This window comes from Micromonospora sp. DSM 43699, assembly GCF_055517075.1.
This window is the reverse complement of record NZ_JBTMMT010000029.1, coordinates 1-57,671: the sequence shown is the minus strand read 5'-3', so window position 1 is coordinate 57,671 and position 57,671 is coordinate 1. Positions and strand designations below refer to the sequence as shown.

The window sequence follows — 57,671 nt, the reverse complement described above, 5'->3', positions numbered from 1 at the left end:
CCGCTCCTCCGGATAGATCTGGAGCTCGGAGTGGAAGAACTGGGTGTCTCCACCGTGACCGAGGATGCGGCGGCCGTTGCGGGTCTCGTCGAAGAACCCGAGGTTCATCCGACGACCGTCGGCCAGCGTGCCGAGTGAGGCCGCGTCGAGTGCCGGCCGCTGCATGAGGGCGAGCGTGGCCCGGTTCAGCAGGGGCTGTCCGCCCATCGGCTCGCCCAACTGGGCGAGCATGAAACGGGCCATGTCCGTGGCCGGGGCGGTGAGCGCACCGGCCGGGGCCGGGTTGACGATCTCGAACGGCTGGGCCGGCGCCGAGGCGGTGTCGTACCCCTTCGCCATCCGGTCCCGCAGCGGCCCCGGCAGCGGCTGGTCGAAGGTCGACGACGTCATGCCGGCGCGGGCCAGCACGTTGCGCGCGACGTAGTCCTCGAAGCGGGTGCCGGTCACCCGCTCGACGACGTATCCGGCCAGGCCGTTGCCGTAGTTGGAGTAGGCGGGGACGGTGCCGGGCCGGTAGATCTGCTCGGGCGGGTCGGTCACCATGGCCCGGCGCAGGTCGGTCCGGCTGCCCTCCGGGCCGATCAGACCGGCGATCCGCTCCTCGAACCCGGCGGTGTGGGTCAGCAGATGGCGCAGGGTGACCGGCCGGTCGTACTTGCGGGGCAGGGTGAAGTCGAGGTAGCTCTGGACGTCGGCGTCCAGGTCGACGGCACCGCTCTCCACGAGTTGCAGGACCGCTGTGGCGGTGAGCAGCTTCGACACCGACCCCACCCGGAACAGATGGCGCTCGGGGTCGACGGGCACCGCGGAACCACCCGCGCCGGTGCCCGTGTCGGCGTGACCGTAGCCCCGGGCGGTGAGGATCCGCCCGTCGCGTACCACGGCGACGGTGGCCCCGGCGATGCCGGTCCGGTCCAGCGCGGCCGGGAGCAGGCCGTCCAGCCAGGCGTCGAGGTCCCGGGCGGTCAGCGCCGCCGGATCGGCCGGCGCGCCGGGGGCGGCCGGGACGGCGACGGGCGGGGGCGGGGTGGTCCGGGCCGCGTCGGCGCCGCAGCCGGCGACCGTCGCCGTGACGGCCAGCGCCGCCAGGGCCGCCGCGAGCCGGCCGGGACGGATGGTACGGGGACCGGTCGGGCGGGATCGGGTGGCGAGCCGCCCGGTGGCGTCGTGGGGATCCACGTTCTGCTGCCTTTCCGCACCCGACGGGTGTCCGGAGAGGATCCGTACGGCGTCACCCGGGGGCACCGGACCAGCCTGCGCGAACCGGACGGCCGGGACATCTGGCGCAGGACGACAGGTGACCTGCTACCTGAGTAGGAAGTTCCGGGGCACCTGCGGCGGTACCGCTGCCCCGGGCCCACCCGGGAAGCGGGCCCACCTCCGTTCGTGGCGGGTGCCGGGATCAGGGCCGGGCGACGGGCAGCAGCGCCTCGGCGAGCGCGGGGAGCAGGAGGGTGAGCTGCCATTCCCGGGCGCCGTAACCGCGCAGGGTCGTCGCGACGGTGTCCACGGTGATCTCGTCGGGAGGCTGCCAGGCCAGCCGGCGGACCGAGTCGGGGGTGATCAGGTTCTCCGGGGGGAGCCGGTGCTCACCGGCGACCCGTACCACCACCTCACGGCAGCGGGCCAACCGGCCGGCGGCCACCGGATCCCGCTCGGCCCACCGGTGCGGCGGGGGCGGTCCCTCCACCGTCGGGGTGACCGGCAGTGCGTCCTCCGCCAACAGGCGGGCCTCGTCGAGCGCGACCAGCCAGGTGCGGGCCAGCCGGCGCACCGACCGGCCCCCGAATCCGGGCAGGGTCAGCAGCGTCTTCTCGTCCTTCGGGTCCAGCTCGGCGGCGGCGATGATCGCCGAGTCGGGCAGCACCCGACCGGGAGCGGCGTCCCGGCGGACGGCGATCTGGTCCCGCGCGTACCACAGCGCCCGGACCCGGGCCTGCGCCCGCGCCCCGCGAACCCGGTGGATGCCGGAGGTCCGCCGCCAGGGCTCCGCCCGGACCCGGGGCGGCCGGGTGGCCCAGGTGATCAGCGCGGCGAACTCCTCCGCCGCCCACGGCGACTTGCCCTGCGAGGTCAGCTCCGCGTCCAGCGCGTCACGCAGGTCGACGAGCATCTCGACGTCCAGCGCGGCGTACGTCAGCCAGGACTCGGGCAGCGGCCGGGTGGACCAGTCCGCCGCCGAGTGGTGCTTCTCCAGGGTGTAACCGAGCAGTTGCTCGGTCAGCGCGGCCAGGCCGACCCGCTCGAAACCGGCAAGCCGGGCGGCCAGCTCGGTGTCGAACAGCCGGCGCGGACGCAACCCCACCTCGGCCAGGCAGGCCAGATCCTGGCTGGCGGCGTGCAGCACCCACTCGGCGTCGCCGATGGCGTCGTCGAGGGTGGTCAGGTCGGGCAGCGGCAACGGGTCGATAAGCGTGGTGCCGGCCCCCGCCCGGCGCAGCTGCACCAGGTAGGCCCGTTGGCTGTAGCGGTAGCCGGAGGCGCGTTCGGCGTCGAGGGCCACCGGGCCGGTGCCGGCCGCGAAGCGGGCCACGACCTCGTCCAGCTCGGCGGGGGTGGCCACCGGCTGAGGGGTGCCGTCACGGGGTGCGGTCAGCGGAACGGGCCCGCCGATGGGCTGCTCGGTGCCCGGGTCCGCCGGCTCCGCGACGGCCGGGGGCGGAACGTCTGCCGTGCGGCTTTCGGCGGCCCGACGGCGCAGGGGTGGTTCGTCGGTCACCTGGCAACCCTAGTGCGCCGGGCCATGTGGTGTGCGCAGCCGGTCCGGTGTGTGTCGTCCCGGTGTCCGGCAGCGGTCCGGACGGTCCGGACACCCACCTCGCACCCGGGACGTCCGTCCTGATCCGGGACGTCCCCCTCGTGCCCGGGACATTCTGCTTGCGGGTCGGGCGTGTCGCACCGGTGGCTCCCGGCCGTCCGGTCGGCCCGGGACGCCGGGCGGCGGTGGTCGGGACGCCGGGCGGCGTTCAGGCCGCCCCGGCCGGACGGCGCTCGGAGAGCGCGGTGACGCCGGGCGGCGGCAACCCCGCGGTGGAGGCGAGCAGGGCGCACCAGGCCGAAAGGTGTGCGGCCAGGTCGTCACCGAGCGGCGTCCAGGACGCCCGGATCTCGACGTCCCCGGCGGCAGGCGGGCCGGCCAGGTCACCGAACCGGGTCGACACGGTCTGGGTGACCGTGCCGCCGGCCGCCCGGTGACGCGCCTCGTGCGCCTCCAGGGCGTCGGTGAGCCAGGTCCAGCCCACCCCCGGCAGCAGCGGATCGGCGGCCAGGTCGACCTCCAGCTCGGCGGTCACGTAGGTGACCAGCCGCAGGGTGCCCTGCCAGGCGTCGTGCCCGGCCGGGTCGTGCAGCAGGATCAGCCGGCCGTCGGCCACCTCGTCCTCGTCGCGCAGCACGGTGGCGGAGAGGGCGAACGCGTACGGGGCGAGTCGCTGCGGGGCGCCGACCTCCTCCAGGACGATCTCCGCCCGGGGGGTGACCGACCGCAGACCGGCGACCGCGCGGGCGAACGTCTCCGGGAGCGCGATCGGGGGGGCCATGACCGGCAGCCTATGCCGACCCGCCACCAGCCGCCCGGACGGCACGCCGAAGCGCCACCGCGCCGTGCGGGGTCGCCCGGGTCGGGGTGCCTGTCACAAATGGTGGCGCTGCCCGTCCGTCCGGACCGGGTGCGTGGCACGATTGCCGCGATGACCACCGACACCACGGGCGCTGCCGCCCGAGACGGAGAATCCCGCCGCAGCGGGCCGGCCGACTCGCCCTTCGTCCGGGCCTGCCGCCGGGAGCCCGTCGGGCACACCCCGGTCTGGTTCATGCGCCAGGCCGGCCGGTCGTTGCCGGAGTACCGCGAGATCCGGGCCAACGTGGGGATGCTGGACTCCTGCCGCCGGCCGGACCTGGTCGCCGAGATCACCCTCCAACCGGTCCGCCGGCACGGCGTCGACGCGGCGATCCTGTTCAGCGACATCGTCGTCCCGGTCGCCGCAGCCGGGGTCGACCTGGACATCGTCGCCGGCACCGGGCCGGTGGTCGCCGAGCCGGTCCGCACCGCCGAGGACGTGGAACGGATCCACCGGATCGACCGCGCCGACGTGTCCTACGTGGACGAGGCCGTCCGGCTGCTCGTCGCCGAGCTGGGCGACACGCCGCTGATCGGCTTCGCGGGCGCCCCCTTCACCCTGGCCAGCTACCTGGTCGAGGGCGGGCCGTCGCGTACCCATGCCAAGACCAAGGCCATGATGTACGGCCAGCCGGAGCTGTGGCACGCGCTCTGCGCCCGGCTCGCCGAGGTGACCCTGTCGTTCCTGCGGGTGCAGGTCGACGCCGGGGTCTCCGCCGTGCAGCTCTTCGACTCCTGGGCCGGTGCGCTCTCGGAAGCGGACTACCGCCGGTTCGTGCTGCCGCACTCCACCGCCGTGCTGTCCGGGCTCGCCGACACCGGGGTGCCCCGGATCCACTTCGGGGTGGGCACCGCCGAACTGCTCGGCGCGATGGGGGAGGCCGGCGCCGACGTGGTCGGGGTGGACTGGCGTACCCCGCTGGACGTGGCGACCCGCCGGATCGGCCCGGACCGGGCGGTCCAGGGCAACCTCGACCCGACCGTGCTGTTCGCCCCCTGGCCGGTGGTCGAGGCCGAGGTGCGGCGGATCGTCGCGCAGGGCCGGGCCGCCCCCGGTCACGTGTTCAACCTCGGTCACGGTGTGCTGCCGGAGACCGACCCCGAGGTGCTGACCCGGGTGGTCGCGCTGGTGCACGAGGTGTCCGCCGGCCGGGCCGAGCAGGGCTGAGGCGGTGCGCGCGCGGCCGTGGCGGGTGGCGGTGGTCGGCGGCGGGATCACCGGCCTCGCCGCCGCGGTCCGGCTGCGCGACCACGCCCCCGCCGACACCGAGATCACCGTGTACGAGCAGTCCGGCGCGCTCGGTGGCAAGCTGCGCACCGGTGAGCTGGCCGGTCGACCTGTGGAGTTCGGCGCGGAGTCGTTCCTGATGCGCGATCCGGCCGGTGGCGAGTCGGCTGCGGTGGCCCTGGCCCGCCGGCTCGGCCTGGCCGAGCGGATCGTGCACCCCACCGTCGGGCAGGCCGCGCTCGTCGTCGACGGGGAGCTGCGCCCGGTCCCGGGCGGCACGCTGGTCGGCGTACCCGGGGATCTGGCGGCGGTGGCGGCGGTGGCCGTGCCGACGGCGGACGGCGACCGCGACGGCGGTCGGCCGCTGCTCGACGCGGACCAGGACGTGCCGGTCGGCGCGCTGGTCCGGGCCCGGTTCGGCGACCAGGTGGTGCAGCGGCTGGTCGACCCGATGCTCGGCGGCGTCTATGCCGGCCGGGCCGACGACCTGTCCCTGGTCACCACCATGCCGGCGCTGGCCCGCGCGGCCCGGGTGGAGCACACCCTGGTCGGTGCGGTCCGGGCCGCCCAGGCTGCCGCGCCCCGCGCCCCCGGCGCACCTGTCTTCGGCACCCTGGCCGGCGGGCTGAGCACCCTGGTCGAGGCGGCGGCCACGGCCAGCGGCGCGACGATCCGCCGACACGCGGCGGTCCGTAAGCTGAGCCCGGTCGCCGACGGCTGGCGGCTCACCGTCGGCCCGACCCGTGCCCCGGAGCTGGTCGAGGCGGACGCGGTGCTGCTCACCGTGCCGGCCCGGCCCGCCGCCCGGCTGCTCGCCGGGTTCGCCGCCGCGTCGGCGGCGACCGTCGGCGGGCTGGACTACGCCAGCGTCGCGCTCGTCACCCTGGCCCTGCCCGAGCCGGCCCTGCCCCGGCTCTCCGGCTTCCTGGTGCCGGCCACCGAGGGGCTGCTGATCAAGGCGTCCACGTTCTTCACCACCAAGTGGGGGCACCTGGCCGCGCCGGACGGGCTGGCCCTGGTCCGTGCCTCCGTCGGCCGGTACGGTGAGGAGACATCGCTCCAGCTCACCGACGACGACCTGCTCGCCACCGTGCACCGGGAGCTGGCCCGGGTGCTCGGGGTGGCGCTGCCCACGCCGGTCGCCGGCCACGTGCAGCGCTGGGGTGGCGCGCTGCCCCAGTACACCCCCGGCCACACCGACCGGGTGACCACCGTCCGGGCGGCGCTGCGCGCGTCGCACCCCACGCTGGCGCTGGCCGGTGCCGGATTCGACGGGGTCGGCATCCCGGTCTGCGTCCGTTCCGGCGAGACGGCGGCCGGGGAGATCATCGAAGCACTGGGAGGATCGGGTCCATGACCGAGCAGACCACCGAGCAGACCAACGCGGCCCGGCTCAAGGAGTTGAACTCCACCGTCCGGTACACCATGTGGTCCGTCTACCGGGCCACCGGCGCGCTGCCGGCGCTGCGGGAGAACGTCACCGGTGAGGTGGAGTCGCTCTTCGAGGAGCTGGCCGGCAAGGACGTGGTGGTCCGGGGCATGTACGACGTGGCCGGGCTGCGCGCCGACGCGGACGTGATGATCTGGTGGCACTCGTCGTCCAGCGACGCCCTCCAGGACGCCTACCTGCGGCTGCGCCGGACCACCCTGGGTCGGGCGTTGACCCCGGTGTGGTCGCAGTTGGCGCTGCACCGGCCGGCGGAGTTCAACAAGAGCCACATCCCGGCCTTCCTCGCCGACGAGGCACCCCGGCCCTACCTGTGCGTCTACCCGTTCGTCAGGTCCTACGAGTGGTACCTGCTGCCGGACGCCGAGCGGCGGGAACTGCTTGCCGAACACGGCAAGATGGCGCGCGGCTACCCCGACGTCCGGGCCAACACGGTCGCCTCGTTCGCCCTCGGCGACTACGAGTGGATGCTCGCCTTCGAGGCCGACGAGCTGCACCGGATCGTGGACCTGATGCGGGACCTGCGCGCCTCCGGCGCCCGCCGGCACGTCCGCGAGGAGGTCCCGTTCTACACCGGTCGGCGTCGCTCGGTCGCCGACATCGTCAACTGCCTCGTGTAGCGGCACCGACGGTCGTCGCCCGGCACCGGCAGCCCGGCGCTGTCCGCATCTGGACGTTGCTGTCCCGGCCCCGATCGGGCCCGGACACGAACGTAGCGGTCTCCCAGGCTCGGGAGACCGCTACGTCCTCGGTGTCACGTGCCGACCCGTGCCACGCAGGGGCGACGGGTCGACGGGATCACACGGTCGCGGTGCAGACCGGGGTCGGGTTGGTGCCGGTGCCCGAGGCGAGGAAGCCGAAGGTGGTCTTCCCTCCGGCGGACAACGCCCCGTTGTAGGAGACGTTGCGGGCGGTCACCGCGGACCCGCTGCTGGTCAGCGTGGCGTTCCACCCCTGGCTGACCTGCTGGCCCCCGGAGTACGTCCAGTTCACCGTCCAGCCCTTGATCGCCGATGCGCCGGCGGTCACGTCCACCTCGCCCTGGAACCCGCCGCTCCACGTGGAGGTCACCCGGTAGGTGGCGGTGCAGCCACCGGTCGCCGGCGGCGTGGTCGGCGGGGCGGTGGTCGGCGGGGCGGTGGTGGGCGGCGCGGTGGTCGGCGGCGCGGTGGTGGGCGGCGTCGTCGGCGGTGCGGTGGTGGGCGGTGCGGTGGTCGGCGGGGTGGTCGGGCCGCCACCACCGAAGTCGACGTCACTGCACAGGTAGTACGACTGGTCCAGGTGGCTGGCCTGCCACACGGTGTAGACGATGTGCCGACCGGTACGACCCGGCGCGTTCACCGGGATCTGGATCGACACGCCACCGGTGTCCTTGTCCCACTGGGAGGCCGGGGTGTTCCCGATCTGTCCGGCCAGCTCCAGGTCGCTCCAGCCCAGCGGCGTGGTCAGCGCGTTGAAGCCCTGCTTGGTCACGTACACCCGGATGTAGTCGGCACCGTGGCTGGCCTGGTCGAAGAACTTCAGCCGGAAGCTGTTCGCGACCGACGTGGTCTTCCAGGCGCCGAGGGTGTCCAGGGCGTTGTAGCGGCCGTTCTGGGTGCGTCCGCCGCTGCACAGTTGGCCGGTCGGGATGGCACCCTGGTGGTTGCCGGCGACACCCTCCCGGAACAGGCCGTTCCAGTTCCACATGGCCTGCGGGTCGGCCTGCCAGGCCTGCCAGCACATCGGGTCCTCGGTGGCCATTCTCGGGTTCTGGAACTCGGCACCCCAGCGCTCCCAGCAGCTGTAGGCGCGGAACCCCGGGTTCACCACCGCGCCGTGCGCGGACGCCGAGTTGGCCAGGGCGGTGGTGAGCAGCAGCGCGATGATCGCGCCGACGGTGAGCAGCGACCCCGCGATGGCGTGGGGTCGTCTGCGTAGGACGGTGGACATGGAGCCTCCGAGGTGAAGGGGTCGGTCGAACGACGCCCGGACGGCCGGGAGTTGCCCCTCCCGTGCCTGCTGTGCGGCTCCCACGACGGCTCTACCCCCGCAGGCTTGCACAGGAAAGCGGTATCCGTCAATGTTTCGGTGGTTTGGTGGGTCGCGCCCCAGCACGTGCCCGTGCCCCGCCCGGACCCTTCTCCCGTGCCGGGGTCCCGGGTGGGCCGGTCAGTTCTCCCGGCGCATCGGCAGGTGCGGAATGCCGTCCTCGACGTACTCCGGGCCGGTCACCGTGAACCCGTGCCCGGCATAGAAGCCGGCCAGGTGGGCCTGTGCCTCCAGCACGCACGGCCGGTCGCCGACCAGCCGCAGCGCCTCGGTCATCAACCGGCCGGCGAGTCCGCCGCCCCGGGCCGCCGGGGCCACCACCACCCGACCGATCCGTGCCACGCCGCCCGGGTCGGCCAGCACCCGCAGGTACGCCAGGACGACGCCGTCGTGGGCCAGCCAGAGGTGCCGGGTGCCCGGCTCGACGTCCCGGCCGTCCAACTCCGGGTACGGGCAGCCCTGCTCCACCACGAACACGTCGATACGCAGCCGCAGCAGGTCGTGGAAGGTGCGCGCGTCCAGTTCGGCGAAGCTGGCGAGACGGACGTCGACGCGGTGCGGTGCCATCCCGCGATGGTAGGCGGCCCTGCCCCGCCTGCTCTGCTGCCTGCCCCCGCCTGCTCTGCTGCCTGCCCCGCACCGGACCGCGGTGGGTCAGGCCGGGCGGGCACCTACCGCGTCGCGGATCTCGGCCCCCAGGGACTCCACCGCGCGGGCACAGTGCGCGCAGCAGAAGAACCGGCCGCCGACCTCCACCCCGTGCCCGATGATCTTCACCTGGCAGTGCTCGCAGATCGGCGCGAGCTTGTGCGCCGCGCACTCGAAGCAGTCGAAGGTGTGCACGTCACCGCTGACCGTGCGCACCTCGAACGCCATCCAGTAGTCGTTACCGCAGACCTCGCAGGTAGCCACCTGTCCCACCCTCCGAATAGAGCACTGGTCTCCCAGCCTGCGACCACGACGGCGTGCCTGGTGGCGAAATGCTCGATTCGATGGGGAAAATGGTGTTCCGTACCGGCGTGTCGGGCTCAGCCCTGTCGCGGCTCCAGGCGGATCGACACCGAGTTCACGCAGTGCCGGGTGTCCTTCGGGGTGAAACCCTCGCCGTGGAAGACGTGCCCCAGGTGACTGTCGCAGCGGGCGCACCGGATCTCGGTACGTACCATGCCGAGGCTGCTGTCCTGGATCTCCCGGACCCGCCCCGGGATGGCGTCGTCGAAGCTCGGCCAGCCGCAGTGCGAGTCGAACTTGGTGTCGCTGGCGAACAGTTCCAGCCCGCAGGCCCGGCAGTGGTAGACGCCGGGGGTCTTGGTGTCGACGTACTCGCCCGTCCAGGGGCGCTCGGTGCCGGCCTCGCGCAGCACCCGGAACTCCTCAGGGGTCAACCGGACCCGCCACTCGTCCTCGGTGCGGGGCAGTGCGTTCTCGTCAGGACTCACCCGTCAACCGTACGTCGGATGTCGGGGGCATCGCATATGGTCGCGCCATGGCGAAGGCGACGGCGACCGAGGTGGACGTGGCCGGGCACCCAGTCCGGCTGAGCAGCCCGGACAGGGTGATCTTCCCGGAGCGCGGCTTCACCAAGGCCGACGTCTTCCACTACTACGTCTCGGTCGGCGACGGCATCATGCGCGCCCTGCGGGACCGGCCGACCACCCTGCAACGATTCCCCGACGGCATCGAGGGGGAGGCGTTCTACTCCAAGCGGGTGCCCACCCGGGGGGTGCCGCCGTGGGTGCGGACCGTCGGGATCACCTTCCCCAGCGGGCGCGGTGCCGACGAGTTGCGCCCGACCGATCTCGCCCACGTCGCCTGGGCGGCGCAGATGGGCACAGTGGTGTTCCACCCCTGGCCGGTCCGCGCCGCCGCCGTCGACCACCCCGACGAGCTACGGGTGGATCTCGACCCGCAGCCCGGGACCGACTTCGCCGACGCGGCCACCGCCGCCGCCGAGCTGCGCGGCATCCTCGCCGAGCTGGGCGTCACCGGCTGGCCGAAGACCTCCGGTGGCCGGGGGCTGCACGTCTACCTGCGCATCGCCCCCCGTTGGACGTTCACCGAGGTGCGCCGGGCCACCATCGCGCTGGCCCGGGAGCTGGAACGGCGCCGCCCCGAGCTGGTCACCACCGCCTGGTGGAAGGAGGAGCGGGGGCAGCGGGTCTTCGTCGACTACAACCAGATGGCCCGGGACCGCACCATCGCCTGCGCATACTCGCTGCGCGCCACCGCACGGGCCACCGTCTCCACCCCGGTCGGCTGGGACGAGTTGCCCGACGTCGACCCGGACGACTTCGACCTGCGTACGGTGCCGGCCCGGTTGGCCGAGCGGGGCGACCCGCACGCGGGCATCGACGACGGATCCTTCGACATCACGCCCCTGCTCGACTGGGCGGATCGGGACGCCACGCACGGGCTGGGCGATCTGCCCTATCCGCCGGACCATCCGAAGATGCCCGGCGAGCCGAAACGGGTGCAGCCGAGCCGGGCGAAGCGCCCGGCCGACGAAATCGTCGACTGAGCACGGAAAGCCCGGTGGTCGTCGCTATGCCGGGGTGTCGGTGTTTGTGCGAATCACTTGCGTCCAATGCCACTCCCACGCGTGAAAATGGCTTTCATCCAGACTCTTTCTGGTACTGATGATTGCGCCCGCCAGGTCGCCGCGCCTACGGTCGAATATGAAAGGTGGGATGCGCGGAAGTCGACTTCACTCGCGTGACCAGGGCATACGCCCCTCGGTCCGGGCTGCGGGTCGGCCGGCGGCTCCGGCTCATCCGACCGCGCGCGAGTTCGGACAGGGGTTTTCACCATGGCGGCCACGACGAGGAAAGAGCAGCGGATCGGCGGGACCCGACGCCAGCATTCCGTGATCCTGGAATATCTCAAGATCCTGCCGGCCGTGCTCACCGGAGTGGCGGCGGTGCTGGTCGCGCTCACCGGACTGCTGACCCTGCTCGTCAAATAGCTTCCGCCGCTCGGTCTTCCGGACGGATCCCCATTCGGGTCCGGCGTAGGCATCCGAGTCATGCGGGGCTCCGGTCCCGGATCAGGCTCCGGCCTCGGATCGAGCTTCCGCTCCGAGGTGGGTTTCAGGTCCCGGAGCGGCTTGCGGTTCGTATTCCGGGTTCGGCTCCGCTCCGGGCTCGGATTGGTGCTTGTCGTCTGGCGTGGGCCGCCGGACCATCGCCGAAGAACGCGCCGGTGCGCTCGCGGCCCGGGTGGGTGGCCGGGCCGTCCAGGACAGGAAGCGGTCGAACAGTTCCGTCGGGGACGGGGCCGGGTGCAACAGCCTGCGTAGTTGTCGGAGTCGAGTGGGCTTCATGCTGTCATCGTCAACCCGTGGACCTCGTTGGCGTGTCGGAGATCAGGACGATGCTCGGGAACGTCTCCCGGCAGCGCGCGTCCGTGATCGCCAACCAGCGGAATTTCCCGGAACCCGTGGCCGTGCTGGCGATGGGCAAGGTCTGGCGGAAGGTCGACGTCGAGGCGTGGATCCGCGAGCACCGGCCGGAGCTGACAAAGGGCTAGTCCCAGTCGGCGGGCCGCACGGTGGGGCTGACGGAGGGGCGACCCCCAGTCGGCAGGCTGCGGTTGGCGCGTGTGGTCGAGCAGTAGCGGTCGGCCGGGATGCTCAACTCAATGTCGGCGATGTTGCGGCATTCGGGAGGCTTCGACCGCGCAACATCGGCCCACCTGAGTGGATCATGCCGGGTGGCGGCCCTCGGCGATCGCCTCGACCGCCTCCTTGGCGGTGCGCAGGTCCACCCCGGTCGCCTCCCGGTAGGCCTTGATCGCCTTGATCTTCTCGCCCCGGGCCAGGTGGTCCCGCACCCCGGGCAGGGTCGGGCCCCGGTCCACGATGCCGAGATGTTCCATGATCAGCCGCTGTCGCCGCTCGATCTCCATCAGCCGGAACGACGCGTCGCCCCGGCCGTCCCGGCGGGGGAGTTGCAACAGCAGCGCCAGCACGAGGGCAGTGCTCGACATGATGAGGGCGATCTCCATGCCGTCGATCCAACCAGATCGACGACGACCCGGACGACCTCGGCTCCGGCCGGGCCGCGCAGCCCCGTACACCCCGGCCGACCGACGGCTCAGGGTAACGATCATGTAACGGGCGCGAACCTTTCCCGCCGGGTCACCGCTCTTGCTCTCCGTCGGCCCGACCCCGGGCCGACCCGGGGGAGGCGACGGAATGAAGCTGGTGTGGAGGCGGGCCCGCGAGGCGCGCGGCCTGCTGCTCGCGGCAGCAGCCGCCGCACTGGTCGCGATCGCGCTGGTCACCGGGCTGGCCGACTACAACCGGCGGGCCGTCGACGCGGGGCAGCGGGCCCTGATCGCCGCCGCGCCCGTCGAGGAACGCAGCCTGCTGGTCAGCGGCTCCGGCGGGCGTGACCCCGCCGAGTACGCCACCCGGGACCGGGCCGTCCGGGACGGCTTCCGCACCGCCCTCGGCACCACCCCGGTCCGGGTCGCCGCCGCCCGCTACGGCACGGGACGGGAACTCACAGGCGACCTCGGCGCGACCGTCCGCACCGGAACGGACCCGGTCTTCGCCACCCTGGCCACCCTGGACGACCTGCCCCGGCACGCCGACCTGGTCGACGGCGACTGGCCGACCGCCGGGGCCGGCCCGCTCCAGGCCACCCTGCCGGAGAAGGTCGCCGGCACGCTGGGCCTGCGGGCCGGTGACCGGGTGCCGATGCGCGACCGCAGCGCCGACAGGCGTACCGAGGTGTCGGTCTCCGGCACCTGGCGGCCCCGCGACCCGGCAGATCCGTACTGGCGACTCGCCCCCGGGCTCGGCGTCACCCCGGACGCCGACGCCGCGCGCGGGCCGTTCGTGCTCGACCCGGCGGACTTCGCGGCCACCTTCCCCGGCGCGGTCTCCGCCGCCTGGGTCGTCGCGCCCGACCTGGCCGCCGTCGGGGCGGACCGGTTGCCCGCGCTGCGCCGGGCGGTCGCCACCGCCGCGACCGAGGTTCCCGAGGCGGCCGGGCTCGGCTCCTCCGCGCAGGCGGTGACCACACTCGACCGGCTGATCGACCGGATCGGCCGGGCCGACCTGGCCGGCCGTTCCGCCCTGGCCACCCCGCTGCTGCTGATCGTGGTCCTCGGCGGATACGCACTGGTGCTGATCGCCGCCCTGCTGCACGAGGACCGCCGCGCCCAGACCGCCCTGCTGCGGGCCAGAGGCGCGGCCCGCCGCCAGCTCGTCGGCCTGGCGGCCCGGGAGGCGACCCTGGTGGTCGTCCCGGCCGCCCTGCTCGGGCCGTTGCTCGCCGGTGGGGCGCTGCGTCGGCTCGCCGCCGACGGCCCGGTCGACCTGGGCGGTGCTGGCGGCGGCTGGGTCTGGGCGGCGGCCCTGGCCACCGCCGTCGGCTGCCTCACCGCCATGGTCGCGCCCACCCTGCGGGGTGCCGGCACCTACGTGGCCGACCTGGCCGCCCGGTCCCGGCCCGACCGCACCGGGACGATCAGCCGGGCCGGACTCGACCTGGCCCTGGTCGCCTTCGCCGTGCTGGCCTGGGTGCAACTGCGCCGCTACTCCTCCCCGCTGGCCGGTGCCGGCAACGACCTCGGCGTCGACCCGCTGCTGGTGGCCGCGCCGACGCTGGGAGTGCTGGCCGGTGCCGTGGTGGCGCTGCGGCTGCTCCCGCCGGCCACCCGGTTCGCCGAGCGGTTCGTCGACAGGCGACCGTGGACCGCGACCATCTTCGGGATGTGGCAGGCCGGCCGGCGTCCGCACGCCGGGCCGGTGCTGCTGCTCGCCCTCGCCGTCGGCGGCAGCACCCTGGCCTGGTCACTTGTCGCCACCGGGGAACGGTCCCAGGCGGACCAGGCCGACCACGCCGTCGGCGCGGACCTGCGGCTGGTCGAACGCACCGGAGCCGCCCCCGCCGACCGGGCCGCCGCGCTCGCCGCGCTGCCCGGGGTCGACCGGGCGCTGCCGGCCTGGCGGGACGACGTCCGGGTCGGCCGGGACGACCGGCAGGCCACCGTGCTGGGCCTGGACACCGCGCACGCCGCCGAGGTGGTCAGGTTCAGCGACCGGCTCGCCGACCGGCCCGCGCGGGAGCTGTTCCCGGCGCTGGCCGCCGCCCGGGGACCGGCCGTCGGGGTGCCCCTGCCGGCGGACGCCCGCCGACTCGCCGGCACCGTCCGCACCCCCGTCGAGCAGCCCGTCGGCCCGCACCGGATCGCCGTGTCGGTGCTGCTCACCCGGGCCGACGGGCTGGCCTACCGGCTGCCGGTGGCGAGCGCCGGCAGCGACGGGCGGGCCGTCGCGTTCACCGTCGACCTGCCGACCGGCGACGGGCTGCGGCTGGCCGGCTTCGAAGCCGACGGTGGGGACAGCGCCGGCAGCGGGTACGCGCTCCAGGTACGTGACCTGCGCACCGCAGGCCCGGACGCGCGGCCCACCACCGTCCCGCTCACCGGCCGGTGGCGGGTGGCCGCCGCCGAGCCCGCCGAGTCCGCCGAGCAGGGCAGCGCCACGGTCACCGGTGCCGGGCTGACCGCCACCCACCCGGTCGGGCTCGTCGCGGGCGGGCGGTACGCGTACCAGCCGTCGTCCCGCTTCGTGGTGGTGCCGGACGGCCCGAACCCCGCCGTACCGGCGCTGATGACCCCGGCCGTGCGGGCGGCGCTCAACGTCCGGCCCGGGGAGACCGTGGTGCTGGCGCTGTCCGGGGTCTCGCTGCCGGTGCGGCTGGTCGGGGAGGTGACCGCGCTGCCCGCCACCACCGGGGACGGGGTGCTGCTCGACCTGCCCGCCGCGACCGACTGGCTGCTCCGGAACTCCGGCACCGTCCGGGCGGTGCCCGAGTGGTGGCTGCGGGTCGATCCCGCCGCGCCTGCCGGGGCGACCCGGGCCGCCGCCGCGCTGCCCGGGGTGACCCTGCTGGACCGCCGGCAGGCCGCCGCCGTGGCCGCCGACGACCCGTACTGGCAGGGTGCCCGGACGGGGTTGCTGGCCGCCGCCCTCGGGTCGGTGCTGCTCGCCCTGGTCGGCCTGGTGGTGGACGTCTGGGCCACCGCCCGGCATCGGATCGGTGAGTTCTCGGTGCTGCACACCCTCGGCGCGTCACCCCGGCTGCTGGCCCGGGCGCTGCTCGCCGAGCAGACCTTCCTGGCCGGGATCGGCGTCGGGGTCGGCCTGCTGCTCGGCGCGGCGGTCGGGGCCACCATGGCCCCGCTTGTCGTGCTCACCCCGGCCGCCGGGCGACCGGTGCCCGAGCCGGCGTTCGCCCTGGCCTGGACCCCGATCGGGTTGACCGCGGCGGGGCTGCTGCTGGCCGCGCTGGCCGGCAGCGCGGCGATGGCCACCGGCCTGCGGCAGCGGGTCGCCGTCGCCCGGTTACGCGGCGGGGGAGACCGGTGAGGACAGCGACGACCGGACGGCTGTGCGAGGGGGAGAACCAGCGATGAGCATCGGTGCCGTGATCCGCCGGGTACGCGCCCACGGCGGGCAGTTCCTGCTGCTGGCCGCGTTGACGCTGGTGATCGCCCTGCTGGTCGGCGGGGTGCCGAGGGTGGTCAACCGGCTGGCCGGGCAGGGGCTGCGGGAACACCTCGCCGCCGCGCCGGCCGCCCGCCTCGACCTCACGTATTCGACCCGCCCCTTCGCCGGTGGCCCACCGCCGAGCAGCCGGGCGGCCGAGTTGGACGCGCTCCAGCAGCGGATGCCCGCCGACGTGCGGGCCGCCGTGGCGCACCGCTGGTACACCGCGCAGACCCCCGCCGGCCGGGTCACCGGCCCCGACCTGACCCGGGGCAACCACCTGGTGAACCTGGGTCTGCGCGCCATGCCGGGAATCGAGACGGTGGGCACCCTGGTCGACGGGCGCTGGCCGGACGGGTCGGCCGACCGGGAGACCCCGGTGCCTGTCGCCCTGCCCGCCGACCTCGCCGGCCGGTTCCAGCTGCGGGTCGGCAGCCGACTCGTGCTCGCCGCGCCCGACCCGCAGAGCCCGCCCACCCCGCTGACCGTGGTGGGGTTGTTCCGGCCGGTCGACCCGGCCGACGGCAGCTGGGACGCCCTGCCCGCGGTGCTGGAGGTGATCGAACCGGAGGGGGACGCTGAGCCGTTCGTGCTGGTCGGGGTGGTCGCCGTCGGCGCGCTGGACCGGCTGGCCGTCGAGGGCCGGCCGATGTCGTTCAGTTGGCGCTACCGGCTCGGTGTGGACGGCATCGACGTCCGACGGATCGACCGACTCGTCGCCGGGGTGCAGCGGCTGGCCAGGGCCGACAACAGCGGCACCGGCACGGAACTTACCCAGGGGGTCGACGTCCTGCTACGCGAGTTCAGCCGGGCGGTCGGCTCGGCGCGTACCCTGCTCGCCGTCATCACCGCCGGGGTGCTGGCGACACTGGCCGGGCTGGTCGTGCTGGCCGCCGCCTCGACCGCGCGTCGCCGCCGCGCCGAGTTCGTGCTGATCCGTGCCCGGGGCGGCGGCGTCACCACCGGCCTGCGACGCAGCCTCGCCGAGTCGCTGCTCGTCGTCCCGCCCGCCGCCGGGCTCGGCTGGCTGCTCGGCGGTCTGCTGCCCGGTGCGCCCGGCGACACCGGGCCGCTCGCCGTCGGCGCGACAGCCCTGGTCACCCTGGCGCTGCCGGTGGCGACGCTGGCCGTACCGGCCGGGGTGCTCGGGCGGCGGGACCTGGGCCGGCTGCGGCCGTCCGCGCGGCGGGCCACCACCGAGGCCGCCCTGGTGCTGTTGGCCGGGCTCGCGGTGGTGCTGCTGCGGCGGCGGGGCCTCACCCCCGGCGAGGTCGATCCGTTGCTGGTCTCGGTCCCGGCGCTGGTCGCGGTGGCCGCCTCGGTGCTGGCGCTGCGGCTGTACCCGTGGCCGGTGCGGCTGGCCGGCCGGCTCGCCGCGCGTACCCGGGGAAGTGTGGCCTTCCTCGGCACGGCCCGCGCCGGTCGGGCGGCGGCGGCCACCCCGCTGGTCGTGGTGGTGCTCGCGGTCGCCACCGCCGCGTTCTGCGCCGTGGTCGCCACCGGCATCGAGGCCACCCGCGACGACGTCGCCACCCGGGCGGTGCCGGCGGACGCGCTGATCCGGGGGGACCGGCTCGCCCCGGACACCGGCGCGGCGCTGGAACGGTTGCCCGGGGTACTGGCGGCCACCGGGCTGGCCGACGGGCCGGCGCAGCGGCTGGCGACCGACGCCGACGGCACCGACGCCCGGCTGCGCGACACCGCCGTGCTGCTTGTCGACGGCCCCGCGCTGGTCCGCACGGCGCGGGCCGCCGGTCGGGACGTCCCGGTGCCCGGCCCGCTGCGCGACGCCCGGCCGGGTGCCGGGCCGGTGCCGGCGGTGGTCTCCCCGGCGGTCGCCGCCGACCTGGCCGCCGCCGGCCTGCGGTCCGCCTTCGTCACCGTGCAGGGCCAGCGGTACGAGTTCATGCCGACCCGGACCGTCGCCGACTTCCCGTTGGCCGGGCCGGACACCACCCGGTACGTGGTGCTGCCCTGGCAGGCGCTGCCCCGACGGGACACCCCGCCGGTGCCCACCGGTTTCCTGGTCGCCGGCGACCGGTTCGACGCCGGGGCGTTGCGTCAGGTCGGGGACGAGGGGCAGCACCGCTACCAGACCGGCGGCGCGGTGACCGGCCGGGAACGGCCCCGGGGCGTGGCGGTGCAGACCTGGACGCAGACCCGGCTGCGGCTGGGCGGCGGCGGCGCGAACGGGTTGCTGGCGTTCGGGTTCGCCGCCGGTGCGGTGGCCGGCGGGGTGTTGGCGCTGCTCGCGATCGCCTTCACCGTGCTGGCCGGGGCCCGTGCCCGGGGTGCGGTGCTGTCCCGGCTGCGCACCCTGGGCCTGTCCCGTCGGCAGTGGCGGGGACTGCTGCTTGTGGAGTTGACCCCGCTGGTCGGGGTGTCGGTGCTGACCGGCGCGCTGGTCGGGGTGCTGCTGCCGGTGCTGCTCACTCCGCTGCTCGGGCTCGCCGCGTTCACCGGCGGCACGCCGGTGCGGGTGGGCTTCGCCCCCGGTCTGGTCGCCGCCACGGTCGGCCTCGGCGCGGTCGCGCTGGGCTTCGCCATGGCGGTGGAGGCCCTGAACAACCGTCGGATGCGCCTCGGCGAGGTGCTCCGGCTCGGAGAGGAGAGCTGAGATGACCACGATCGCGGATGATCCCGTCGTACCCGACCTGGCGGACCTGCAACGTCGGGCGGCCCAGCGGGCGGCCGAACGGGCCGGTGGGCAGGATCGGCTGCGGGGGCACATCGTCTGCGACGGCCTGGTCCGGATCTTCCAGACCGAAGGCGTCGAGGTGGTCGCCCTCCAGGGGCTGGACCTGGTGATCGACCGGGGTGAGCTGGTGGCGGTCGTCGGAGCGTCCGGGTCGGGCAAGTCGACCCTGCTGAACATCCTCTCCGGGCTTGACACCCCGACCGCGGGGATCGCCCGGGTGGCCGACTACGACCTGCTGTCGCTCTCCGCCCGCCGCCGGTTGAGCTACCGGCGACGTACCGTCGGGTTCGTCTGGCAGCAGACCGGCCGGAACCTGCTGCCCTACCTGACCGCCCGGGAGAACGTGGAACTGCCGATGCGGCTGGCCGGTCGCGGCGGTGGCGGCCGGGCCCGGCGGGGCCGCGCCGACGAGTTGCTGGAACTGGTCGGGGTGGGCCACTGCGCGGACCGGCGGCCCGGCCAGCTCAGCGGCGGTGAGCAGCAGCGCTGCGCGGTGGCGGTGGCGGTGGCCAACGACCCGGAGGTGCTCTTCGCCGACGAGCCGACCGGCGAGCTGGACGAGGCGACCGGTGCGGAGGTCTTCGCGGCGCTGCGCACCATCAACGCCGAGCTGGGGGTGACGGTGGTGGTGGTCACCCACGACCACGCCGTCGCCGACCAGGTCCGCCGGACCGTCGCGATCCGCGACGGCCGCACCGCCTCGGAGGTACGCCGGACCACGCGGATCGGCGTCGACGGCAGCACCGAACTGGTCAGCGAGGAGTACGCGGTGCTGGACCGGACCGGTCGGATGCAGCTCCCGGCACCGTTCGTGGCGGCCCTGGAGCTGCGGGACCGGGTCCGCCTCGATCTCGCACCGGACCACGTGCAGGTCCGCCCCGGCGACCGGACGCCGGAGCAGAACGGGAGTGACGCATGAGCGAGCAGGTTTCCGCCGTCCGTGCCGCTGGGCCGGTCACCGACGAGGTGGTACGCGTCGAGGGGGTGAGCCGGACGTTCGGCCGGGGGCGGCACGCCGTGCACGCCGTCCGCGAGGTCTCGTTCACCGCCGGCCGGGGCGAGCTGGTCGCGCTCCGGGGCCGCTCGGGCGCCGGCAAGACCACCCTGCTCAACCTGGTCGGCGGCCTGGACCGACCGGACACCGGCCGGGTCCGGGTGGCCGGGCACGACGTCACCGCTGCCGGCGAGGCCGAGCTGCTGCGGCTGCGCCGTGGCACCGTCGGGTTCGTGTTCCAGACCTTCGGGCTGGTGCCGATCCTGTCGGCGGCGGAGAACGTCGGGGTGCCGCTGCGGCTGGCCCGGGTCCCGGCGGCGGAACGCGAACAGCGGGTGGCGGTGCTGCTGGAGCTGGTCGGTCTGGGCGGCCACGCCCGCCAGCGCCCGTACGAGTTGTCCGGTGGGCAGCAGCAGCGGGTCGCCGTGGCCCGTGCCCTGGCCAACGAACCCGACCTGCTGATCGCCGACGAGCCGACCGGTCAGCTCGACTCCGAGACCGGCCGGGCCATCATGGACCTGCTCCGCGCGGTGGTGCACGCCCGGGGGATGACCGCCCTGGTCGCCACGCACGACCCGACCCTGATCGAGGTGGCCGACCGGACGCTGGCCCTGCGCGACGGCCGCCTGGTCGACGACTGATCCCGTCCCGTCGGTGGCGGGGTGGGCTGGTCGTCGGTGGCCGGATGGGCTGGTCGTCGGTGGCCCGGCGGGGCTGGATTCAGAGGGGGAGCTTCATGCCCTCGTGGCTGGCCACGAAGCCGAGGCGCTGGTAGAAGCGGTGCGCCTCGGTGCGCGACTTGTCGGTGGTGAGCTGCATTAACCCGCAGCCCCGCCGCCGGGCCTGGTCGATCGCCCAGCTCATCATCGTCCGCCCCAGCCCCTGGCCGCGCAGGTCGGCACGGACCCGGACCGCCTCGACGAGCGCCCGCTCCGCACCGTGCCGGCCCAGCCCCGGGATGTAGGTGAGCTGGAAACAGCCGACCACCTCCCCGGCGCGCTCGGCCACCACCTGCTGGTTGCGCGGGTCGGCGGTGATGTCGGCGAAGGCCCGCTCGTACGCCTCGTCCACCCCGGTGTGCTCGCGCGCCCGGCCGAGCACGTCGTCGGCGAGCAGGGCCAGCACGGCGGGCAGGTCGGCCCGGACGGCCTCCCGCAGGATCACGTCGGTCACGGCGGCAGCCTGTCACAACGACCCGGTGGCGGGCGGAGGTGGCAGCCGGAAGGCAGCATGGTGCGGCATGGAGCCGTTGTTGTTGCCGTTCCGGTGGGTCTACCGGGGCCTGGTGTACTTTGCCAACTCGCCCCGGACGCTCATCACGTCGTACCTGTTGATGATCGTGGTGGCCGGGGTGATCTACGGCCAGGTGGAGCACCGCAGCGCCGCCGACGCCGTCTGGTGGGCGGTGGTCACCGCCTCCACCGTCGGCTACGGCGACATCTCGCCGACCAGCTGGCAGGGACGCGTCCTGGCCGCGTTGCTGATCTCCACCATGGTGCTGCTGGTCATCCCGCTGATCACCGCGCACTTCGCCAGCCGGCTCATCGTCGACGACGACGCCTTCGAGCACGTCGAGCAGGAGGAGCTGAAGAACGACGTGCGCCGGATGCGGGCCCTGCTGGAGGAGTTGGCGGCCCGTCAGGGCATCGCGTTGCCGGAGTTGCCACCCGACCCGGCCCCACCGGACCACGCGAGCCTCGTCAGGCAACGGCTGCGGGGACGCCGTAACCGCCGCTGACCCGGCCTGCCGGTCGCCGGCCGGCTCGGGCCGGACATCCGGTCGGGAGCCGGGCCGGGCCGGACACTCGGCCGGGCGCCGGTCAGCGGGCGGGGCAGCGCAGCCCCTCCCGGGGGACGGTGAGCGAGACCAGGTACGCGTCCACGGCCTGGGTGATGCAGCTCGTCTGCGGATAGGCGGTGTGCCCCTCGCCCTCCCAGGTGAGCACCCGACCGACCCCCAGCATCGCGGCCAACCGGGCGGTCTGCTCGTACGGGGTGGCCGGGTCGCCGGTGGTGCCGACCACCACGATCGGCGGTGCCCCGTCGGCCCGGCCGGTCGGGTACGGGTCCCGCCCGCCCGGCCACTCGACGCAGCCGAACATTCCCACCGCCAGGGCCGGGCCGAAGAGTGGGTACTTCTGCCGCCACTGGGACTGCAGGTCGCGGATCTGCGCGACGGTGGGCTTCTCGGTCTCGTCGGCGCAGTTGACCGCCAGGTTGGCGTCGAAGAGGTTGGAGTAGTGCCCGTCCTCGCCCCGCCCGGCGTACGCGTCGGCGAGCTTGAACACGTCGGCCGGGTTGCCGTCGTCGAGCCGGTCGATCGCGCGGGCCAACTCCTCCCAGCCCGACTCGGTGTAGAGCGAGGAGATCACCGCGTAGAAGACCCAGCCCGAGGTCGCCTCCCGCCCGGCGGCTCCGCGTACTGGGGAGACCTTCGCCTTGTCGATCGCCGAGGTCACCGCGCCCCGGGCGTCCGGGGCGATCGGGCAGCGGCCGGCGTTCGCCGCGCACCAGCGGTCGAAGTTGTCGAACGCCCGCTCGAAGCCCCGGGCCTGGCTCTCCGAACCGGCCACCAGCTGCTGCTGCGGGTCGACCGCGCCGTCGAGCACAAGCGCCCGGACCCGCTGCGGATAGAGCTGGGCGTAGGTCGCGCCGAGCAGGGTGCCGTAGGAGTAGCCGAGGTAGGTGAGCTTGTCGTCACCGACGGCGGCCCGGACCGCGTCCATGTCCCGGGCGGCCTGCTCGGTGCCGTAGAGCGGGAGCTGGTCGCCGTACCGGTCGCCGCAGTCCCGGCCGATCCGCCGGTTGAGCGCCTGGTAACCGTCGAACGACTGCTGGCTGCGCGGATCGGGGTCGTAGCCGAAGCTGGCGTCCAGGTCGGCGTCGGAGATGCACTTCACCGGGCTGGACCGGGACACCCCGCGCGGGTCGAAGCCGACGATGTCGAACCGGTCGGTGATCGTGGTGGGCAGCCCGCCGAACGACGGCCCGAACGACAGGTAGACGGCGGTGTCCACGCCGGACCCGCCCGGCCCGCCCGGGTTGATCACCAGGGAACCGATCCGATCCCGCTGCTTCGACGACCGGGCCCGCAGCAGCGCGATCTCGAAGGTCTCGCCGCTGCCCGGCCCGGCGGTCGCCCCCGTCCCGGTGCCCCAGTTGCGGGGCACCGCGATCCGGGCGCACTCGTAACGCATGCCCGGAGCGCCCCGGCCGACCAACTCGTCGGCCACCTCGGGGCAGGCCCGCCAGGTGGGGGCGTTGCCGGGTGTCGAGGCCGCCGAGTCCTCGGCACGCGGAGCGAACGCCGGCAGCGTGCATCCGGTGGCGAGCAGTGCGCCCGCGACCAACCCGGCCAGGGTGAGCCGGACCCGACGGATCCGGTGGGCAGTGCGGGTCACCAGCGAGCCTCCATGATCGTGTGGCAGCCAGGCTACGCCGGGGTGGTCGCCTCCGGCGGCACGGTGACCGCCGGATCACCCCGGAGCACCTGGTCGACGTCGAACCGCACCGGGCGGTCGAGCTGGTCGTACCGGCAGGAGCGGGGATCCCGGTCGGGCCGCCAGCGGACGAAGCGGGCGGTGTGCCGGAACCGGTCGCCCTCCATCGCGTCGTAGCCGACCTCCATCACCAGCTCGGGCCGCAGCGGCACCCAGTCGAGGTTCTTGCCGCCCGTCCAGCGGCTGACCCCGCCGGGGATGCGCTGGCCGCGCTCGTGGTCGCCGTGCACCCACGGGTGCTCGTCGCCGCCCTCCCGGTAGGGGGCCAGCTCGTCGAGCAGCTCCTGCCGGCGGGCCATGGTGAACGAGGCGCTCACCCCGACGTGGTGCAGCACCCCGGCGTCGTCGTAGAGGCCGAGCAGCAGCGAACCGACCACCGGCCCGGACTTGTGCCAGCGGAACCCGGCCACCACCACGTCGGCGGTACGGGCGTGCTTGACCTTGGTCATCAGCCGCTTGCCCGGCTGGTAGGTCAGGTCGGCCGGCTTGACGATCAGACCGTCCAGCCCGGCGCCCTCGAACACCTCGAACCAGCGCCGGGCGGTCTCGGCGTCGGTGGTGACCTGGGTGACGTGCACCGGCGGCCGGACCCCGGCCAGCGCCCGCACCAGGCGTTCCCGGCGGGCCGGGTAGGGCTGGTCGACGAGCAGCTCGTCGTCGAGGGCGAGCAGGTCGAAGGCGACGAAGTCGGCAGGGGTCGTCTCGGCGAGCATGGCGACCCGGGAGGCGGCCGGGTGGATCCGCTGGGCGAGCTGCTCGAAGTCGAGCCGGGGCTGACCGGCCGGCCCGTCGCGCCGGATCACGATCAACTCGCCGTCGACCGCGCACCGCTCGGGCAGCTGCGCCCGGACCTGCGCCACCACCTCGGGGAAGTAGCGGGTCATCGACTTGCCGCCCCGGCTGGCCAGCTCGACCTCGTCGCCGTCGCGGAACACGATGCAGCGGAAGCCGTCCCACTTGGGCTCGTATGTCAGGCCGGGGTCGGTGGGGAGGCGGGCCACGCTCTTGGCGAGCATCGGCTCGACCGGCGGGTTGATCGGCAGGTCCACGGCGACCAGTCAACCAGACGCCACCGACAGTGGTGAGGCGGATCACCGTCGGTGCCGGTCCGGCGTGTCCCGTCCGTACCCCCTCGTCCCTCGGCTGCGGACGGTGTCTGCGCAGCTCAGAGCTACCGTCGCCGGGTGGAGTGGCGGTGTGGTTGCTGCGGGCGCTGGCGGGTCAGCGTCGAGCTGGTCCGGGGCCGGCAACGGTACCGGCTGGTGCACCGCTACCCGGCCCGCTTCGGCGGCGGCAAGAACGTGCTCGGCGAGGCGGGCACGGTCGCCGAGCTGGTGGAGCTGCTCCGCCGGCACACCCCGCTCGACCTGGCCGACCTGCGCGAATCCGCCTGAACCCCGCCCACCCCGCCCCGGCGGGGCCGCGGGGGCGCCCGCACCGCCGGTGCGCGCGGATGCCGGGGCGGGGTGCCGCGACGGCGCGCGTCGCCGTCGGGACGACGACCGGAGGGTGGACCGGTCACGATCGCTGCGGCAGCCTCGTCGTGACCGGGACGGGTGCGGCGGGTGCCCGGCGGAACCACGGAGGCGGTATGCGGTTCGAGACGACGACCGAGATCGACGCGGACATCGACACGGTCTGGGCGGTGCAGACCGACGTCGAACGCTGGCCGGAGTGGACCGCCTCGGTCCGCAGCGCCCGCCGGGGTGAGGCCGGGCCGCTGGTGCTCGGCGCGACCGCCCGGCTGGAGCAGCCCCGGCTGCGTCCGACGTACTGGCGGGTCACCGAGTTCGACCCGCCCCGCTGCTTCGTCTGGGAGTCCACCACCCCCGGGGTACGCAGCCGGGGTGAGCACCGGATCGTGCCGTTGCCCGACGGTCGGGTCCGGGTGGAGTTGGTGCTGGTGCTGACCGGCCCGCTCGCCCGGCCGACCGGCTGGCTCGGTGGTCGGCTGGTGCGCCGCTACCTGCGGCTGGAGGCCGACGGGCTCCGCCGGCGCTGCGCGCCCGCCTGAGCCACCGGTCAACAGAGCTGACGGTGGGCGCGGCCGGCGGGCAGCACGTCCGGCCGATGCGGCGGTCGGCGGGGTCGCCGGTCGAGGCCGTCGGTCCTAGGCTGGGAGTGGACCCAGGGAGGTGGGATGTCCGAGTTGACGTACCCCGAGGTGGGGGCGACCCGACGCGGGCCGCTGCCGGCGGGCTACCACCACCTGCGGCACACCTTCCGGCTGCCGCCCGGCAGGTTCCTGGTCGCCGCCGAGGCCGTGTTGAGCTGGCGGCTGCACCGGGCAGCCGGGGTGCGGATACGCACCGACGCGCTGCGCGCCGCGCCCGGCGTGCGGGTCACCCCCGGGCTCGGGGTGGGTCCGCTGCGGGTGTGGGGGCCGTGCGAGGTGGTCTGGGTGGTCGAGAGCGACCGGGAGGCCGGCTTCGGCTACGGCACCCTGCCTGGCCATCCGGAACGCGGCGAGGAGGCGTTCCTGGTCCGCTGTGACGCCGAGGGCGGGGTCAGCTTCGAGGTGACCGCGTTCAGCCGGCCGGACCGCTGGTTCATGACCGCCGCCGGGCCCGCCGGTCGTGCCGTCCAGCACGGGTACGCCCGCTGGCTGGCCCACACCCTCCGTCGGCTCTGCCGGTAGGCGTCCACCCGATTCAGAAGCGGGCGAAGGAGCGGATCGGCATCCGGGGGCCGAACCGGGGCGCCCGGATGCCGGCGGCGGCCAGCAGCAGGCAGACCCGCCCCCGGTGCCCCCGGAACGGGGCGAGCAGGTCGAGCATCCTGGCGTCGTCGCCGCGCGCCTCACCGGCGAGCGCCCAGGCCACAGTGTTCGGCAGGTGGTAGTCGCCGACGCTCACCGCGTCCGGGTCGCCGTACCCGATCCGGACCACCTCGGCGGCGGTCCACGGGCCGATGCCGGGGATCGCGGTGAGCCGCCGGGTCGCCTCGGCGCTGTCGGCGCAGCGTTCCAGCCGGTCGGCCAGCGCGGCGGCCCGGCGTAGCGTGTCGGCCCGGCGCTGCTCCACCCCGAACCGGTGGAACACCCAGTACGGCGTCGCCGCCACGGTGGCCGCGTCGGGCGGTAGCAGCAGCGGCTGGAACGGCCCGGGGGCGGGCTCGGCGAAGTGCCGCACGGTCGCCGCGTACGCCCGGTACGCCTCCTTGCCGGTCACCTTCTGTTCGAAGACGGCCCGGAGCACCCGGGGGAAGAGCTGCCCGGTGGCGGGCATCCGCAGTCCCCGGTGCCGGGCGGCCAGCTCGGCCACCAGCGGATGCGCGGCAGCCAACTCGGCGAACCCGGTCAGGTCGGCGCCCGGCCCGTGGCCCTCGGCGATCAGGTCGCCGCCCTCGGGGCGCAGGGTGAGGGTGGCCGGTCCGGCGGGGGTGCGGGTGGCCCACCAGAAGGTGCCGGCGGCGATCCGCGCACACGGGTCGTACGGGCTGAAGGTGAGCGCCCGGACCGAGGCGCTGAGCCGGTAGTCGGCCGACGGTCGCAGCACCCGGCGTGCCGCCGGCTCGTCCCAGGTCACCCCGCCACTCTGCCATGCTTCCCGGCGGGATCCCCGCCCGGCCGGCGTGCGCCCTGCCCGGTCGGTCTGGGTGCCGCCCCGGAAGCGGCGACGGGCGCAGAACCCGGGTGGAAATGGACGACACCGCCGACGCTCTTACACGTCGGCGGTGTCTCCATCCCGGAGCGGACCGGCCGCCCGAGCGGCCGTGGGTGCGGGGTTGGGGGGACCTTCGGTACCGCGCCTGCTGGCGTGTGGCGCGGCACCGCCCTCGTCCGCTCCGGGGGTTGGTGGGGGAGGGTCCGGCGGGTGGTACCGCGACGCCGGCCCGGTGGGGGGCCGGCGTCGCGACCGGGACCGTACGACGCTGCCGGTACGTCGACGGTCCGCAACCGTGACGGTGGCCGGCCGCGCCCTCCCCGGCTGCGACCGGCCACCGTGTCCCGGCTGACGCTTGGATCAGTAGGTGTAGTCCCCGCCGCCGCTGCTCGAACCGCCCGAGTCACCGGCCGCCGGCGGGGCGACCGCCTTCGGGGTGCCGGTCGGCAGGCAGGTCAGGTTCTTCTTGCCGTTCGGGTCCACCACGAACCAGGTGCCACCGACGCCCTGGCCCTTCCACTGGCCGGCCTTCTTGTCGCCGATGTAGCGGTAGACAGGCCAACCACCGATGGTGATCTGGCGGGTGCCGTCCTGTCGGGTGACGGTGCCGACCTTGTCGTCGGAGACGCCCTGCAACTGCGGGTTGCCGTCGGTCAGCGCGGGCGGCCAGACCTGCGCGCACTTGTCGACGCAGTTCGACGACGGCGGGTCGTCGGAGTCCTTGTCGAAGCGGTAGAGGATGAATCCCTCCTGGTCCACCACCACGTTGCCCATCCGGGCGATCTTCTTGCCGACGAGCTGGTCGGTCAACTGGACGTTTGCCGGCGGCGGCGCCTGGTCGGCGGCGGGCGCGCCGGAGGCGCCTGGCGCACCGGGAGACGCCGAGGCCTCCGGCTCGACCGCCGCGGTGGGCTCGGCCGCGGCGACGGCGACCGGCTCGGCGGCGCTGGAGTTCGCTCCGTCGTAACCTGCGGGGGCGCAGGCCGTAAGTGCGACCACCGCGCTCGCGACGATGACGGTCGTCCGCTTGATCTTTGCCACGTGCCCTCCTCATTCTTGGCAGTTCACCGAGTAGTACGGAGCGTCCACTGTCAAGGTTGAACGATCGACAGTGGGGCATTTCACATATGGATCGTTGAACTGTTCCGGTCCGCCCTACGTGTGCGTCAGCAGAGGCACACTCCGAGCCGGAAAAGCCGAAACGGCGTCGGCCCGGACCCGGGCCGACGCCGTTTCGGCGGTTGTTGTCTCAGGGGACGACGGTGACCAGCGGGCTCGCCACCCCGCTGGCGTCCACCGACTGCACCTGCAACTTCACGATCTCACCCCGGGGCGCCGAGGTGGACGCCTCCAACTGGAGATCCTGCGGGTTGGCGGTGGTGCCGTAACCGGTCCCCGGCACCGACCAGGTCGAGATCACCTCGGTGGTGTCGTTCTTGCGGATCACCACCAGCCGGCAGGTGCGCGGGCCGGGCAGCCGGGTCAGGTTGAACCCGATCCAGGTGCCGTACTCCTTGCTGTCCAGCCACATGGTGGCCTTCACCCCGGTGCTGCCGTCGGTGGCGTCGAACTGGTCGCCCTCGATCTCGGTGCCGCCCACCGCCGGCCCCGACCGGGTCGGTTGCGGGCTCGCCGGCCCGTCCACCTGCGCGGTCCGGCTCGGCTCGGCGATCACCGGGCCGTCGCCGCCCGTACCGCCGAAGGTGGCCACCCCGATGCCGCTGAGCGCGCCGACCGCCACCACCGCGGCGGCCATCGACAGCACCTGCCGGAACCGCGCCTTGCGCCGGTGGGTCCGGACCGCGACCAGGGTACGGTCCAACAGCGCCGGATCCGTCGCGGTCTGCTCCATCGCCATCATCGTCTCGCCGTCGATGTCCGAGAGCAGCCCCACCACCGGGACCATCGTCTCCAACTCGGCGGCACAGGCCCAGCAGGTCGCGAGGTGCTCCTCGAACCGTTCGGTGTCCTGCACGTCCAGGACGCCGAGCGCGTACGCGGCGACATCCATGTGGTCGGCCCGGCTCATTCCGTCACCCCCCTCTCCTGTAGGGCTGTGCGCAGCGCGCGCAGCGCGTAGTAGACCCGCGACTTGGCGGTGCCCAGCGGCAGGCCCAGCTCCTCGGCCGCCTCCGGCACCGTCCGGCCGCGGAAGTACGTCGCCACCAGGATCTCCCGGTGCGACTGGCTCAACGTCCGCAGGGCGTCCGCCACCGTCATCGTGCGCAGCACCCGGTCGGTGCTGTCCGCCTCGGCGAACGCCGTCAGATCCCGGTCGTACGTCTCCGGCGGGCGGGCCTGCTCGCTGCGGTGCTCGTCGATGGCGATCCGCCGGGCCACCGTGACCAGCCAGGGCCGCAACGAGCCCTGACCCTGCACGCCCAGCCGGTGCGCGTTGCGCCAGGCCCGCAGCAGCGTCTCCTGGACGATGTCCTCGGCGCGCTGCCGGTCACCACCGGTCAACCGCATCACGAACATCAGCAGCGGACCGGCGTGCTCGGCGTAGAGCAGCCGGACCAGCTGGTCGGAGTGGCTCGCCTCCGGCGTCGCCGCCGGGGCCTGGTGCCGCCCGGGTGCCGATCGCGGAGTCACCGGGCCATTCTGGCGATCGGCGGGACCGGCGTCGACCCCTCGGCTTGACCTCGAGGCACGGGACTGCGGCTGGGCCCGGGCGAACATCCACCCTGGCCTGGCCAGTTCACCGTGCAAGCCGGCCGCGACCGCACTCATCCAGACCTCCTGCTGTCCACCGACATCAGCGGGCCCACGGGGAGGGCGCCGACCGGTGATACGGACGGCTCCTCGCTGCGGATCAACGGCGGACCGAAAAAATTCCGGGCGGGGGCGGAATCGAGTCCGTGGCGTCCGCGTCGGTGACCACCGCGGCACCGGCCGCGAACCGGTCCAACTCGTCGCCGGCCAGCACCCGACCCGGGAACCAGTCCCCGGCCGCGCGCCGGGTCAGCTCCGGCACCGGCGGCTCGACCCGCCCCGCCACCAGCACCAGATTGCCGTGCCGCCGCCCGCGCAGCACGGCCGCGTCGCCGACCAGGGCGGCCCGGGGCAGCACCGACCGGACCGTGGCCACCTGGGCGCGGGTGTGTCGCAACGGCGGACCGTCGGCCAGGTTGGCCAGGTACCAGCCGCCGGGGGCGAGCACCCGGGCCACCTGCCCGGCGTACTCCGCGCTGGTCAGGTGGGCCGGGGTACGCGCACCGGCGAAGACGTCGGCCACCACCACGTCGTACGACGCGTCGCGGCTGGACTCCAGGGTGGCCCGGGCGTCGGCGACCCGTACCTTCAGCCGGGGGTCGGCAGGCCAGGGCAGCTCCCGACGGACCAGCTCGACAAGTGCGCCGTCCACCTCGGCCACCCGCTGCGTCGACCCCGGCCGGGTGGCCTGGACGTACCGGGGCAGGGTCAGCGCGCCGCCGCCCAGGTGCAGCACCCTCAGCGCGGTGCCCGGCGGGGCGATCAGGTCCAGCGCCGCACCGAGTCGCCGGACGTACTCGAACTCCAGGTGCGTCGGTTCGGCCAGGTCCACGTGCGACTGCGGGGCGTCGTCGAGCAGCAGCGTCCACGAGCGCGGTCGGTCGGGATCCGGCACCAGCTCGGCCCTTCCCGTGTCGACCGGCACGACGATCCGGTCGTCGCCCCGACGGCGGCCCATCAGCGGCACCCCTTGTGACCGAGGCCCGTCCGGCACCCCGCACGATCGTGGCCCATCAGCGGCCTGCCCCGCTGCTCCGGGTGGCCATGGTCAGCGCCCGGTGCAGCAGCCGTGCGTCGCCCAGCAACCCGCGCAGCCGCCGTTCCAGCCCGGCGATCGGCACCAGGTTCTGCGGTGCGCGCGGGTCCTTGTACGGCGAGGAGGCGAACCGGGGCAGGGTGACCAGCGACAGGTCGGCCAACGCGATCGCGTCCTGCGGTGCGAGGTCGGGTGAGCACTCCAACCGGACGATGCCGGCCCACGGCGAACCCACCGTCACCGGCAGCCGTAGATACCACGACCAGCCACCCCAGGCGGTACCGAGCCGGAACACCGGGGACCGCTGCCCGGAGCCCAGCCCGGTGACCACGGCGGTGAGCCGGGCGTCGAGGTACTGGCTGTGCTGGGTCTTGATGTAACCCAGGGTGCGTGGCAACTGCCGGCGGGCGCGCAGCGGACCGTCCACCACCAGCAGGTCCCCGTCGGTGCGTACGGCGTCGGAGACGGCCACCTCCAAGGCGGTCAACGGGGCCTGCACGGCCGCCGGCAGCTTGCTCAGCTCCCCGGTCCCGCCGACCCGGTGCACCGGGTAGCGCACCTGCCCGCAGGTCACCTCCTGCGCCGACGGGCTGGCGGTGAACAGACCCCGCCCCACCCGGGCCCCGGCCAGCTCCGCCGCGCCGCGCTCCAGGTCACAGCGGACCACCCCGGCCGCGTACGAGGCGGCGATCCCCGGGTACGAGGCACCGTCCTCCTCGGCCGTCCACACGCTGGCGTCGATCCGACGTACCCCGTCGACGAGCAGCACCACGGCCGGGGCGGCCACCCCGAGACGGGGGCCGATCGCCCGCCAGTCCACCGCCGGTAGCTCCACGTCGGCGTCGACCTGGGCGCTGCTCGGCGTGGCCGGTCCGCCCGGGGTCGCCTCGAAAGACGCCCCGTAGGACGGATCCCAGGCGTCCACGAAGAGCTGCGGCCCGGTCACGTCACCGCCCCCCGCCCCGGCTTCGCGACTGCGGGGCTCCGCTGCGCTGCGCTCCTCGCGCTCACGGGTCTGACCTTTCGTTCGCGACTGCGGGGCTCCGCTGCGCTGCGCTCCTCGCGCTCACCGGCCGGTCCGTTCGACGTGGGCGGTGCGGGCGTCCTTGCGGACCTCGAAACGCACCGGGATCCGCTCGGCCAGCGCCGGCACGTGGGTGACCACGCCGACCATCCGGTCACCCCGGGCCGCCAGGCTCTCCAGGGTCGCGGCGACGATGTCCAGGGTGGCCGCGTCGAGGGTGCCGAACCCCTCGTCCAGCACGATCGACTCCAGGCTGGCCGCCGTGGTGGACATCCCGGCGAGCTGCTCGGACAGCGCCAACGCCAGGGCCAGCGACGCCTGGAACGTCTCCCCGCCGGAGAGCGTCCGTACCCCCCGGCGCAGCCCCGCGTCGTGGTGGTCGACCACGAAGAACTCGCCCTTGTCGTGGACCAGGTCGTACTGCCCCTGGGACAGCTCCCGCAGGATCCGGGAGGCCCCGTCGACCAGCAGGTCCAGCGCCTCGGCCAACAGCCAACGCTCGAAGTTGTTGGCCCGCAGGTGCCCGGCCAGCGCCCGCGCCGTGCGCGCCTGCCGCTCGTGCTCGGCACGTTGTTCCCGCAGCTGGAGGGCTTGCGCCCGGCGCTCGGTGATCCGCCGCAGGTCGGCCTCGGCCCGCTCGGTGGCCACCGCCACCGCCTGCGCCGGGTCGTCGGCGGGGCGCAACCCGGCGGCGGTGAGCAGGCCGTCGATCCGTTCCTCGACCGCCTCGGCGGCCGACTGAGCCTCGCTCACCGAGGCCACCAGCCCGTCCCGGTCGACCCGTCGCTTTCTGGCCTGCGCGCCGGCCCAGTCGACCAGGGTCGCCCAGGCGGCGGCCACGTCGTCCCGGTCGGCGGCCGGTGGACCGAACCGGGCCAGGCCGTCCCGGGTGCCGTCGAAGTCCCGCCAGGCGGCCCGTAGCCGCTCCTCGGCGGTGTCGGCAGCCCCCCGGGCCCGCCGGGCGGCGTCCCGGCCGGTCCGTACCCCCGCCGCCGCCTCGTCCAGCGCCTGCCGCAGCCGGGCGTGCTCGGCGAGCTGGTCGCGCAGCGCCGCCGGGGTGGCCGCCCCGGCGAGCTGCCCGGCCAACTCGGTCAACCGGCCGTGCAGTTGGTCGTGCTGGGCCCGCAGCCGGACCAGCGTCCGGTCCCGCTCCCGGGCCGCCGCGTCCCGCTCCTCGACAAGCGCCTGCGCGGCCTTGCTGGCCGCCCGCGCCGCCTTGCCGGCGGCGGTCGCCGCGGCCACCGCCGAGCCGGCCGGCATCGCCGGCACCCGGGGCACCGACTGCGCGCAGACCGGGCAGGTCGCGCCGTCGACCAGGTGCGCCCGCAACGCGACCGCCTGGTCGGTGGCCTTGGCCTCCTCGTGCGCCCGGAACGCCGCCTCCAGCTCGGCCTCGGCCCGCGCCGCGGCCTCCCGGGCGACGTCGAGCGCCGCGACCGCCGCGTCGTGCGCGGCCCGCGCCGCGTCCAGCGCCGTCCGGACGGTGTCCGCCTCGCCTGTCAACCGCTCCGCGTCGGCGTACGCCCGCAGCAGCAGCCGCAGGGCGCTCTCGTCGCCTGCGCCGGCCAACTCGCCGCGCAGCTTCTCCTCCCGCTCCTCGGCCAGCGCCACCGTGCGGGCCGCCCCGTCGACCGCCTCCCGTGCGGTGCTCACCGCGCGGGCCACCTCGGCCACCCCGGCCGGGGCGCGCACCCCGGCCAGCCCGGCCAGATCGGCGTCGAGCGCGGCCAGCGCCGCGGTGGCCTCGCGCGCCGCCGCCCGTGCCCGCTCCCGCTCCGGTACGGCCACCGCGACCGCCCCGGACAGCTCACGGATCCGCTCGACCTGGGCGGTGGCGTTGGCAAACGTCTCGTCGTCGACGTCGGTCAGCCCGCCGAGCACCCGGGCGACCGCCTCCAACTTCGCCTCGGCCTGCCCTGCGCGTTCGGTGGCCCGCTTCTGCACGTTCTCGTAGACGCCGAGGCCGAGCAGGTTGACCAGGATCTGCTGCCGGGTGGCCGGCTTGGCGTGCAGGAAGTCGGCGAACTGCCCCTGCGGCAGCACCACGCAGGAGGTGAACTGCTCGTACGGCAGCCCGACCGCGTCCAGCACGGCCTGTTCCATCTCGGCCGGGGTGCCCGCCACCACCTCGCCCAGATCCTCCGGGCTGAGCCCGGTGTCGAGCTTGGTGATGTCGAACCCGGGCGGCATCAGCTGCAACCCGGCGTTGGCGGTCTTGACGGTGCCCCGGCCGTCCCGGCGGACCACCCGGGTCGCCACATAGCGGTCGCCGGCCGACTCGAAGACCAACCGGACCCGGGCCTCCACCGCCGACGGGGCGAGCGCGTTGGCCAACCCCCGGGCGCCACCCCAGCGCGGCACCGAGCCGTAGAGGACGAAGCAGATCGCGTCCAGCACCGTCGACTTGCCCGAACCGGTCGGCCCGACCAGGGCGAAGAAGTCCGCGTCGGTGAAGTCGACAGTGGTCTCGTCGCGGAAGACGGTGAAACCGGCCAGGTCCAGCCGCATCGGTCGCATCAGCGGTCCACCTCCTCCAGCAGCTCGTCGAAGAGGTCCCGGACCCCGTCGTCGTCGTGGCCCCGGCTGCCCAGGTAGTCGGCGAACAGCTCGCGGGGGGAGCGGCCGGCCCGCTGGGCGACCCGGGTGCCGCTGCCCGGCGTGGGCAACAGCTCCGGGTCGATCCGGATCTCCAACGCGCGGGGGAACAGCTCCTGCACCTCCTCACGCAGGCCGGCCCGGGGCTGCTCGCGGACGAACACCCGCAGCCAGCCCTCCGGCGGGGACGCCTCGGCGAGCTGGGCGAGGGTGCCGCGTACCGTGCGCAGCGGCACCGCCGCCGCCACCGGCACCTCCCGGATCCGGGCGGCGGAGTGCGCGCCCACCTCGACCAGCGTCACCGAGCAGACGTTCTCCTGCTCACCGAAGTCGACAGCGAGCGGGCTGCCGCTGTAGCGGACCGGGCACGGCCCGATCACCCGCTGCGACCGGTGCAGGTGCCCCAGGGCCACGTAGTGCGCGGTTCCCGGGAAGACCGACGCCGGCACCGCGTAGCCGAGCACGGTGTGCGCGTCCCGCTCGCCGCCACCGGTGGTCGCCCCGACCACTGTGAGGTGGGCGGTGACCAGGTGCACCCGGTCCGGCTCGCCGAAGCCCTCGGTCAGCTTCGCCAGCACCCGGCCGAGGTGGTCGGCGTACGTCTGGGTGGCCTCGGCGGCGGTCAGGTCGTACATCTCCACCGCGCGGACGGCGTACCGCTGGGAGAGGAAGGGCAGCGCGGCGAGCTGCCAGCGCTCGCCGTCGGCGGTGACGCCGTCGATGACGTGCTCGGCGGGATTTTCCCGGACCCCGCCGCGCAGGGTGATGCCGGCCGCCTCCGCCCAGGGGCGCAGCGCGTCGAGGGCCTGGCCGTTGTCGTGGTTGCCGCCGATCGCCACCACGTCGGCCCCGGTCCGGCGCAGCGCGGTCAACGCCCGGGTGACCAGCCGGGTCGCCTCCGGGCCGGGTGCGGCCGTGTCGTACAGGTCACCGGCGACGATGACCAGGTCGGGGCGCTCGTCGTTAGCGATCTCGATCACCCCGGCCAGTACCTGCTTGTGCTCCTCGGCCCGGGACTGTCCCTTGAGCACCTTGCCGACGTGCCAGTCGGAGGTGTGCAGGATCTTCATGGCTGCAGCCCCCTAGAACGGGATGTCGTCGTCGGCACCGCCCGAGCCGACCACGGCGAACGGGTCGATCGAGCCGGTGATCGAACGCAGCGTCTCCGACGGGGCCCGGCCGGCTTCGGAGACCCGGGTCGCCCAGGCCGGGAAGGGGAACTCCAGGCAGAGCGGGACCGGGATGTCCGGCTGGTTGACGAACATCGTGCCCGGCTTGGCCAGCAGGGCGCGTTGCCGCTGGGCCGGCGGGAGGAAGCCGTACTCCGGGCGGGACGCCTCGGCCGGGTCGAGCCGGCCCACCACCCGGATCGCCGAGTTGGTGACGATCCGCCGCTCCACCTCGCTCGCCGTCTGCTGCGCGCCGACCAGGATCACCCCGAGCGAGCGGCCCCGCTCGGCGATGTCGAGCAGCACCTCCTTGATCGGGGAGGAGCCCTCGCGCGGGGCGTACTTGTTCAGCTCGTCGAGGACGACGAAGAGCAGCGGCTTGGCGGTGCCGGCCTTCTCCTTGCGCTCGAACTCGCCGCGCAGCGTCACGCCGACCACGAAGCGCTGCGCGCGGTCCGGGAGGTTGTGCAGGTCGACCACGGTGACCTGGGCGCTCTCGGCGGTGTTGATCGCGTGCGGGCGGCGGGTGGCCAGGTCGCCCCGGATCAGCCGGCCCAGGTCCTTCTTGCTGCCGATCAGCCGGCGGGCGAAGGCGTTGACGGTGCCCAGGCCGACCGCGCTGCCCGCCCAGTCGCCGCGGGTCTCGTCGTCGTTGAGCTGCTCGACGACGTGGTCGACCAGGTCGGCGTAGGAGCCGAGCCGCACCCCGTCGACGCTGACCCCGCCGTCGGCGGGCTGGGCGTAGCGGGCCAGGTGGGCGGTGACCGAGTGGACCACCATCGTGTACTGCTGGCGTTCGTCGTCGGCGTCGGCGAAGACGTACGGCAGGAGCCGGTCGGCGCAGAACTCGCTGAGCGTCCAGTAGAAGGCGTCCACACCGGTGAGCCGGCTGCTCACGTCCGGGGTGCCGGCGGCGTCACCGACCCGGGGCGGGGCGTACACCCGCACGTCGGGGAAGGCGCCGGCGGCCAGCCCCAACTTGGCGTACGCGGCCCGGGTGGGATCGTCGAGGCGGGCGTTGGGGTGGTCGAGGAAGAGCAGGTCCTCGCCCTTGACGTTGAAGATCAGCGCCTTGGCGTTGACCGCGTCGCCGCCCAGCACCCCGGAGCGGAAGACCGAGTAGAGCAGGAAGGTGGCGAAGCTGGTCTTGGTGGCCACCCCGGAGATGCCGGAGATGGAGACGTGCGCCCCCCGGCTGCCGTCGAGGAAGTCGGCGTTGAGGTAGACGGGGACACCGTCGCGGCCCATCCCCATCGGGATCCGCCGCTCCATCCGGTCGAAGTGCAGGGCGCGGGCCCGGGCGTCGCCCTCGGCCCGGTAAACCGTCGCGCCCGGCGCGGGCGGCACGTACAGCTCGGGGTCGACCCGGGTGGTGGTGATCTCGGCGGCCTCCTGCACCTGGGCGGGGAGGGTGCCGTCGGCGATGGCGAAGACGTCCGACTCGAACTGGGCGCCCTCGTGCCGGGCCCGGACCTGGGTGACCACCCCGGCGATGGTGACCGGTTCCCGGTCGGGCAGCTCACGGCGGGTGACCACCACGTCGTCGAGCTGGAGGTAGCTGCCCGGCGAGACGGCCGTCCAGAACTGCAACGGGGTGGCGTCGGCGGTGCCGAGCACCCGGCCGACGGGCTCGCCGGGGCTGTCGATCCGGCCGTCGATCCGGTCGTCGGTCATCCGCGGGCTCCGGTCAGCTGGTCGTCTCGGTCAGGGCACACGCCTGCATCCTGCCCGAGGAGTGCGACAGGTTGCCACGCGACGCGGCGTACGCCACCGGCGGGCGGCCGGTCGGGGGCCCGCCCGCCGGCGCCCCGGCCCCCGATCCGGTGACCCCCAGGGGCCGGGGCGTCACCGTCGGTCGAGAAGTTGGCCGCGGGTGACGTCGTTTCGGCAGGTGGCGGGGGGTGACGGAAATACCCCGAAAAAATCTCGGGCCAAGGCGTGACAGAAGAGGGCCGGTTGGGCTGAGAATAGCCACAGCCGATATCGAGGATCTTCTTTCCTTCGATGCCGGTCGTCACGTCCGTAACCTGCGGACATGTGGCTGGCCCACGGTCCACCACCGTCGGGTCACCGTCAGTCGGCACCCCCCCGACTGTCCCTGTGGAGGCAGAACCCCGATGCGCCGAACCCCCCTGATGAGCGGCCTCGCCACGGCCGCCCTGCTGGCCACCGTCGTCACGGTGCCCACCGCGGCCACCGCCGCTCCCGCCGGCTCCGCCGACCCGTTCGCCCGCGCCGTCGCCCAGCTCAAGGCCCACCCCGGAGCCGGACTCGCCGCCGACGGGCAGACGTTCACCCCGCGCAACGTGGTGACCGACGCCGACGGCACCCGGCACGTGCGGCTCAACCGCTACTCCGACGGCCTGCCCGTCCTCGGCGGCGACCTGGTCGTCCACCTCGGCAAGGGCGACTCGTGGCGGGGTGCGACCCACCGCCTCGCGGGTGCCCCGCAGCGCGCTCCGAAGGCCAAGGTCAGCCAGGCCGCCGCCGGCCGGATCGCGTCCGCCGTCTCGACCGCCGGCGGTCGCTCCGTCGCCGGTACCCAGCTCGTCTTCGACGCCGGCGACACCGCGACCACCCTCGCCTACGAGGTGGTGGTGGGCGGCACGCACGCCGACGGCACCCCGAGCGAGCTGCACGTCCTGGTGGACGCCACCACGGGCGCGGTCCGCGACTCGTGGGAGGGGGTGCAGCGCGAGGGCACCGGCAACACCTACCACTCGGGTACGGTCTCGGTCGGCAGCAACCTCTCCGGCAGCACCTACCAGCTCGCCGACCCGGCCCGGGGCAACCACCGCACCTACGACCTCAACGGCGGCACCAGCGGCACCGGCACCCTGGTCACCAGCACCAACAACGTGTTCGGCAACGGCACCCTGACCAACCGGCAGACCGCCGCCGCCGACGCCGCCTTCGGCGCGCAGAAGACCTGGGACTACTACAAGAGCGCGCACGGTCGCAACGGCATCCGCAACGACGGCGTCGGCGCGTACAGCCGGGTGCACTACAGCAGCAACTACGCCAACGCGTTCTGGCAGGACTCCTGCTTCTGCATGACCTACGGCGACGGCGGGTCCGGCTGGTACCCGCTGACCTCGCTCGACGTGGCCGGGCACGAGATGACCCACGGTGTCACCAGCAACACCGCCGGGCTGCGCTACAGCGGCGAGTCCGGCGGCCTCAACGAGGCGACCAGCGACATCTTCGGCACCCTGGTCGAGTTCTCCGCCGGCAGCGCCAAGGACCCGGGTGACTACCTGATCGGGGAGAAGCTGCGCAGCAGCGGCGTGCCGCTGCGCTACATGGACAAGCCCTCCAAGGACGGCAGTTCGGCGGACTGCTGGAGCAGCTCCGTCGGCCGGCTGGACGTGCACTACTCCTCGGGCGTGGCGAACCACTTCTTCTACCTGCTCGCCGTGGGCAGCGGCACCTCGTCGTACGGCACCAGCACGACCTGCAACGGCAGCACCGTCGCCGGCATCGGCAACACCAAGGCCGGGGCGATCTGGTACCGGGCGCTGACCCGCTACATGACCACCACCACCAACTACAAGGGCGCCCGTACCGCGACCCTGTCGGCCGCGACCGACCTGTACGGCGCCACGAGCACCGAGTACAAGACGGTCGCCGCCGCCTGGGCGGCCGTGAGCGTCAGCTGATCCCGGGCCGGCGGGGGGCCGGGCACGTCGCGGGCATAGCGCAGCATGAGTACGCCGTCCGCGGCGGCCAGCGCGTGTCGCAGCGGCAGCGAGCGGGGTGGGCTGTCCGGACCGGCGGTGATCCGCCCCGGACCGGCCCCGGCCAGCAGCGGGGCGACGGTCAGGCAGAGTTCGTCGACGAGATCGGCCGTGGTGAGCGCGCCGAACAGCTGTGGACCGCCCTCACAGAGCAGCTGGCCCAACCCCCGTCGGCGCAGCGCGGCCAGGCCGGCGGCGAGGTCGACGGCGTCCCGGCCGACCCGGACCAGGTCGACGACGTCGGCGAGCCCCGGGGGCGCCACCGCCGTCTCGGTGGTCAACACCACCGGGCGTGCCGGGGCGTCGGCGAAGGCGGCCTGGGCGGGGTCGAGCCGCAGCGACCCGGAGACGACCGCCAGTGTCGGGTACTCGGCCAGCCCGTGTGCGCGTCGCCAGGCCCGGCGGGGCGCGTCCAGCCGGACCGCCCGGTAGCCCTCGTGCCGTAGCGTGCCGGCGGCCACCAGCAGCCCGTCGCACTGCATCCGGAGCAGGCCGAAGACCCGCTTGTCCGGCTCACCGGAGAGGCCGGCGGAGTAACCGTCCACGGTGACCGCGCCGTCGGCGCTGGCGACGAAGTTCACCCGCAACCGGGGGGTGTCGGCGCGGGCGTAGAGCGCGGTCAGGTCGGCGTCGTCCAGCTGTCCGGTGGCTGGCGTGGGCCAGACCCGCCAGATCGGCATCCCGGCGCTCATTCGCCGGCCGGACCGGTGACCGGCGGGGTGGGCGCGGGGGTACGGTGCTGACAGTCGCACCACTTCCGGCCCGGGCAGTCGTCGTGCCGCCGCTGCCGGCACGCTCGGCAGATCATGCCGGCAGCCTATGCGGTGGGTGGAGTGGTCGGCGTGCCGCGTCGGATCTTCCCGCTGAAGGTGGCCCGCACCGGGTCCGGCGGCGGCCGCGACCATCATGCTGCGCCGTTTCGGCTGGCCCCCGCCAGCCCGGGCACCGCGTCCCGGTCATCATATCGAGTGAGATAAACGCGATAGCTGGTAACGATCTGGGAACGCTCCCAACTGTCTATTGACACCCCCGACACCTCCCGGCAATCTCATGGGAGCGTTCCCAAGGGCGTGGTGCGGATCACCCGAGACCACCTCCGACCGACCGGCGGCCGACGTCGGGCCGGCCCGGGACGCGCTACGGCACCCCCCACCACACCCACCCAGCCTCACCATCGAAAAGGGGTCAGGATGAGCGTCACCACGCGGCGTAACCGCTTCGCGGTCGCCGCCCTGGCCGCGGTAACCGCCATCGGCGGACTCGCGGCCTGCGGCAAGGACGACGACGCCAAGGAGTCCGGCGGCAAGCCCAGCAAGCTGGTCGTGGACACCTTCGGCGAGTTCGGATATGACGAGATCGTCAAGCAGTACGAGAAGGACACCGGCATCAAGGTTGAGCTGCGCAAGACCGCGCAGCTCAACGAGTACCGGCCGAAGGTGGTCCGGGCGCTGGCCACCGGCAAGGGTGCGGCGGACGTGACCGCGCTCGAAGAGGGCATCCTCAACGAGTTCAAGACGAACCCGGCCAACTGGGCCGACCTGGCGCCGCTGATCGCCGACCACAGCAAGGAATACCTGCCGTGGAAGTGGGAGCTGGGCAAGGCGGCGGACGGCCGGCTGATCGGCCTGCCCACCGACGTCGGCAGCCTGGCGGTCTGCTACCGCAAGGACCTGTTCGCCGCGGCCAAGCTGCCGACCGAGCGGGACCAGGTGGCGGCGCTCTGGCCGGACTGGAACGCCTTCATCGAGACCGGCAAGAAGTACCGGGCCGCCACCAACAAGGGCCTGATCGACTCGGTCACCACCGCGGCCAGCGCGGTCATGGTCCAGCAGGGCGGTGACCTGTTCTACGACAAGGAGGACAACGTCGTCGCCGACAAGAGCGCGGCGGTGAAGACCGCGTGGGACACCGCTGTCGCGATGTCCGACGCGAAGATCTCCTCGAAGAGCGCCACCTGGTCGCCCGAGTGGTCCGCCGGCTTCAAGCAGGGCACCTTCGCGGCCACCTTCTGCCCGTCGTGGATGCTCGGTATCGTCGCCGACAACTCCGGGCCGGAGAACAAGGGCAAGTGGGACGTCGCGCCGGTTCCCGGCGGCGCGGGCAACTGGGGCGGCTCCTGGCTCGCCGTGCCGACCCAGAGCAAGTTCCCCAAGGAGGCGGCGAAGCTCGCCGAGTACCTGACCAACGCGAAGAGCCAGGTCGAGGCGTTCAAGCTCAAGGGCCCGCTGCCGACCAACCTCGAGGCGCTGAAGAACCCGGACTTCACCGGCTACACCAACGAGTACTTCAGCGGCGCGCCGACCGGCAAGATCTTCGGCGAGAGCGTCGAGAAGATCCAGCCGCTGCACCTCGGCCCGAAGCACCAGGCGATCAAGGAGAACGCGTTCGAGCCGGCGCTGCGCTCGTACGAGAACGGGCAGTCCCCCAAGGACAAGGCCTGGGAGCAGTTCCAAAAGGACGCCAAGACCCAGGGCGCCTTCTGATCACTGCACCACCACCGGCGGTGGCGTCCGGGCATGTCCCGGGCGCCACCAACGGCGTCCCGTTGCACGTACCGCCCGCCGCACCGGCCCCGCCGGAGCCGGGAAAGGACCCCGCATGAGCCTCTCGGCCACGACGGCACCGCCGTCGCCCAGCGCACCACCTCCCACACCTCCCCGGCGGCGCAGCCGGGCGATCACCCTGAACCGCCTCGACCTCAAGCTCTCGCCCTACCTCTACATCGCCCCGTTCTTCGTGATCTTCGGCATCTTCGGGTTCTACCCGATGCTGCGCACCGCGTGGATGTCGCTGCACGACTGGAACCTCATCGGCGACCACACCTTCATCGGGTTCGACAACTACACCCGGCTGTTCGGCGACGAGTACTTCTGGAACGCCACGATCAACACGTTCGGCATCTTCTTCCTGTCGACGATTCCGCAGCTGCTCCTGGCGCTCTTCCTGGCCACCATGCTCAACCGCACCTTCCTGCGGGCCCGGACGCTGTTCCGGATGGCCATCTTCATGCCCAACGTGGTCTCCGTGGCCGCCGTGGCGATCGTCTTCGGCATGCTCTTCCAGCGCGACTTCGGCCTGATCAACTGGATGCTCAGCCTGGTCGGGGTCGACGCGGTCGACTGGGACGCCCAGAAGTGGAGCTCCTGGACGGCCATCGCCTCGATGGTGAACTGGCGGTGGACCGGCTACAACACGCTGATCCTGCTGGCCGGCATGCAGGCCATCCCGAAGGACCTCTACGAGGCAGCCGCGATCGACGGCGCCAACCAGTGGAAGCAGTTCTGGAAGATCACCCTGCCGATGCTGACCCCGACCTTCGTCTTCGTGGTCACCCTCTCCACCATCGGTGGGCTCCAGCTCTTCACCGAGCCGCTGGTCTTCGCCAACGGCAACATCATCGGTGGCGACCAGCGCGAGTTCCAGACCCTGGCGATGTACATGTACGAGCTCGGCATCGAGAACCTCAGCACCGCCGGCTACGGCGCCGCGGTGGCCTGGGCGATGTTCGTCATGATCGCCCTGGTCTCGCTGGTGAACTTCCTGCTCGTCCGCCGTTCGGTGAAGTGAGGACCGCGCCGTGAACCAGGCATCCCAGCGCCTCTGGCGCACCAGCCCGCTGCTCTACATCGCGCTCGTCGTCGCGGTGCTCTTCTCGGTCTACCCCTTCTACTACATGGTGGTCATCGCCACCCGCAGCCTCGACCAGATCAACGACGTGCCGCCGCCGTTCACCCCGGCCGGCGAGTTCGGCGCGAACTTCGGGCGGGTGCTCGACAATCCGGCGGCGAACTTCCTCACCGGCCTGCTCAATTCGGTGATCGTCTCCGCGGTGGTCACCGTCTCGGTGGTGATCACCGGGTCACTGGCCGGGTTCGCCTTCGCCAAGCTGCGGTTCCGGGGCCGCAACGCCCTGCTGCTGACGATCATCGTGACCATGATGATCCCGACCCAGCTCGGCCTGATCCCGCTCTGGGGCATGATCCAGGACTTCGGCTGGTACGACACCCTCCTCGCGGTGACCGTGCCCTTCCTGGTCAGTGCCTTCGGCGTGTTCATGATGCGGCAGTACGCCATCCAGGCCATCTCCGACGAGCTGATCGAGGCCGGCCGGGTCGACGGCGCCAGCACCTTCCGGATCTTCTGGAACATCGTGCTGCCGGCGCTGCGCCCCGCCGCCGCCGTGCTCGGCCTGCTCACCTTCATGGAGACCTGGAACTCCTACCTGTGGCCGTACGCCGTGCTCACCCCCGAGAACCCGACCCTGCAGGTGTCGCTGGCGTTCCTGTCCTACGCCTACTACACCGACTACTCGCAGGTGTTCGCCGCGACCGCCGTCGGCACCGTGCCGTTGGTGATCGTGTTCATCCTGTTCGGCCGCCAGATCATCGGCGGCATCATGGAAGGCGCCGTCAAGTCGTGAGCAACCCGACCCACCCGCCCGCTGTCGGCGTACTCGACCAGGGGCCGGAACTGACCTTCCCGCCCGGCTTCCTGTGGGGCGCGGCGACCGCCGCGTACCAGATCGAGGGGGCCGCCGCCGAGGGTGGCCGGACCCCGTCGATCTGGGACACGTTCAGTCACACCGAGGGGCGGGTGGTCGCCGGGCACACCGGCGACGTGGCCTGCGACCACTACCACCGGATGCCCGACGACGTGCGGCTGATGGCCGAGCTGGGCCTGAAGTCGTACCGGTTCTCGGTCTCCTGGCCCCGGGTGCAGCCCGGTGGTTCCGGTGCGGCCAACCAGGAGGGCCTGGACTTCTACCGGCGACTCGTCGACGAGCTGCTGGCCAACGGCATCGAGCCGTGGCTCACCCTCTACCACTGGGACCTTCCCCAGCCGCTTGAGGACGCCGGCGGCTGGCCGGCCCGGGACACCGCCGCCCGGTTCGCCGACTACGCGTCGCTGCTCGCGGACGCCGTCGGTGACCGGGTGAAGTACTGGACCACGCTCAACGAGCCGTGGTGCTCGGCCTTCCTCGGGTACGGCTCCGGGGCGCACGCCCCCGGCCGCTCCGACGGGGCGGACTCGGTCCGGGCCGGGCACCACCTCATGCTCGGGCACGGGCTCGCCGTGCAGGCCCTGCGGGCGAAGCTGCCGCAGGCCCAGCTCGGCGTGACGGTCAACCTCTACCCGGTCACCCCGGCCAGCGACGCGCCCGCCGACGTCGACGCCGCCCGCCGGATCGACGGGCTGGCCAACCGGTTCTTCCTCGACCCGCTGCTGCGCGGGTCGTACCCGGCGGACCTGACCGCCGACCTGAGCGGGCTGACCGACTTCGGGCACGTCCGCGACGGCGACCTGGAGATCATCTCCACCCCGCTGGACCTGGTCGGCGTCAACTACTACAGCCGGCACGTGGTGGCCGCGCCGGTGCCCGGCGAGGAGCCGGAGAAGTACTGGCGGGCGCCGTCCTGCTGGCCGGGCAGCGAGGACGTCCGGTTCGTCACCCGGGGCGTCCCGGTCACCGACATGGACTGGGAGATCGACGCCCCGGGCCTGGTGGAGACGCTGCGCCGGGTGCACGAGGAGTACACCGACCTGCCGCTCTACGTGACCGAGAACGGCTCGGCCTTCGTCGACACGGTGCAGGACGGTCGGGTCGACGACGTCGACCGGTTGGCGTACTTCGACGCCCACCTGCGGGCCTCGCACGAGGCGATCGCGGCGGGAGTGCCCCTGCGGGGCTACTTCGCCTGGTCGCTGATGGATAATTTCGAGTGGGCCTGGGGCTACACCAAGCGCTTCGGGATGGTCTGGATCGACTACGAGACCCAGGCCCGGATTCCCAAGTCCAGCGCCAGGTGGTACGCCGAGGTGATCCGACGCAACGGTCTGGCCGCACAATAGGCAGAGGCCAGCCAGCATTCCGGACGGCCCCGCCGCGCCGCCCACCCCCGGGGGCGGCCGGCGGGGACCGTCCGACGTCGGAGGAGCAGACGATGACAACGCAACGCACCCGGTCACTCGGGCGCCCGACCCTCGACGCGGTCGCCGCCCGCGCGGGTGTCGGGCGGGGCACGGTCTCCCGGGTGGTCAACGGCTCACCCCAGGTCAGTCCGGAGGCGCGGGCCGCCGTCCAGCAGGCCATCGCCGAGCTGGGGTACGTCCCGAACCGGGCGGCCCGGGCCCTGGTCACCCAGCGGACCGACTCGGTGGCCCTGGTGGTCTCCGAGTCGGGGGAGCGGGTCTTCACCGAGCCGTTCTTCGCCGGCATCGTCCGGGGCGTCAGCTCCGGCCTGCTGGAGACGCCGCTGCAACTCTGGCTCGCCATGGTGCAGTCCCCGATCGAACGGGAACGGGTCGAGAACCACCTGACCAACCAGCACGTCGACGGGGTCCTGCTGCTGTCGCTGCACGACTCCGACCCGCTGCCCACCCTGCTGGAGGAGCGCGACCTGCCCACCGTGCTCGGCGGCCGACCGGCCCGGATGCTGCGCCACGGCGCCCGGCCGTCCTGGTTCGTCGACGTCGACAACGTCGGCGGTGCCCGCAACGCGGTGCAGCACCTGGCGCGGCGGGGCCGCCGGCGGATCGCCACCATCGCCGGCCCACAGGACATGGGCGCCGGCCTGGCCCGGCTGGTCGGCTACCGGGAGGCCGTGGAGGCCACCATCGGTGGGCTCGACCCCCGCATGATCGCGTACGGGGACTTCAGCGAGGGCAGCGGCGCGGCCTGCATGAAACGGCTGCTGGAGGCCTGCCCCGAGTTGGACGCCGTCTTCGTCGCCTCCGACCTGATGGCCTTCGGTGCGCTGCGCACGCTGCGCGAGGCGGGCCGTCGGGTGCCCGAGGACGTCGCGATCATCGGCTTCGACGACTCCCCGGTCGCCCAGCAGGCCGATCCGCCGCTGACCACTGTCTTCCAGCCGGTGGAGGAGATGGGTCGGCAGATGGCCCGCCTGCTGGTGGCCCGGATCCGGGGCGAGGACGTGCCCACCCCGCAGCTGCTGCTGGACACCGAGCTCATCCAGCGTGCCTCCACCTGAAGCGCTTCGACAGCGCCGGTGCCGTCACCGGGTCGCGCCGGGTCGGCGGGTCAGGACCAGCGGCGCAGTTCCCGCTTGGCCAGGGACGACCGGTGCACCTCGTCGGGGCCGTCGGCGAGCCGTAGGGTGCGGGCCTGGGCCCAGAGCCCGGCGAGCGGGGTGTCCTGGCTGACGCCGGCGCCGCCGTACCCCTGGATCGCCTTGTCGATCACCCACTCGGCCATCGCCGGCGTGGCGATCTTGATGGCCTGGATCTCGGTGTGCGCGCCGCGGTTGCCGACCGTGTCCATCAGCCAGGCGGTCTTGAGCACCAGCAGCCGGGCCTGCTCGATGCGCACCCGGGACTCGGCGATCCACTCCCGGACCACACCCTGCTCGGCCAGCGGCCGGCCGAACGCGATCCGCTGGTTGGCCCGCCGGCAGAGCAGTTCCAGGGCCCGCTCGGCCATCCCGACCAGGCGCATGCAGTGGTGGATCCGGCCCGGCCCGAGCCGGGCCTGGGCGATGGCGAACCCGGCCCCCTCGTCGCCGATCAGGTTCTCCGCCGGCACCCGGACGTCGGTGAAGTCGATCTCGGCGTGCCCGCCGTGCGGGGCGTCGGAGTAGCCGAAGACGGTCATGCCCCGGCGGACGTGCACCCCGGGCGTGTTCCGGGGCACCAGCACCATGCTCTGCTGGCGGTGCCGGTCGGCGGTCGGGTCGGTCTTGCCCATCACGATGAAGATCTCGCAGCGCGGATCCATCGCCCCGGACGACCACCACTTGCGCCCGTCGACCACGTACTCGTCGCCGTCGCGGACGATCCGGGTGGCGATGTTGGTGGCGTCGGAGGAGGCCACCTCCGGCTCGGTCATGCAGAACGCCGAGCGGATCTCCCCGGCCAGCAGGGGGGTGAGCCACCGTTCGCGCTGCGCCTCGGTGCCGAACTCGGCGAGCAACTCCATGTTGCCGGTGTCCGGGGCGGCGCAGTTGACCGCCTCGGGGGCCAGGTGCGGGCTGCGACCGGTCAGCTCGGCGAGCGGGGCGTACTGGAGGTTGGTCAGCCCGGCGCCGTAGCGCGGATCGGGCAGGAAGAGGTTCCACAGGCCGCGCCGGCGTGCCTCGGTCTTCAGCTCGTCGAGCACCGGGGACCGCGCCCACGGGTCACCCGCCGCCGTGACCTGCTCGGCGTGCACCGGCTCGGCCGGCAGGACGCACTCGTCCAGGAACGCGCCGAGCCGCTCGCGCAGCTCGACGGTGCGCTCGTCGTACCCGAAGTCCATCAGTTCCCCCCGACCGCGCGCAGACCGTGCTCGACAAGCGGCGGCACCATCTCGCCGATCCGGTCGAACCCACCGCCGAGGGTCTGCCCGAGGGTGTGCCGGTAGTGGATGCCCTCGCAGATCACCGCGAGCTTGAAACAACCGAGCGCCAGGTGCCAGTGCAGCGGCCCCACGTCGACGTCGCTGCGCCCGGCGTACCTCTCGATCAGCTCGGTGCCGGTGGGGAACCCCGCGCGCGGGCCGAGCCCGTCGGCGACCGGGTTGCCCTCGGCGAGGTCGCTGTCGCCGAGCACGTCCCAGTAGGTGAGCAGCAGCCCCAGGTCGGCCAGCGGGTCGCCCAGGGTGGCCATCTCCCAGTCCAGCACCGCCCGGACCGCCACCGGGTCGACGGTGGTGAGCAGGTTGTCCAGCCGGAAGTCACCGTGCACGATCCGGCCGGCGTTGACCCCCTCGGGCACCGAGGCGGCCAGCGCGTCACGCAGCTCGTCCACCCCGGGCAGCTCCCGGCTGCGGGACCGGTCGAGCTGGCCGGCCCAGCGGCGTACCTGCCGGCCGAGATAGCCCTCGGGGCGACCGAAGTCGGCCAACCCCACCTCGCCGGGGTCGACGGTGTGTAGCGCGGCGAGGGTGTCCATCATCGCCCAGGCCAGGTCGCGGCGCTGCCGGTCGGTGAGCGGATCGGTCTGCTTCCGGGTGCGCAGCACCTCGCCCGACACCCGCTGCATCAGGTAGAACGGTGCGCCGATCACCGCCGGGTCGGCGCAGCTCAGCAGCGCTTCGGGCACCGGCACGGCGGTCGGCGCGAGTGCGGAGATCACCCGGTGCTCACGGGCCATGTCGTGGGCGGTGGCCAGCACGTGCCCCAGCGGTGGGCGACGCAGGACCACCTCGTGCTCGCCGCAGCGCAGCAGGTAGGTCAGGTTAGACTTGCCGCCGCTGATCAGGCTGGCCCGCAGCGGCCCGTCGGCCAGCTCCGGCCGGTGCGCGGCCAGCCAACCGCCGAGCCGGTCGAGATCCAGCCCCGGCGGCGATCCGGCCTGCGGTGCCCCGGCCTGCGGTGCCCCGGCCTGCGGTGCCCCGGTCGGCGGTGCACCGCCGGGGAGGCTGCCGCCGGGGGGCGCGTCGACGGCCGGCTCGGTCATCCGACTAGTTGATGGCAGGTCAGCCGGGTTGTCAAGGTCGACAATTTTCCGCCCGGGACATGCCACGGCAACAGGGGCGAAATGGTCAGCCGGCAGGCTGGGAACCAGCCTGCCGGCCGTGTGCGGTCGGCCCGCCGAGCGGAGGGACAGACATGTTGCTGAGAGTTCGGGTGACCCTGCCGGACCGACCCGGGACACTCGGCCAGGTGGCCCGCACGCTCGGCGTCTCCGGTGCCGACATCGTCCAGGTGGTGGTGCTGGAACGCCTCGGCGGCCGGGCGGTCGACGACTTCACCGTCGTCTGGCCGGGCGCCGCCCGGGTCGAGGGGCTGCTCGCCGGTCTCGCCGCCATCCCGGGGGTACGCGTCGACGGGGTGTGGCGGGCGATCGGCGCGCCCACCACCACCGGTCAGGACGCAGAACTGCTCGCCCAGGTGGCGGCGAACCCCACCGACGGGGTGGCCACCCTGGTCGACGCGGTTCCCGGGCTGCTCGCCGCGGACTGGGCGGTGGCTGCCGTCGTACCCCTCGACTGGGCCTCACGTGCCGGTGGTGGGACGGCGACCGTCGGCCACGCCAGCTGGCGTGCCCCGGAGCCGCCCCGGTTGCCCGAGGTGACCCCGCTGCGGGCCCGCACGCTGACCGTCGCCGACGGCACGCACTACGCGATCGCGCCGTTCGGGCGGGCCGGTCTGGTGCTGGTGGTCGCCCGGGACCACGCCGAGCCGCTGACCGCCGCCGCCTTCCACGCCACCGAGGTGGACCGGCTCGCCCAGTTGGTCCGGGCCAGCGCGGTGATCCTCGGCGACCGGCTCGACCTGGTCGGGCCGCGGTCGGTGACCACCGTCACCTGACCTGGGCGAACGGTTGCCGCTGCGACACCGCCGGGCAACGCCACGGCAACAGGCGCCGGGCAGGGTTGGTGGTGGGGAAGGGAGTGGACATGGCGCTGTGGCGAATCCGGGCGACCGTGGACGACCGACCGGGCTACCTGTCGGTCCTCACCGCGAGTCTCGCGTTGCGGGGGGTCAACATCCTCACCGTGCAGGTGCACACCACCGAGGTCGGCGCGGTGGACGACTTCCTCGTCGACGCGCCGGACGCACTCGGTGAGGCCGACCTGATCGCGGCCGTCGAGCGGGGGCGGGGCCGGGACTGCTGGGTGGCGCGCAGCGAGGCGCGCGGCCTGGTCGACCAGCCGACCCGGGCGCTCGGGCTGGCCACCCGGCTGGTGCGGGACCCGGAGCAGACCGGTGAGGTGCTCCGCACCACGCTCGGCGCGGACGAGGTGATCTGGCGGCCGACACCCGCCGTGGCGCACGACGCGGTGGGCACCACGACCATGCTGCTCACCGACCCGGCCGGCGGCTCGTACGAGTTGCGTCGGCAGGCGCCCAGCTTCACCCCGGCGGAGTACGCCCGGGCGCAGGCGCTTGTCGAGTTGGCGGCGGCGGTGGCCCGGCGGGACGCCGACCGGGTGACCCTGGTGCTGCCCGACGGGGCGGAGCTGACCGTCCGGCCGGCGACCGCCGACGACCTGGCGGGGGTGGTGGAGCTGCACGAGGGGTGCTCGGCGCAGAGCCGGCAACGGCGTTACCTGAGCGGGGCGGCACTGCCCTCGCCGAGCCGGCTGCGTCGACTGCTGGAACCGGCCCGGGGGCTGACCCTGGTGGCCACGACGACGGCCGGCTCCGGCGGGGCGGCGGAGTCGGTCGTCGCGCTGGCCAACCTGCTCGCCGAGGGTGACGAGGCGGAGGGGGCGCTGCTCGTCCGGGACGACTGGCAACGGCGCGGCCTGGGCACCGCGCTGCTACGCCGGCTGCTCGTCCACGCGGAGCGGGCCGGGTACGCGGCACTGGTCCTGCACACCCAGGCGGAGAACACGCCGATGATCCGGACGGTGGCCCGGCTGGGCCGGCCCGCGCCGATCGAGCGGGACGGCGCGTTGCTCACCGTGACCGTCCCCCTGGTCACCCCGGCGATTGGCGGCCCGGTCACCGACGGGCTTTCGCGCCCCGGCGCGACCGTGAACGGCCCCCGGTGGACGACCCCCGACGGTGGGGGCCTACTGACTCCCACCGAGGCGTAACAACGACCCGTACGGCACCGGGCGGGGGCATTCCTCCCGGTGCATGGCCGAACTCCGATGCGGAGGACGGTACAGAGGCAGGGCCCCCGGTGCGGGGGCCCTGCCCATGTCCGGCCCCGACTGGTTCCCCGGGTGCCGTGGATGTCGTGTGGTCGTCCGGGCCCGGCTGGTCCCACGGTGCCGTGGATGTCGAGTGGTCGTCGGGGTCCGGCTGGTCCCACTGTGCTGCGGACACCGCGCGGCCGGTGGAGGACCGGACGGTAACCGGGGTGCAGCTCAGCCGAAGAAGGTGCCCGCCCGGCGGTGCCCGGAGACACAGAACCGGTTCCCCTCGGTGTCGGCGAGGAGCACGTAGGGCAGCTGACCGGGCTCGGGTTCGGCCGGGTAGTGCGGCCAGTCGACCCGGCCCGCACCCAACCCGAGCAGCCGTTCGACCTCGTCGTCGAGGTCCCGGTCTCCCACGTGCAGGTCGAGGTGGATGCGGGGGAACTCCGCCACCGGGCTGTCGCTGACGTCCATGGCGAGCGCCACTCCGGCGGTGCCGGACGGCGGCTCCAGCACGATCCACTCGTCTCCCGGGTAACGGGGCGGGCGTCGGACGTACCCCAGGGCAGCGGCCCAGAACCGGCCGGCACGGCGGTCATCGGCCACCCCCAACGACACCTGTTCGATCATCGGCATCGACCCAGGCTAGTCCCGTTGGTCCCCGACGCCGGTCCGAGCGGCCCGTCGGCCCACTCCACCCGCCCCACCTCCGAGTCCCGCCTCTTTCCCGTACCCCGCCCGCTCCCGTACCCCGCCCGCTCCCGTACCCCGCCCGTTCCCGCCCCACGGCCCCACGGCCCCACCGCAAGACCGCAAGACCGTGCTCTATCCACGATGTAGTGGCCTCGAAGCGTTGAGACGCCACCACAACATGGACAACACCGTTGCGTTAACGCCGTGGGCGGCTGGTCAACCCGGGACAGGAAGTGCCAGATCGGGGAGCGGGGTGGGCGCCCTTGGCGATCATGGAGTGGTGGTGCCGACTTTGGGGGTTCTACGGGCGTTCTGTTACCCACCACAACTCCATGATCGGCGAGGCAGCGGTGGTTGACGAACAGTCGTTCCACCTAACGCAACGGTGTTGACAACAAGGATCGAGCACGATCATGGCTGGCCCGACATCGCCTACCTCCCTGGCGCTGGCTGGTCGGGGATGGGCACCGCCGGGGGCGCCCGCCCGCCCAGGGGCGCCACCGGGATCGGGGGTGCCACGGGGTCGGGGGCGCCACCGGGGTCGGATTCGGGGCCGGAGTGGGGCCGGCGCGGGAGGTGTCTTCCGGGTGTCGTCGGGGTTGGCCCCTTCACAAACCGATGACTTAACGATTACATTGGCGAACATCCATGGGAGCGCTCCCGGCGGTTCCTCAGGTCCTCACCACCACCCGCCTCCGGCGGCACCTACCACCCGTGACGCCACCGTCCCCGCGTCCGGTAGGTGCCGCCGGAGGCATCCCCACCACCGACAGGAGTTCCGCCATGCAGCACCCGAACCGGTCCGGCCGGTCGGGCGGGGGCCGACCTCGGCTCCGCCGCCTGCTCGCCGCCGGTGCCGCCCTGACCAGCGGCCTGGCCCTCGCCGTCAGCACGCTCCCCCTCACCGCCGGGGCCGCGCCCCTCACCGCCGGGACCGCACCGGTCGCCGCCGAGCGGGTCGGCACCGCGGACCGCGCCGACGTCGCCGGCACCGGCATGTTCAACTACCCCGAGGCGTTGCAGAAGTCGCTGCTGTTCTACGAGGCGCAGCAGTCCGGCAAGAAGCCGTCCTGGAACCGGGTCTCCTGGCGGGGCGACTCTGCGCTCACCGACGGCGCCGACGTCGGGGTGGACCTCACCGGTGGCTGGTACGACGCCGGTGACCACGTGAAGTTCGGCTTCCCGATGGCGTTCAGCGCCACCATGCTCGCCTGGGGCGCGGTGGAGTACCGCGACGGGTACGTCGCCTCCGGGCAGCTCACCCCGCTGTTGAACAACCTGCGCTTCGTCAACGACTACTTCATCAAGGCGCACCCCTCGGCGAACGTGCTGTACGGGCAGGTCGGCAAGGGCGACGACGACCACAAGTGGTGGGGTCCGGCCGAGGTGCTGCCGATGGCGCGGCCCGCGTACAAGATCGATGCCAGCTGTGGGGGTGCGGACCTGGCGGGGGAGACGGCGGCGGCGATGGCCGCGTCGTCGATGGTGTTCCGGCCCACCGACGCCGCCTACGCCGACAAGCTGCTGACCCACGCCAAGCAGCTCTACACGTTCGCCGACACGGTGCGGAAGAACTACCACGAGTGCATCACCGACGCGACCAGCTTCTACAAGTCGTGGAGCGGCTACCAGGACGAACTGGTCTGGGGGGCGATCTGGCTGCACCGGGCCACCGGTGACGCCGCCTACCTGGCCAAGGCCGAGAGCGAGTACGACAAGCTCGGCACCGAGCCGCAGTCCACCACCCGGTCCTACAAGTGGACCCTCGCCTGGGACAACAAGCAGTTCGGGGCGTACGTGCTGCTGGCCAACCTGACCGGCAAGCAGAAGTACGTCGACGACGCCAACCGGTGGCTCGACTACTGGACGGTCGGCGTCAACGGCCAGAAGGTGCCCTACTCGCCCGGCGGGATGGCCGTCCTCGACTCCTGGGGCGCGCTGCGGTACGCCGCCAACACCAGCTTCGCCGCGTTTGTCTACAGCGACAAGACCACCGACGCCACCCGCAAGGCCCGGTTCCACGACTTCGCCGTCCGGCAGATCAACTACGCGCTCGGCGACAACCCGCGCAAGTCGAGCTACGTGATCGGGTTCGGTGCCAACGCGCCGAAGAACCCGCACCACCGCACCGCGCACGGTTCCTGGTGGGACAGCCAGACGGTGCCTGTCGAGACCCGGCACGTGCTCTACGGCGCGCTGGTCGGCGGCCCGTCCTCGGCCAACGACGCGTACACCGACAGCCGGTCGGACTACGTGATGAACGAGGTTGCCACCGACTACAACGCCGGTTTCACCTCCGCCCTGGCCCGGCTCTCCCAGGAGTACGGCGGCAGCCCGCTCGCCGACTTCCCGGTCGCGGAGAAGCCGGACATCGCCGAGCTGACCGTGGAGACCACGGTGATGCAGGCCGAGCCCCGGGCCACCGGGCTGAAGGCGGTCGTCTACAACAAGTCGGCGTTCCCGGCGCGGGCGCTGACCAACGGGAAGTTCCGCTACTACTTCCGCCCGGAGGGCAGCACCGCCGTCCAGGTCACCCCCGGCTACACCCAGGGCTGCCCGTCGCCGTCGACCGCCAAGCAGCTCTCCGGCGACATCTGGTACGTCGAGGTGGACTGCACCGGCCACACGATCGCCCCGGCCGGGCAGTCGCAGCACCGGATGGAGGTGCAGTTCAAGATCGGCGTGCCGGAGGGCGGCACCTGGGACCCGACCAACGACCCGTCGTACCAGGCGACCGCCGGTCCGAACCCGAAGGTGCCGCTCTACGCCGGGACCACCCGGGTCTGGGGTGACGAGCCGACCTCGACGCCCACCGACACCACCCCGCCCACCGTCCCCGGCACCCCCGTCGCCTCGGCGGTCACCCCCACCGGCCTGACGCTGACCTGGCCCGCCTCCACCGACACCGGCGGCAGCGGCCTGGCCGGCTACGACGTCGCCATGGAGCCGGTCGGCAGCGACGTGCGCTCCTCCTACCGCACCACCACCAACAGCATCACGCTGACCTCGCTCTCGCCGGCCAGCAACTACCGGTTCTCGGTGCTTGCCCGCGACGGTGCCGGCAACAGCTCGTTGTGGTCGTCGCCGCTCGCGGTGGCCACCCCGGCCGGCACCGGTTCGGACACCACCGGTCCGACCCCGCCCGGCACCCCGACCGCGTCGAACATCGGCGCGAACGGGGTCACCCTGAGCTGGACGCCGTCCACCGACAACGTCGGGGTCCTCGCCTACCGGGTCTACAAGACGTCCTGGCCGGCCCATCTCGTCGTCGCCACGGGCACCGGCACCACCCAGCAGGTGACCGGGCTGACGCCGGACACGTCGTACGGGTTCTACGTGGTGGCGGTGGACGCCGCCGGCAACCCGTCGACCCCGTCCAAGACCCTCACCGTGCAGACCCTGCCGGGCACGTCGACGCCGACGCCGACGCCGACCTCCACGCCGACGCCGACCCCCACGCCGACCCTGCCCGCCTCGTCGTGCAAGGTCGGTTACACCACCAGTGACTGGACCAGCGGCTTCACCGCCAGCATCAGCATCACCAACACCGGCACGACCGCGCTCAACGGCTGGACGCTGGCCTTCACCTTCCCCACCAGCGGGCAGAAGGTCGGCCAGGGCTGGTCGGCGACGTTCGCCCAGACCGGTGCGGCGGTGACCGCGACCAGCATGACCTACAACGGGGCGCTCGCCCCGGGCGCGTCCACAAGCATCGGGTTCAACGGCACCCACACCGGCAGCAACCCGAAGCCGACCACCTTCACCCTCAACGGGGCCGCCTGCACGGTCTCCTGACCATCGACGTGACGTGGCCGGCACCCCACCCTGGGTGACCGGCCACGTCGCGTCGGACCGGGTCGGCCAAAAATGTTCCGATACTTTTCCGAAACATCTTTGTTCAGACCGGTGCATGGTGGAAACATCGGCGACATTAGATGTAACAACCGAGACGTCCGGTCGTCCCGCCCGACGGCCCGGGTGTCGGCCAGCAAGGAGACCACGATGGCAACGAGTCCATCCGTTCACCACGGCGGGGGTCGGCGACGGCGATCACCCGCCGTCCGGGCGCTGCTCGCCGGCGCGGTCAGCGTCGTGACGGTGGCAGCCGTCGCGGTGATGATGCCGTCGGCGAACGCCGCCGCGACCACGCTGGGCGCGGCCGCCGCGCAGTCGGGCCGGTACTTCGGCACGGCGATCGCGGCCGGCCGGCTCGGTGACTCGACGTACAGCACGATCGCCGGCCGCGAGTTCAACATGATCACGGCCGAGAACGAGATGAAGCCGGACGCGACGGAGCCGAACCAGAACCAGTTCAACTTCACCTCCGGCGACCAGATCTACAACTGGGCGACCCAGCGGGGCCTGAAGGTCAGGGGTCACACCCTGGCCTGGCACGGCCAGCAGCCCGGCTGGATGCAGCGCATGAGCGGCAGCGCGCTGCGCAGCGCGATGATCAACCACATCAACGGCGTGATGGCCCACTACAAGGGCAAGCTCGCCGCGTGGGACGTGGTGAACGAGGCGTTCGAGGAGGACGGCAGCCGTCGTCAGTCGAACCTCCAGGGCACCGGCAACGACTGGATCGAGGTGGCGTTCCGGACCGCGCGGGCCGCCGACCCGTCGGTGAAGCTCTGCTACAACGACTACAACATCGAGAACTGGTCGTACGGCAAGACGCAGGGCGTCTACCGCATGATCCAGGACTTCAAGTCCCGGGGCGTGCCGATCGACTGCGTCGGCCTGCAGACCCACTTCACCGGTGGCAGCTCGCTGCCGAGCAACTTCCAGACCACGCTGTCCAGCTTCGCCGCCCTCGGCGTGGACGTGGCGCTGACCGAGGTCGACGTCACCAACTCCTCGACCACCCAGTACGCCGGGCTGACCCAGGCGTGCCTGAACGTGCCGCGCTGCATCGGCATCACGGTGTGGGGCGTACGCGACAGCGACTCCTGGCGCTCGAACGAGAGCCCACTGCTGTTCGACGGTGGCGGCAACAAGAAGGCCGCGTACAACTCGGTCCTCAACGCGCTCAACGCGGCCCCCCCGACCTCCGGGCCGACCACGGGCCCGCCCACGAGCCCGCCCACGAGCCCGCCGACGAGCCCGCCCACGAGCCCGCCGCCCTCCGGCGGCGCCGGACGGATCGTCGGCGTGCAGTCGGGCCGGTGTATCGACGTACCGAACTCCACGCAGACCAACGGCACCCGGGTGCAGCTCTACGACTGCAACAGCCAGTCGAACCAGCAGTGGACGTACACCGCCAGCAAGCAGTTGCGGGTCTACGGCACCAAGTGCCTGGACGCGAACGGCGCGGCCACCGCCAACGGCACCGGAATCATCATCTGGGACTGCAACAGCGGGGCGAACCAGCAGTGGAACATCAACTCCAACGGCAGCATCAGCGGTGTGCAGTCCGGCCGCTGCCTGGACGTCTGGGGCACCGGTAACGGCCAGCAGGTCCAGTTGTACGACTGCCACGGGCAGACCAACCAGCAGTGGCGGACCGACTTCGGTGGCAGCACCCCGCCGCCGACCACCACGCCGCCGCCGACCACCACCACGCCGCCGCCGACCACGCCGCCGGCGGGTGGCTGCGCGCTCCCGTCGACCTACCGGTGGTCGTCGACCGGCGCGCTGACCAGCCCGAAGAACGGCTGGGTCTCGCTCAAGGACTTCACCAACGTCGTCTACAACGGTAAGCACCTGGTCTACGGGTCGTACGTCAACGGCAGCGGCCAGTACAGCTCGATGAACTTCAGCACGTTCACCAACTGGTCCGACATGGCCTCGGCCGGCCAGAACGGCATGAGCCAGGGCACCGTGGCGCCCACGCTGCTGTACTTCGCCCCGAAGAACATCTGGGTGCTGGCGTACCAGTGGGGACCGACCTCGTTCAGCTACAAGACGTCGAGCGACCCGACCAACGCCAACGGCTGGTCCTCGGCGCAGACGCTGTCCACCGCCACCCTCCCGGACGCCCCGTACGGCGTGATCGACCAGACCCTCATCGGCGACGACCAGAACATGTACCTCTTCTTCGCCGGGGACAACGGCAAGATCTACCGGTCGAGCATGCCGCTCGGGAACTTCCCGGGCAGCTTCGGCTCGAGCTACACGACGGTCATGACCGACTCGACCAACAACCTGTTCGAGGGCGTCGAGGTCTACAAGGTGCAGGGCCAGAACCAGTACCTGATGATCGTCGAGGCGATCGGGAGCCAGGGGCAACGCTACTTCCGGTCGTTCACGTCCACCAGCCTGGGCGGCTCGTGGACCCCGCAGGCCGCCAGCGAGAGCAACCCCTTCGCCGGCAAGGCCAACAGCGGTGCCACGTGGACCAACGACATCAGCCACGGTGACCTGGTCCGCACCAACCCCGACCAGACCAAGACCGTCGACGCCTGCAACCTGCAGCTGCTCTACCAGGGCAAGGACCCCAACGCGAAGGACGACTACAACCTGCTGCCGTGGCGGCCGGGTGTACTGACCCTCCAGCGCTGAGCGCACATCCGTTCGCGCACAACCGGGGCGTGCCCGGCACCAACGGTGCCGGGC

General features: G+C 73.3%; 46 protein-coding genes and 1 pseudogene (1 of these 47 running past the window's edge). 23 read left to right on the top strand and 24 right to left on the bottom strand.

Annotated elements, in window-relative coordinates; translation table 11 throughout:
• The 3 genes from AC0AIB_RS16410 to AC0AIB_RS16400 form a co-directional block, all read right to left on the bottom strand.
• Nucleotides 1-1,245 carry the 5' portion of a serine hydrolase domain-containing protein gene (locus tag AC0AIB_RS16410; protein ID WP_465096994.1) on the bottom strand. 879 nt of this gene lie to the left of the window's left edge, so only the first 1,245 of its 2,124 coding nucleotides appear in the window; the start codon lies at nt 1,243-1,245; its stop codon lies off the left edge, out of view.
• A 157-nt stretch (nt 1,246-1,402) separates the two neighbouring features.
• Entirely contained in the window at nt 1,403-2,719 is a 1,317-nt protein-coding gene (locus AC0AIB_RS16405) for a ribonuclease D (protein WP_328338731.1), read from the bottom strand.
• Nucleotides 2,720-2,966: 247 nt separating this feature from the next.
• Nucleotides 2,967-3,539 (bottom strand): DUF3000 domain-containing protein, encoded by a 573-nt coding sequence (locus AC0AIB_RS16400; protein ID WP_328338729.1) that lies wholly within the window; start codon nt 3,537-3,539, stop codon nt 2,967-2,969.
• A gap of 150 nt (nt 3,540-3,689) precedes the next feature.
• Here AC0AIB_RS16400 and hemE point away from each other — a divergent pair, with 150 nt between their 5' ends.
• From hemE to hemQ, 3 genes are read left to right on the top strand one after another with little or no spacing between them, the layout of a single operon-like run.
• Nucleotides 3,690-4,787 carry a uroporphyrinogen decarboxylase gene (gene hemE / locus AC0AIB_RS16395; RefSeq protein WP_328338727.1) on the top strand — a complete coding sequence of 366 codons (1,098 nt, stop codon included), beginning with the start codon at nt 3,690-3,692 and terminating at the stop codon, nt 4,785-4,787.
• Between the two features lie 4 nt (nt 4,788-4,791).
• Nucleotides 4,792-6,204, top strand: coding sequence for a protoporphyrinogen oxidase (hemG, locus tag AC0AIB_RS16390; RefSeq protein ID WP_465096993.1), 1,413 nt, complete (start codon nt 4,792-4,794; stop codon nt 6,202-6,204).
• Nucleotides 6,201-6,914: a hydrogen peroxide-dependent heme synthase gene (gene hemQ / locus AC0AIB_RS16385; RefSeq protein WP_328338723.1), complete on the top strand. Its 714-nt coding sequence runs from the start codon at nt 6,201-6,203 to the stop codon at nt 6,912-6,914. The genes hemG and hemQ overlap by 4 nt, the downstream gene beginning before the upstream one ends.
• Nucleotides 6,915-7,092: 178 nt before the next feature.
• On the opposite strand, the gene AC0AIB_RS16380 is transcribed toward hemQ, so the two are convergent.
• The 4 genes from AC0AIB_RS16380 to msrB form a co-directional block, all read right to left on the bottom strand.
• Nucleotides 7,093-8,226, bottom strand: coding sequence for a lytic polysaccharide monooxygenase auxiliary activity family 9 protein (locus tag AC0AIB_RS16380; protein ID WP_328338721.1), 1,134 nt, complete (start codon nt 8,224-8,226; stop codon nt 7,093-7,095).
• 219 nt (nt 8,227-8,445) lie between these two features.
• Nucleotides 8,446-8,892: a GNAT family N-acetyltransferase gene (locus AC0AIB_RS16375; protein WP_465096992.1), complete on the bottom strand. Its 447-nt coding sequence runs from the start codon at nt 8,890-8,892 to the stop codon at nt 8,446-8,448.
• Between the two features lie 87 nt (nt 8,893-8,979).
• A complete protein-coding gene (locus tag AC0AIB_RS16370) occupies nt 8,980-9,237 on the bottom strand; it encodes a Prokaryotic metallothionein (protein WP_328338717.1) in 258 nt (85 codons plus the stop codon).
• 116 nt (nt 9,238-9,353) lie between these two features.
• The gene (msrB, locus tag AC0AIB_RS16365; RefSeq protein WP_465096991.1) at nt 9,354-9,764 is read right to left on the bottom strand and encodes a peptide-methionine (R)-S-oxide reductase MsrB; all 411 of its coding nucleotides are present in this window, start codon (nt 9,762-9,764) and stop codon (nt 9,354-9,356) included.
• Nucleotides 9,765-9,811: 47 nt separating this feature from the next.
• Here msrB and ligD point away from each other — a divergent pair, with 47 nt between their 5' ends.
• Complete coding sequence (ligD, locus tag AC0AIB_RS16360; protein ID WP_465096990.1) at nt 9,812-10,843, top strand: non-homologous end-joining DNA ligase; 1,032 nt, start codon at nt 9,812-9,814, stop codon at nt 10,841-10,843.
• 818 nt (nt 10,844-11,661) lie between these two features.
• Nucleotides 11,662-11,850, top strand: coding sequence for a hypothetical protein (locus tag AC0AIB_RS16355; protein WP_328338712.1), 189 nt, complete (start codon nt 11,662-11,664; stop codon nt 11,848-11,850).
• 174 nt (nt 11,851-12,024) lie between these two features.
• Here AC0AIB_RS16355 and AC0AIB_RS16350 read toward each other — a convergent pair whose 3' ends face one another.
• A complete protein-coding gene (locus AC0AIB_RS16350) occupies nt 12,025-12,327 on the bottom strand; it encodes a hypothetical protein (RefSeq protein WP_328338710.1) in 303 nt (100 codons plus the stop codon).
• A gap of 190 nt (nt 12,328-12,517) precedes the next feature.
• On the opposite strand from AC0AIB_RS16350, the gene AC0AIB_RS16345 reads away from it, so the two are divergent.
• From AC0AIB_RS16345 to AC0AIB_RS16330, 4 genes are read left to right on the top strand one after another with little or no spacing between them, the layout of a single operon-like run.
• Entirely contained in the window at nt 12,518-15,706 is a 3,189-nt protein-coding gene (locus AC0AIB_RS16345) for an FtsX-like permease family protein (protein ID WP_328338708.1), read from the top strand.
• Between the two features lie 43 nt (nt 15,707-15,749).
• On the top strand, nt 15,750-18,443 hold the full coding sequence (locus tag AC0AIB_RS16340) for an FtsX-like permease family protein (RefSeq protein ID WP_465096989.1): 2,694 nt from the start codon (nt 15,750-15,752) through the stop codon (nt 18,441-18,443).
• A gap of 1 nt (nt 18,444) precedes the next feature.
• Nucleotides 18,445-19,443 (top strand): ABC transporter ATP-binding protein, encoded by a 999-nt coding sequence (locus AC0AIB_RS16335; RefSeq protein WP_328338704.1) that lies wholly within the window; start codon nt 18,445-18,447, stop codon nt 19,441-19,443.
• On the top strand, nt 19,440-20,159 hold the full coding sequence (locus AC0AIB_RS16330; RefSeq protein WP_328338702.1) for an ABC transporter ATP-binding protein: 720 nt from the start codon (nt 19,440-19,442) through the stop codon (nt 20,157-20,159). The genes AC0AIB_RS16335 and AC0AIB_RS16330 overlap by 4 nt, the downstream gene beginning before the upstream one ends.
• Before the next feature lie 79 nt (nt 20,160-20,238).
• Here the strand turns inward: AC0AIB_RS16330 and AC0AIB_RS16325 are convergent, their stop codons facing one another.
• The gene (locus AC0AIB_RS16325) at nt 20,239-20,691 is read right to left on the bottom strand and encodes a GNAT family N-acetyltransferase (RefSeq protein WP_328338700.1); all 453 of its coding nucleotides are present in this window, start codon (nt 20,689-20,691) and stop codon (nt 20,239-20,241) included.
• A 67-nt stretch (nt 20,692-20,758) separates the two neighbouring features.
• On the opposite strand from AC0AIB_RS16325, the gene AC0AIB_RS16320 reads away from it, so the two are divergent.
• A complete protein-coding gene (locus AC0AIB_RS16320; protein ID WP_328338699.1) occupies nt 20,759-21,256 on the top strand; it encodes a potassium channel family protein in 498 nt (165 codons plus the stop codon).
• An 82-nt stretch (nt 21,257-21,338) separates the two neighbouring features.
• Here AC0AIB_RS16320 and AC0AIB_RS16315 read toward each other — a convergent pair whose 3' ends face one another.
• Nucleotides 21,339-22,922, bottom strand: a complete 1,584-nt coding sequence (locus AC0AIB_RS16315) for an alpha/beta hydrolase (protein WP_442930834.1) — start codon at nt 22,920-22,922, stop codon at nt 21,339-21,341.
• 29 nt (nt 22,923-22,951) lie between these two features.
• Nucleotides 22,952-24,067: an ATP-dependent DNA ligase gene (locus tag AC0AIB_RS16310; protein WP_465096988.1), complete on the bottom strand. Its 1,116-nt coding sequence runs from the start codon at nt 24,065-24,067 to the stop codon at nt 22,952-22,954.
• 135 nt (nt 24,068-24,202) lie between these two features.
• Here AC0AIB_RS16310 and AC0AIB_RS16305 point away from each other — a divergent pair, with 135 nt between their 5' ends.
• The 3 genes from AC0AIB_RS16305 (at nt 24,203) to AC0AIB_RS16295 (ending at nt 25,656) form a co-directional block, all read left to right on the top strand.
• The gene (locus tag AC0AIB_RS16305; RefSeq protein ID WP_328338694.1) at nt 24,203-24,412 is read left to right on the top strand and encodes a hypothetical protein; all 210 of its coding nucleotides are present in this window, start codon (nt 24,203-24,205) and stop codon (nt 24,410-24,412) included.
• 197 nt (nt 24,413-24,609) lie between these two features.
• The gene (locus AC0AIB_RS16300; protein ID WP_328338692.1) at nt 24,610-25,032 is read left to right on the top strand and encodes an SRPBCC family protein; all 423 of its coding nucleotides are present in this window, start codon (nt 24,610-24,612) and stop codon (nt 25,030-25,032) included.
• Between the two features lie 126 nt (nt 25,033-25,158).
• On the top strand, nt 25,159-25,656 hold the full coding sequence (locus AC0AIB_RS16295; RefSeq protein ID WP_328338691.1) for a DUF1990 family protein: 498 nt from the start codon (nt 25,159-25,161) through the stop codon (nt 25,654-25,656).
• A 13-nt stretch (nt 25,657-25,669) separates the two neighbouring features.
• On the opposite strand, the gene AC0AIB_RS16290 is transcribed toward AC0AIB_RS16295, so the two are convergent.
• From AC0AIB_RS16290 to AC0AIB_RS16250, 9 genes are all read right to left on the bottom strand, one after another.
• The gene (locus AC0AIB_RS16290) at nt 25,670-26,545 is read right to left on the bottom strand and encodes a DNA-3-methyladenine glycosylase family protein (protein ID WP_465096987.1); all 876 of its coding nucleotides are present in this window, start codon (nt 26,543-26,545) and stop codon (nt 25,670-25,672) included.
• 438 nt (nt 26,546-26,983) lie between these two features.
• Nucleotides 26,984-27,664 carry a COG4315 family predicted lipoprotein gene (locus tag AC0AIB_RS16285; protein ID WP_328338688.1) on the bottom strand — a complete coding sequence of 227 codons (681 nt, stop codon included), beginning with the start codon at nt 27,662-27,664 and terminating at the stop codon, nt 26,984-26,986.
• A 208-nt stretch (nt 27,665-27,872) separates the two neighbouring features.
• A complete protein-coding gene (locus AC0AIB_RS16280; protein ID WP_465096986.1) occupies nt 27,873-28,652 on the bottom strand; it encodes an anti-sigma factor family protein in 780 nt (259 codons plus the stop codon).
• The gene (locus AC0AIB_RS16275) at nt 28,649-29,353 is read right to left on the bottom strand and encodes a sigma-70 family RNA polymerase sigma factor (protein ID WP_328338685.1); all 705 of its coding nucleotides are present in this window, start codon (nt 29,351-29,353) and stop codon (nt 28,649-28,651) included. The genes AC0AIB_RS16280 and AC0AIB_RS16275 overlap by 4 nt, the downstream gene beginning before the upstream one ends.
• Nucleotides 29,354-29,435: 82 nt before the next feature.
• Nucleotides 29,436-30,293 (bottom strand): spermidine synthase, encoded by an 858-nt coding sequence (locus tag AC0AIB_RS16270; protein WP_328338683.1) that lies wholly within the window; start codon nt 30,291-30,293, stop codon nt 29,436-29,438.
• A gap of 55 nt (nt 30,294-30,348) precedes the next feature.
• The gene (locus AC0AIB_RS16265; RefSeq protein ID WP_328338681.1) at nt 30,349-31,317 is read right to left on the bottom strand and encodes a hypothetical protein; all 969 of its coding nucleotides are present in this window, start codon (nt 31,315-31,317) and stop codon (nt 30,349-30,351) included.
• Between the two features lie 120 nt (nt 31,318-31,437).
• The gene (locus AC0AIB_RS16260) at nt 31,438-33,912 is read right to left on the bottom strand and encodes an SMC family ATPase (RefSeq protein WP_328338680.1); all 2,475 of its coding nucleotides are present in this window, start codon (nt 33,910-33,912) and stop codon (nt 31,438-31,440) included.
• Complete coding sequence (locus AC0AIB_RS16255) at nt 33,912-35,060, bottom strand: exonuclease SbcCD subunit D (protein ID WP_328338679.1); 1,149 nt, start codon at nt 35,058-35,060, stop codon at nt 33,912-33,914. Before AC0AIB_RS16255 ends, AC0AIB_RS16260 begins: the two co-directional genes overlap by 1 nt.
• 12 nt (nt 35,061-35,072) lie before the next feature.
• Nucleotides 35,073-36,833, bottom strand: a complete 1,761-nt coding sequence (locus tag AC0AIB_RS16250) for an ATP-binding protein (protein WP_328338678.1) — start codon at nt 36,831-36,833, stop codon at nt 35,073-35,075.
• A gap of 443 nt (nt 36,834-37,276) precedes the next feature.
• On the opposite strand from AC0AIB_RS16250, the gene AC0AIB_RS16245 reads away from it, so the two are divergent.
• A complete protein-coding gene (locus AC0AIB_RS16245; protein ID WP_328338677.1) occupies nt 37,277-38,818 on the top strand; it encodes a M4 family metallopeptidase in 1,542 nt (513 codons plus the stop codon).
• A gap of 26 nt (nt 38,819-38,844) precedes the next feature.
• Here AC0AIB_RS16245 and AC0AIB_RS16240 read toward each other — a convergent pair.
• A pseudogene (locus AC0AIB_RS16240) lies at nt 38,845-39,588 on the bottom strand (pyrimidine reductase family protein); the annotation flags it as partial.
• Nucleotides 39,589-40,086: 498 nt separating this feature from the next.
• Here AC0AIB_RS16240 and AC0AIB_RS16235 point away from each other — a divergent pair.
• The 5 genes from AC0AIB_RS16235 to AC0AIB_RS16215 all read left to right on the top strand — a co-directional run bounded on the left by AC0AIB_RS16235 (nt 40,087) and on the right by AC0AIB_RS16215 (nt 45,885).
• The gene (locus AC0AIB_RS16235; protein WP_328338674.1) at nt 40,087-41,379 is read left to right on the top strand and encodes an ABC transporter substrate-binding protein; all 1,293 of its coding nucleotides are present in this window, start codon (nt 40,087-40,089) and stop codon (nt 41,377-41,379) included.
• 115 nt (nt 41,380-41,494) lie between these two features.
• Entirely contained in the window at nt 41,495-42,463 is a 969-nt protein-coding gene (locus AC0AIB_RS16230) for a carbohydrate ABC transporter permease (RefSeq protein WP_328338672.1), read from the top strand.
• A gap of 10 nt (nt 42,464-42,473) precedes the next feature.
• Entirely contained in the window at nt 42,474-43,316 is an 843-nt protein-coding gene (locus AC0AIB_RS16225; RefSeq protein ID WP_328338670.1) for a carbohydrate ABC transporter permease, read from the top strand.
• Nucleotides 43,313-44,746 carry a GH1 family beta-glucosidase gene (locus AC0AIB_RS16220; protein WP_328338669.1) on the top strand — a complete coding sequence of 478 codons (1,434 nt, stop codon included), beginning with the start codon at nt 43,313-43,315 and terminating at the stop codon, nt 44,744-44,746. Before AC0AIB_RS16225 ends, AC0AIB_RS16220 begins: the two co-directional genes overlap by 4 nt.
• Nucleotides 44,747-44,838: 92 nt before the next feature.
• Nucleotides 44,839-45,885, top strand: coding sequence for a LacI family DNA-binding transcriptional regulator (locus tag AC0AIB_RS16215; protein ID WP_328338668.1), 1,047 nt, complete (start codon nt 44,839-44,841; stop codon nt 45,883-45,885).
• A gap of 50 nt (nt 45,886-45,935) precedes the next feature.
• Here AC0AIB_RS16215 and AC0AIB_RS16210 read toward each other — a convergent pair whose 3' ends face one another.
• Nucleotides 45,936-47,147 (bottom strand): acyl-CoA dehydrogenase family protein, encoded by a 1,212-nt coding sequence (locus AC0AIB_RS16210; RefSeq protein WP_328338666.1) that lies wholly within the window; start codon nt 47,145-47,147, stop codon nt 45,936-45,938.
• The gene (locus tag AC0AIB_RS16205; protein WP_465096985.1) at nt 47,147-48,289 is read right to left on the bottom strand and encodes a phosphotransferase family protein; all 1,143 of its coding nucleotides are present in this window, start codon (nt 48,287-48,289) and stop codon (nt 47,147-47,149) included. Before AC0AIB_RS16205 ends, AC0AIB_RS16210 begins: the two co-directional genes overlap by 1 nt.
• Nucleotides 48,290-48,441: 152 nt before the next feature.
• Between AC0AIB_RS16205 and AC0AIB_RS16200 the strand changes: the two genes are divergently transcribed.
• Together AC0AIB_RS16200 and AC0AIB_RS16195 are read left to right on the top strand one after the other, a co-directional pair.
• Complete coding sequence (locus AC0AIB_RS16200; RefSeq protein WP_328338662.1) at nt 48,442-49,143, top strand: ACT domain-containing protein; 702 nt, start codon at nt 48,442-48,444, stop codon at nt 49,141-49,143.
• A gap of 89 nt (nt 49,144-49,232) precedes the next feature.
• On the top strand, nt 49,233-50,378 hold the full coding sequence (locus AC0AIB_RS16195) for a GNAT family N-acetyltransferase (protein WP_328338661.1): 1,146 nt from the start codon (nt 49,233-49,235) through the stop codon (nt 50,376-50,378).
• A 276-nt stretch (nt 50,379-50,654) separates the two neighbouring features.
• On the opposite strand, the gene AC0AIB_RS16190 is transcribed toward AC0AIB_RS16195, so the two are convergent.
• Nucleotides 50,655-51,059 (bottom strand): VOC family protein, encoded by a 405-nt coding sequence (locus AC0AIB_RS16190; RefSeq protein ID WP_465096984.1) that lies wholly within the window; start codon nt 51,057-51,059, stop codon nt 50,655-50,657.
• A gap of 840 nt (nt 51,060-51,899) precedes the next feature.
• Here AC0AIB_RS16190 and AC0AIB_RS16185 point away from each other — a divergent pair.
• The gene (locus tag AC0AIB_RS16185) at nt 51,900-54,911 is read left to right on the top strand and encodes a glycoside hydrolase family 9 protein (RefSeq protein WP_465096983.1); all 3,012 of its coding nucleotides are present in this window, start codon (nt 51,900-51,902) and stop codon (nt 54,909-54,911) included.
• Between the two features lie 207 nt (nt 54,912-55,118).
• The gene (locus AC0AIB_RS16180) at nt 55,119-57,617 is read left to right on the top strand and encodes a non-reducing end alpha-L-arabinofuranosidase family hydrolase (protein WP_465096982.1); all 2,499 of its coding nucleotides are present in this window, start codon (nt 55,119-55,121) and stop codon (nt 57,615-57,617) included.
• Nucleotides 57,618-57,671: the final 54 nt, after the last annotated feature.

Bases quoted from the DNA above. Each gene is read 5' to 3' on its own strand.
- AC0AIB_RS16400 (WP_328338729.1), bottom strand. From the start codon at position 3,539: ATGGCCCCCCCGATCGCGCTCCCGGAGACGTTCGCCCGCGCGGTCGCC.
- hemE (WP_328338727.1), top strand. From the start codon at position 3,690: ATGACCACCGACACCACGGGCGCTGCCGCCCGAGACGGAGAATCCCGC.
- hemQ (WP_328338723.1), top strand. From the start codon at position 6,201: ATGACCGAGCAGACCACCGAGCAGACCAACGCGGCCCGGCTCAAGGAG.
- AC0AIB_RS16380 (WP_328338721.1), bottom strand. From the start codon at position 8,226: ATGTCCACCGTCCTACGCAGACGACCCCACGCCATCGCGGGGTCGCTG.
- AC0AIB_RS16375 (WP_465096992.1), bottom strand. From the start codon at position 8,892: ATGGCACCGCACCGCGTCGACGTCCGTCTCGCCAGCTTCGCCGAACTG.
- ligD (WP_465096990.1), top strand. From the start codon at position 9,812: ATGGCGAAGGCGACGGCGACCGAGGTGGACGTGGCCGGGCACCCAGTC.
- AC0AIB_RS16350 (WP_328338710.1), bottom strand. From the start codon at position 12,327: ATGGAGATCGCCCTCATCATGTCGAGCACTGCCCTCGTGCTGGCGCTG.
- AC0AIB_RS16345 (WP_328338708.1), top strand. From the start codon at position 12,518: ATGAAGCTGGTGTGGAGGCGGGCCCGCGAGGCGCGCGGCCTGCTGCTC.
- AC0AIB_RS16340 (WP_465096989.1), top strand. From the start codon at position 15,750: ATGAGCATCGGTGCCGTGATCCGCCGGGTACGCGCCCACGGCGGGCAG.
- AC0AIB_RS16335 (WP_328338704.1), top strand. From the start codon at position 18,445: ATGACCACGATCGCGGATGATCCCGTCGTACCCGACCTGGCGGACCTG.
- AC0AIB_RS16330 (WP_328338702.1), top strand. From the start codon at position 19,440: ATGAGCGAGCAGGTTTCCGCCGTCCGTGCCGCTGGGCCGGTCACCGAC.
- AC0AIB_RS16320 (WP_328338699.1), top strand. From the start codon at position 20,759: ATGGAGCCGTTGTTGTTGCCGTTCCGGTGGGTCTACCGGGGCCTGGTG.
- AC0AIB_RS16300 (WP_328338692.1), top strand. From the start codon at position 24,610: ATGCGGTTCGAGACGACGACCGAGATCGACGCGGACATCGACACGGTC.
- AC0AIB_RS16295 (WP_328338691.1), top strand. From the start codon at position 25,159: ATGTCCGAGTTGACGTACCCCGAGGTGGGGGCGACCCGACGCGGGCCG.
- AC0AIB_RS16280 (WP_465096986.1), bottom strand. From the start codon at position 28,652: ATGAGCCGGGCCGACCACATGGATGTCGCCGCGTACGCGCTCGGCGTC.
- AC0AIB_RS16275 (WP_328338685.1), bottom strand. From the start codon at position 29,353: ATGAGTGCGGTCGCGGCCGGCTTGCACGGTGAACTGGCCAGGCCAGGG.
- AC0AIB_RS16270 (WP_328338683.1), bottom strand. From the start codon at position 30,293: ATGGGCCGCCGTCGGGGCGACGACCGGATCGTCGTGCCGGTCGACACG.
- AC0AIB_RS16260 (WP_328338680.1), bottom strand. From the start codon at position 33,912: ATGCGACCGATGCGGCTGGACCTGGCCGGTTTCACCGTCTTCCGCGAC.
- AC0AIB_RS16255 (WP_328338679.1), bottom strand. From the start codon at position 35,060: ATGAAGATCCTGCACACCTCCGACTGGCACGTCGGCAAGGTGCTCAAG.
- AC0AIB_RS16250 (WP_328338678.1), bottom strand. From the start codon at position 36,833: ATGACCGACGACCGGATCGACGGCCGGATCGACAGCCCCGGCGAGCCC.
- AC0AIB_RS16245 (WP_328338677.1), top strand. From the start codon at position 37,277: ATGCGCCGAACCCCCCTGATGAGCGGCCTCGCCACGGCCGCCCTGCTG.
- AC0AIB_RS16235 (WP_328338674.1), top strand. From the start codon at position 40,087: ATGAGCGTCACCACGCGGCGTAACCGCTTCGCGGTCGCCGCCCTGGCC.
- AC0AIB_RS16230 (WP_328338672.1), top strand. From the start codon at position 41,495: ATGAGCCTCTCGGCCACGACGGCACCGCCGTCGCCCAGCGCACCACCT.
- AC0AIB_RS16215 (WP_328338668.1), top strand. From the start codon at position 44,839: ATGACAACGCAACGCACCCGGTCACTCGGGCGCCCGACCCTCGACGCG.
- AC0AIB_RS16210 (WP_328338666.1), bottom strand. From the start codon at position 47,147: ATGGACTTCGGGTACGACGAGCGCACCGTCGAGCTGCGCGAGCGGCTC.
- AC0AIB_RS16205 (WP_465096985.1), bottom strand. From the start codon at position 48,289: ATGACCGAGCCGGCCGTCGACGCGCCCCCCGGCGGCAGCCTCCCCGGC.
- AC0AIB_RS16200 (WP_328338662.1), top strand. From the start codon at position 48,442: ATGTTGCTGAGAGTTCGGGTGACCCTGCCGGACCGACCCGGGACACTC.
- AC0AIB_RS16195 (WP_328338661.1), top strand. From the start codon at position 49,233: ATGGCGCTGTGGCGAATCCGGGCGACCGTGGACGACCGACCGGGCTAC.
- AC0AIB_RS16190 (WP_465096984.1), bottom strand. From the start codon at position 51,059: ATGCCGATGATCGAACAGGTGTCGTTGGGGGTGGCCGATGACCGCCGT.
- AC0AIB_RS16185 (WP_465096983.1), top strand. From the start codon at position 51,900: ATGCAGCACCCGAACCGGTCCGGCCGGTCGGGCGGGGGCCGACCTCGG.
- AC0AIB_RS16180 (WP_465096982.1), top strand. From the start codon at position 55,119: ATGGCAACGAGTCCATCCGTTCACCACGGCGGGGGTCGGCGACGGCGA.